This window comes from Pseudomonas sp. MPR-R2A5, from assembly GCF_058793055.1.
Genome location: NZ_JBXAFK010000010.1, coordinates 57,672 through 115,342, shown reverse-complemented (window position 1 = coordinate 115,342; position 57,671 = coordinate 57,672). Strand labels below are relative to the sequence as shown.

The 57,671-nt window shown below is 60.1% G+C and carries 52 protein-coding genes; 17 read left to right on the top strand and 35 right to left on the bottom strand.

Features of this window, described 5'->3' with window-relative positions:
- The first annotated feature begins 21 nt into the window (after nt 1–21).
- The 7 genes from AC1Q6I_RS10425 to pdeM are packed head-to-tail and all read left to right on the top strand — an operon-like array spanning nt 22 to nt 7,389.
- Entirely contained in the window at nt 22–801 is a 780-nt protein-coding gene (locus tag AC1Q6I_RS10425; protein ID WP_024073857.1) for a transporter substrate-binding domain-containing protein, read from the top strand.
- 57 nt (nt 802–858) lie between these two features.
- Entirely contained in the window at nt 859–1,587 is a 729-nt protein-coding gene (locus AC1Q6I_RS10420) for an ABC transporter permease (protein ID WP_024073856.1), read from the top strand.
- Complete coding sequence (locus tag AC1Q6I_RS10415) at nt 1,584–2,294, top strand: ABC transporter permease (protein WP_024073855.1); 711 nt, start codon at nt 1,584–1,586, stop codon at nt 2,292–2,294. The genes AC1Q6I_RS10420 and AC1Q6I_RS10415 overlap by 4 nt, the downstream gene beginning before the upstream one ends.
- 9 nt (nt 2,295–2,303) lie before the next feature.
- On the top strand, nt 2,304–3,422 hold the full coding sequence (locus AC1Q6I_RS10410; protein WP_024073854.1) for a succinylglutamate desuccinylase/aspartoacylase family protein: 1,119 nt from the start codon (nt 2,304–2,306) through the stop codon (nt 3,420–3,422).
- A gap of 13 nt (nt 3,423–3,435) precedes the next feature.
- On the top strand, nt 3,436–4,200 hold the full coding sequence (locus AC1Q6I_RS10405; RefSeq protein ID WP_024073853.1) for an ABC transporter ATP-binding protein: 765 nt from the start codon (nt 3,436–3,438) through the stop codon (nt 4,198–4,200).
- A gap of 58 nt (nt 4,201–4,258) precedes the next feature.
- The gene (locus AC1Q6I_RS10400) at nt 4,259–6,739 is read left to right on the top strand and encodes a ligase-associated DNA damage response DEXH box helicase (protein WP_102624155.1); all 2,481 of its coding nucleotides are present in this window, start codon (nt 4,259–4,261) and stop codon (nt 6,737–6,739) included.
- Nucleotides 6,739–7,389, top strand: coding sequence for a ligase-associated DNA damage response endonuclease PdeM (gene pdeM / locus AC1Q6I_RS10395; RefSeq protein WP_024073851.1), 651 nt, complete (start codon nt 6,739–6,741; stop codon nt 7,387–7,389). Before AC1Q6I_RS10400 ends, pdeM begins: the two co-directional genes overlap by 1 nt.
- Before the next feature lie 3 nt (nt 7,390–7,392).
- Here pdeM and AC1Q6I_RS10390 read toward each other — a convergent pair whose 3' ends face one another.
- Both AC1Q6I_RS10390 and dcd read right to left on the bottom strand, forming a co-directional pair.
- The gene (locus tag AC1Q6I_RS10390) at nt 7,393–7,590 is read right to left on the bottom strand and encodes a hypothetical protein (protein ID WP_024073850.1); all 198 of its coding nucleotides are present in this window, start codon (nt 7,588–7,590) and stop codon (nt 7,393–7,395) included.
- A gap of 107 nt (nt 7,591–7,697) precedes the next feature.
- Nucleotides 7,698–8,264: a dCTP deaminase gene (gene dcd / locus AC1Q6I_RS10385; protein ID WP_003189215.1), complete on the bottom strand. Its 567-nt coding sequence runs from the start codon at nt 8,262–8,264 to the stop codon at nt 7,698–7,700.
- A 388-nt stretch (nt 8,265–8,652) separates the two neighbouring features.
- Between dcd and AC1Q6I_RS10380 the strand changes: the two genes are divergently transcribed.
- Nucleotides 8,653–8,862, top strand: coding sequence for a cold-shock protein (locus AC1Q6I_RS10380; protein WP_002554837.1), 210 nt, complete (start codon nt 8,653–8,655; stop codon nt 8,860–8,862).
- Nucleotides 8,863–9,071: 209 nt separating this feature from the next.
- On the opposite strand, the gene rpoS is transcribed toward AC1Q6I_RS10380, so the two are convergent.
- The 8 genes from rpoS to AC1Q6I_RS10340 form a co-directional block, all read right to left on the bottom strand.
- Nucleotides 9,072–10,076 (bottom strand): RNA polymerase sigma factor RpoS, encoded by a 1,005-nt coding sequence (gene rpoS / locus AC1Q6I_RS10375; protein ID WP_024073849.1) that lies wholly within the window; start codon nt 10,074–10,076, stop codon nt 9,072–9,074.
- Nucleotides 10,077–10,182: 106 nt separating this feature from the next.
- Nucleotides 10,183–11,019 (bottom strand): peptidoglycan DD-metalloendopeptidase family protein, encoded by an 837-nt coding sequence (locus AC1Q6I_RS10370; RefSeq protein WP_102624156.1) that lies wholly within the window; start codon nt 11,017–11,019, stop codon nt 10,183–10,185.
- A 208-nt stretch (nt 11,020–11,227) separates the two neighbouring features.
- Nucleotides 11,228–11,863, bottom strand: coding sequence for a protein-L-isoaspartate(D-aspartate) O-methyltransferase (locus tag AC1Q6I_RS10365; protein ID WP_169850588.1), 636 nt, complete (start codon nt 11,861–11,863; stop codon nt 11,228–11,230).
- A 41-nt stretch (nt 11,864–11,904) separates the two neighbouring features.
- The gene (gene surE, locus AC1Q6I_RS10360) at nt 11,905–12,654 is read right to left on the bottom strand and encodes a 5'/3'-nucleotidase SurE (protein ID WP_024073847.1); all 750 of its coding nucleotides are present in this window, start codon (nt 12,652–12,654) and stop codon (nt 11,905–11,907) included.
- The gene (truD, locus tag AC1Q6I_RS10355; protein WP_024073846.1) at nt 12,642–13,700 is read right to left on the bottom strand and encodes a tRNA pseudouridine(13) synthase TruD; all 1,059 of its coding nucleotides are present in this window, start codon (nt 13,698–13,700) and stop codon (nt 12,642–12,644) included. The genes surE and truD overlap by 13 nt, the downstream gene beginning before the upstream one ends.
- On the bottom strand, nt 13,697–14,170 hold the full coding sequence (gene ispF / locus AC1Q6I_RS10350) for a 2-C-methyl-D-erythritol 2,4-cyclodiphosphate synthase (protein WP_024073845.1): 474 nt from the start codon (nt 14,168–14,170) through the stop codon (nt 13,697–13,699). The genes truD and ispF overlap by 4 nt, the downstream gene beginning before the upstream one ends.
- Nucleotides 14,171–14,224: 54 nt before the next feature.
- Nucleotides 14,225–15,070 (bottom strand): S-formylglutathione hydrolase, encoded by an 846-nt coding sequence (fghA, locus tag AC1Q6I_RS10345; RefSeq protein ID WP_024073844.1) that lies wholly within the window; start codon nt 15,068–15,070, stop codon nt 14,225–14,227.
- An 8-nt stretch (nt 15,071–15,078) separates the two neighbouring features.
- Nucleotides 15,079–16,191, bottom strand: coding sequence for an S-(hydroxymethyl)glutathione dehydrogenase/class III alcohol dehydrogenase (locus AC1Q6I_RS10340; protein WP_017137160.1), 1,113 nt, complete (start codon nt 16,189–16,191; stop codon nt 15,079–15,081).
- A gap of 109 nt (nt 16,192–16,300) precedes the next feature.
- Between AC1Q6I_RS10340 and AC1Q6I_RS10335 the strand changes: the two genes are divergently transcribed.
- On the top strand, nt 16,301–17,203 hold the full coding sequence (locus tag AC1Q6I_RS10335; protein WP_102624157.1) for a LysR family transcriptional regulator: 903 nt from the start codon (nt 16,301–16,303) through the stop codon (nt 17,201–17,203).
- Nucleotides 17,204–17,306: 103 nt separating this feature from the next.
- Here AC1Q6I_RS10335 and ispD read toward each other — a convergent pair whose 3' ends face one another.
- From ispD to rpsB, 23 genes are all read right to left on the bottom strand, one after another.
- The gene (gene ispD / locus AC1Q6I_RS10330; RefSeq protein WP_102624158.1) at nt 17,307–18,017 is read right to left on the bottom strand and encodes a 2-C-methyl-D-erythritol 4-phosphate cytidylyltransferase; all 711 of its coding nucleotides are present in this window, start codon (nt 18,015–18,017) and stop codon (nt 17,307–17,309) included.
- Nucleotides 18,014–18,292 carry a cell division protein FtsB gene (gene ftsB / locus AC1Q6I_RS10325; protein ID WP_003172294.1) on the bottom strand — a complete coding sequence of 93 codons (279 nt, stop codon included), beginning with the start codon at nt 18,290–18,292 and terminating at the stop codon, nt 18,014–18,016. Before ftsB ends, ispD begins: the two co-directional genes overlap by 4 nt.
- A 171-nt stretch (nt 18,293–18,463) precedes the next feature.
- Nucleotides 18,464–19,753 (bottom strand): phosphopyruvate hydratase, encoded by a 1,290-nt coding sequence (gene eno / locus AC1Q6I_RS10320; RefSeq protein ID WP_024073841.1) that lies wholly within the window; start codon nt 19,751–19,753, stop codon nt 18,464–18,466.
- A 152-nt stretch (nt 19,754–19,905) separates the two neighbouring features.
- Complete coding sequence (kdsA, locus tag AC1Q6I_RS10315) at nt 19,906–20,751, bottom strand: 3-deoxy-8-phosphooctulonate synthase (protein WP_024073840.1); 846 nt, start codon at nt 20,749–20,751, stop codon at nt 19,906–19,908.
- Between the two features lie 5 nt (nt 20,752–20,756).
- Nucleotides 20,757–22,388 (bottom strand): CTP synthase, encoded by a 1,632-nt coding sequence (gene pyrG, locus AC1Q6I_RS10310; protein WP_024073839.1) that lies wholly within the window; start codon nt 22,386–22,388, stop codon nt 20,757–20,759.
- Nucleotides 22,389–22,661: 273 nt separating this feature from the next.
- Nucleotides 22,662–23,981 (bottom strand): tRNA lysidine(34) synthetase TilS, encoded by a 1,320-nt coding sequence (tilS, locus tag AC1Q6I_RS10305; protein WP_102624159.1) that lies wholly within the window; start codon nt 23,979–23,981, stop codon nt 22,662–22,664.
- Between the two features lie 164 nt (nt 23,982–24,145).
- Nucleotides 24,146–25,093, bottom strand: a complete 948-nt coding sequence (gene accA, locus AC1Q6I_RS10300; RefSeq protein ID WP_024073837.1) for an acetyl-CoA carboxylase carboxyl transferase subunit alpha — start codon at nt 25,091–25,093, stop codon at nt 24,146–24,148.
- 148 nt (nt 25,094–25,241) lie between these two features.
- A complete protein-coding gene (dnaE, locus tag AC1Q6I_RS10295; protein ID WP_069075391.1) occupies nt 25,242–28,763 on the bottom strand; it encodes a DNA polymerase III subunit alpha in 3,522 nt (1,173 codons plus the stop codon).
- Nucleotides 28,764–28,840: 77 nt separating this feature from the next.
- Complete coding sequence (rnhB, locus tag AC1Q6I_RS10290) at nt 28,841–29,473, bottom strand: ribonuclease HII (RefSeq protein ID WP_024073835.1); 633 nt, start codon at nt 29,471–29,473, stop codon at nt 28,841–28,843.
- Complete coding sequence (gene lpxB / locus AC1Q6I_RS10285) at nt 29,470–30,609, bottom strand: lipid-A-disaccharide synthase (protein ID WP_024073834.1); 1,140 nt, start codon at nt 30,607–30,609, stop codon at nt 29,470–29,472. Before lpxB ends, rnhB begins: the two co-directional genes overlap by 4 nt.
- A gap of 2 nt (nt 30,610–30,611) precedes the next feature.
- Nucleotides 30,612–31,388 carry an acyl-ACP--UDP-N-acetylglucosamine O-acyltransferase gene (gene lpxA / locus AC1Q6I_RS10280; RefSeq protein ID WP_024073833.1) on the bottom strand — a complete coding sequence of 259 codons (777 nt, stop codon included), beginning with the start codon at nt 31,386–31,388 and terminating at the stop codon, nt 30,612–30,614.
- Nucleotides 31,385–31,825, bottom strand: a complete 441-nt coding sequence (fabZ, locus tag AC1Q6I_RS10275) for a 3-hydroxyacyl-ACP dehydratase FabZ (protein WP_016976866.1) — start codon at nt 31,823–31,825, stop codon at nt 31,385–31,387. The genes lpxA and fabZ overlap by 4 nt, the downstream gene beginning before the upstream one ends.
- Before the next feature lie 111 nt (nt 31,826–31,936).
- A complete protein-coding gene (gene lpxD, locus AC1Q6I_RS10270) occupies nt 31,937–32,992 on the bottom strand; it encodes a UDP-3-O-(3-hydroxymyristoyl)glucosamine N-acyltransferase (protein WP_024073832.1) in 1,056 nt (351 codons plus the stop codon).
- Between the two features lie 3 nt (nt 32,993–32,995).
- Complete coding sequence (locus AC1Q6I_RS10265) at nt 32,996–33,499, bottom strand: OmpH/Skp family outer membrane protein (RefSeq protein ID WP_003219314.1); 504 nt, start codon at nt 33,497–33,499, stop codon at nt 32,996–32,998.
- Nucleotides 33,500–33,544: 45 nt separating this feature from the next.
- Nucleotides 33,545–35,932 (bottom strand): outer membrane protein assembly factor BamA, encoded by a 2,388-nt coding sequence (bamA, locus tag AC1Q6I_RS10260; RefSeq protein ID WP_102624160.1) that lies wholly within the window; start codon nt 35,930–35,932, stop codon nt 33,545–33,547.
- Nucleotides 35,933–36,006: 74 nt separating this feature from the next.
- Nucleotides 36,007–37,359, bottom strand: coding sequence for a sigma E protease regulator RseP (gene rseP, locus AC1Q6I_RS10255; protein WP_024073830.1), 1,353 nt, complete (start codon nt 37,357–37,359; stop codon nt 36,007–36,009).
- Nucleotides 37,360–37,412: 53 nt separating this feature from the next.
- Nucleotides 37,413–38,603, bottom strand: coding sequence for a 1-deoxy-D-xylulose-5-phosphate reductoisomerase (gene ispC, locus AC1Q6I_RS10250; RefSeq protein ID WP_102624161.1), 1,191 nt, complete (start codon nt 38,601–38,603; stop codon nt 37,413–37,415).
- Entirely contained in the window at nt 38,600–39,406 is an 807-nt protein-coding gene (locus AC1Q6I_RS10245; RefSeq protein WP_024073828.1) for a phosphatidate cytidylyltransferase, read from the bottom strand. Before AC1Q6I_RS10245 ends, ispC begins: the two co-directional genes overlap by 4 nt.
- On the bottom strand, nt 39,407–40,162 hold the full coding sequence (gene uppS / locus AC1Q6I_RS10240; RefSeq protein WP_102624162.1) for a polyprenyl diphosphate synthase: 756 nt from the start codon (nt 40,160–40,162) through the stop codon (nt 39,407–39,409).
- A gap of 17 nt (nt 40,163–40,179) precedes the next feature.
- Nucleotides 40,180–40,737, bottom strand: a complete 558-nt coding sequence (frr, locus tag AC1Q6I_RS10235) for a ribosome recycling factor (RefSeq protein WP_024073826.1) — start codon at nt 40,735–40,737, stop codon at nt 40,180–40,182.
- On the bottom strand, nt 40,734–41,477 hold the full coding sequence (pyrH, locus tag AC1Q6I_RS10230) for a UMP kinase (protein ID WP_003189161.1): 744 nt from the start codon (nt 41,475–41,477) through the stop codon (nt 40,734–40,736). The genes frr and pyrH overlap by 4 nt, the downstream gene beginning before the upstream one ends.
- Before the next feature lie 210 nt (nt 41,478–41,687).
- Complete coding sequence (gene tsf, locus AC1Q6I_RS10225) at nt 41,688–42,551, bottom strand: translation elongation factor Ts (protein WP_024073825.1); 864 nt, start codon at nt 42,549–42,551, stop codon at nt 41,688–41,690.
- Between the two features lie 191 nt (nt 42,552–42,742).
- Complete coding sequence (gene rpsB, locus AC1Q6I_RS10220) at nt 42,743–43,480, bottom strand: 30S ribosomal protein S2 (protein ID WP_003219330.1); 738 nt, start codon at nt 43,478–43,480, stop codon at nt 42,743–42,745.
- 386 nt (nt 43,481–43,866) lie between these two features.
- Between rpsB and map the strand changes: the two genes are divergently transcribed.
- The 3 genes from map to dapC all read left to right on the top strand — a co-directional run bounded on the left by map (nt 43,867) and on the right by dapC (nt 48,670).
- Nucleotides 43,867–44,661 carry a type I methionyl aminopeptidase gene (gene map / locus AC1Q6I_RS10215; RefSeq protein ID WP_024073824.1) on the top strand — a complete coding sequence of 265 codons (795 nt, stop codon included), beginning with the start codon at nt 43,867–43,869 and terminating at the stop codon, nt 44,659–44,661.
- 64 nt (nt 44,662–44,725) lie between these two features.
- The gene (locus AC1Q6I_RS10210; RefSeq protein ID WP_102624163.1) at nt 44,726–47,428 is read left to right on the top strand and encodes a [protein-PII] uridylyltransferase; all 2,703 of its coding nucleotides are present in this window, start codon (nt 44,726–44,728) and stop codon (nt 47,426–47,428) included.
- A 42-nt stretch (nt 47,429–47,470) separates the two neighbouring features.
- Nucleotides 47,471–48,670 carry a succinyldiaminopimelate transaminase gene (dapC, locus tag AC1Q6I_RS10205; protein ID WP_024073822.1) on the top strand — a complete coding sequence of 400 codons (1,200 nt, stop codon included), beginning with the start codon at nt 47,471–47,473 and terminating at the stop codon, nt 48,668–48,670.
- Between the two features lie 12 nt (nt 48,671–48,682).
- Here dapC and AC1Q6I_RS10200 read toward each other — a convergent pair whose 3' ends face one another.
- A complete protein-coding gene (locus tag AC1Q6I_RS10200; protein ID WP_041160857.1) occupies nt 48,683–50,326 on the bottom strand; it encodes a Na+/H+ antiporter in 1,644 nt (547 codons plus the stop codon).
- Between the two features lie 213 nt (nt 50,327–50,539).
- Here AC1Q6I_RS10200 and AC1Q6I_RS10195 point away from each other — a divergent pair, with 213 nt between their 5' ends.
- From AC1Q6I_RS10195 to AC1Q6I_RS10180, 4 genes are all read left to right on the top strand, one after another.
- Nucleotides 50,540–50,902 carry an ArsC family reductase gene (locus tag AC1Q6I_RS10195; protein ID WP_003189147.1) on the top strand — a complete coding sequence of 121 codons (363 nt, stop codon included), beginning with the start codon at nt 50,540–50,542 and terminating at the stop codon, nt 50,900–50,902.
- Between the two features lie 32 nt (nt 50,903–50,934).
- Nucleotides 50,935–51,969 carry a 2,3,4,5-tetrahydropyridine-2,6-dicarboxylate N-succinyltransferase gene (gene dapD, locus AC1Q6I_RS10190; protein ID WP_024073820.1) on the top strand — a complete coding sequence of 345 codons (1,035 nt, stop codon included), beginning with the start codon at nt 50,935–50,937 and terminating at the stop codon, nt 51,967–51,969.
- A 68-nt stretch (nt 51,970–52,037) separates the two neighbouring features.
- Nucleotides 52,038–53,243, top strand: a complete 1,206-nt coding sequence (locus AC1Q6I_RS10185) for an aminotransferase class V-fold PLP-dependent enzyme (RefSeq protein WP_069075394.1) — start codon at nt 52,038–52,040, stop codon at nt 53,241–53,243.
- Complete coding sequence (locus AC1Q6I_RS10180; protein WP_069075395.1) at nt 53,240–53,653, top strand: SufE family protein; 414 nt, start codon at nt 53,240–53,242, stop codon at nt 53,651–53,653. Before AC1Q6I_RS10185 ends, AC1Q6I_RS10180 begins: the two co-directional genes overlap by 4 nt.
- A gap of 328 nt (nt 53,654–53,981) precedes the next feature.
- Here the strand turns inward: AC1Q6I_RS10180 and tcdA are convergent, their stop codons facing one another.
- Entirely contained in the window at nt 53,982–54,791 is an 810-nt protein-coding gene (tcdA, locus tag AC1Q6I_RS10175; RefSeq protein WP_371858354.1) for a tRNA cyclic N6-threonylcarbamoyladenosine(37) synthase TcdA, read from the bottom strand.
- Nucleotides 54,792–55,009: 218 nt separating this feature from the next.
- On the opposite strand from tcdA, the gene AC1Q6I_RS10170 reads away from it, so the two are divergent.
- A complete protein-coding gene (locus AC1Q6I_RS10170) occupies nt 55,010–57,601 on the top strand; it encodes a glycosyltransferase (RefSeq protein ID WP_024073816.1) in 2,592 nt (863 codons plus the stop codon).
- Nucleotides 57,602–57,671: the final 70 nt, after the last annotated feature.

Below are 57,671 nucleotides of genomic sequence, written 5' to 3'. Positions count from 1 at the left end.
TTGGTTTCCAGGGATTACATAATGAAAAAAGCATTGCTGACCCTTTCTGCACTGGCTCTGTGCATGGCCGCCGGTACCGCGCTGGCCAAGGAATACAAGGAACTGCGTTTTGGTGTCGATCCTTCCTACGCGCCGTTCGAGTCCAAAGCTGCCGACGGCAGCCTGGTGGGCTTCGATATCGACCTGGGTAACGCGATCTGCGCCGAACTGAAAGTGAAGTGCAAGTGGGTCGAAAGTGATTTCGACGGCATGATTCCGGGCCTCAAAGCCAACAAGTTCGACGGTGTGATTTCCTCGATGACTGTCACCGAGGCCCGTATGAAGGCCATCGACTTCTCCAACGAGCTGTTCTCCGGCCCGACTTCGCTGGTCTTCAAGAAAGGCGCCGGCTACTCGACACCAGAGTCGCTCAAAGGCAAATCCGTGGGCTACGAGCAAGGCACCATCCAGGAAGCCTACGCCAAGGCCGTGCTGGATAAAGCCGGTGTAACCACCAAGGCCTACGCCAATCAGGACCAGGTTTACGCCGACCTGACCTCCGGTCGCCTCGACGCGTCCGTGCAGGACATGCTGCAAGCCGAACTGGGCTTCCTGAAGTCACCAGCCGGGGCGGGCTACGAAGTCAGCGCAGCCATCGATGACCCGTTGCTGCCGTCGAAAACCGCGGTCGGTATCAAAAAAGGTAACACTGAACTGAAGGCCCTTTTGGATAAAGGTATCAAAGCGTTACACGATGATGGCACCTACGCCACCATCCAGAAGAAACACTTTGGCGATCTGAACCTGTACAGCGGCAAATAATGCCTGGGGCGCCCCTTCGTTGAAGGGGCGCTTTTTTATCGCCATAGGTCCTGATTTATGTTCGAAGATCTGTTGCAAACCCTCGGGCTGAGCGCATTCAGCTTGAAGGGTTTCGGCCCGCTGTTGCTGCAAGGCACCTGGATGACCCTGAAGCTATCGGTGCTGTCGTTGGCCGTCAGCGTGTTGCTGGGCTTGCTCGGTGCCAGTGCCAAACTCTCCAGCCTGCCCTTCCTGCGCATCCCCGCCCAGCTCTACACCACCCTGATTCGCGGTGTACCCGACCTGGTACTGATGCTGCTGATTTTCTACAGCCTGCAAACCTGGCTGACCGGTCTTACCGACTTCATGGAATGGGAATACATCGAGATCGACCCTTTCAGCGCCGGGGTGATCACCCTGGGCTTTATCTACGGTGCCTACTTCACCGAGACGTTTCGCGGTGCGATCCTCGCCGTCCCCCGCGGCCAATTGGAAGCCGCCACGGCTTATGGCCTCAAGCGCGGGCAACGTTTCCGCTATGTGACCTTCCCGCAGATGATGCGCTTTGCCCTGCCGGGTATCGGTAATAACTGGATGGTGATGCTCAAGGCCACCGCGCTGGTGTCGATCATCGGCCTGGCCGACCTGGTCAAGGCTGCCCAGGATGCCGGCAAGAGCACCTATCAACTGTTTTACTTCCTGGTGCTCGCTGCGCTGATCTACTTGCTGATCACCAGCGCATCGAACTTTGTCCTGCGTCGTCTTGAACGTCGCTACTCCGCAGGCTCACGGGAGGCCGTGCGATGATCGAACTCTTGCAGCAATACTGGCGCCCCTTCCTTTACAGCGACGGCCAGCACATTACCGGCCTGGCCATGACCATGTGGCTGCTCAGCGCCTCGCTGGTCATCGGCTTCCTGGTGTCGATCCCGCTGTCCATCGCCCGGGTATCGCGCAACCCGCTGGTGCGCTGGCCGGTGCAGTTCTATACCTACCTGTTTCGGGGCACGCCGCTGTATATCCAACTGCTGATTTGCTACACCGGCATCTACAGCATTGCCGCCGTGCGCGCGCAACCGGTCCTTGATGCGTTCTTTCGCGATGCAATGAACTGCACCGTCCTGGCCTTTGCCCTCAACACCTGCGCCTACACCACGGAGATCTTCGCCGGGGCGATCCGCAGCATGGCCCACGGCGAAGTCGAAGCGGCCAAGGCTTATGGCCTCAGCGGCTGGAAGCTGTACGCCTATGTGATCATGCCGTCGGCGTTGCGTCGCTCGCTGCCCTACTACAGCAACGAAGTGATCCTGATGTTGCACTCGACCACAGTGGCCTTTACCGCGACGATCCCGGACATCCTGAAAGTCGCGCGGGACGCCAACTCGGCCACCTTCATGACCTTTCAATCTTTCGGCATCGCTGCGCTGATCTACCTGACCGTGACCTTTGCCCTGGTCGGTCTGTTTCGTCTGGCGGAGCGCCGCTGGCTGGCGTTTCTCGGGCCGAGTCACTAAGGAGCCTTCATGCGTCATCAGATTCATGAGCTGATCGCGCCAGTGCCCGGCACGGCGCGGCAGATTCACAGCTTTCATTTCGGCCCGGAGCAGGCCGAAGGCAAGATCTACATTCAGTCGTCGCTGCATGCCGACGAGCTGCCAGGCATGCTGGTGGCCTGGCACCTCAAGGTGCGCCTGGGGCAGCTGGCGGCGGCCGGCCGCTTGCGCAGCGAAGTCGTACTGGTGCCCATCGCCAACCCGGTGGGCCTGGAACAAGTGCTGATGGATATCCCGTTGGGCCGTTATGAACTGGAAAGCGGGCAGAACTTCAATCGCCTGTTCGTCGATCTCAGCGAAGACGTGGGCAACCAGGTCGAGGCCTTGCTGGGCGATGACCCGCGGCACAACGTCGAACTGATCCGCACCGCGCTGTCCACCGCGTTGGCCGCGCAAAACGCCGAGACCCAATTGCAATCCCAGCGCCTCGCACTGCAACGCCTGGCCTGCGATGCGGACATGGTGCTGGACCTGCATTGCGACTTCGAAGCCGTGGCGCACCTGTACACCACGCCAGAAGCCTGGCCACGGGTGGAGCCGCTGGCGCGCTATATCGGCTCAGAAGCCAATTTGCTGGCCACTGACTCCGGCGGACAGTCCTTCGATGAGTGTTTCACCCTGGTGTGGTGGCAGTTGCAGCAACGCTTTGGCGAACGCTTCCCGATTCCCATGGGCAGCTTTTCGGTGACGGTCGAGTTGCGCGGCCAAGGTGACGTCAACCACGGCCTGGCCCGCCTCGATTGCCAGGCGATCATCGACTACCTGATTCACTTCGGTGCGATCGACGGCGACGTCGCCCCGCTGCCCGACCTGCCCTACCCGGCCACGCCGCTGGCGGGCGTCGAGCCTGTGGCGACGCCGGTGGGCGGCTTGCTGGTGTTCAGTGCCTTGCCGGGCGAATACCTGGAGGCCGGGCAACTGATTGCCGAAATCATCGACCCCATCACTGACCGCGTAACGCCGGTGCACTGCCAGCAGGCCGGCCTGCTTTACGCCCGTTCGCTGCGACGCATGGCCACTGCGGGGATGGTCATCGGCCATGTCGCAGGCTCAGAGGCCTACCGCAGCGGCTACCTACTTTCGCCTTGAGGATGCATGCCCCATGTACAAACTGACCGTTGAAGGCCTGCATAAAAGCTATGGCGACAATGAAGTGCTCAAAGGTGTCTCGCTCAAGGCCAAGACCGGTGACGTGATCAGCCTGATCGGCGCCAGCGGCTCGGGCAAGAGCACCTTCCTGCGCTGCATCAACTTTCTGGAAACCCCCAACGACGGCGCCATGACCCTCGATGGCAAGCAAATCCGCATGGTCAGCGACCGCCACGGCATGCGCGTGGCCGACGATGCTGAGCTGCAACGCCTGCGCACGCGGCTGGCAATGGTGTTCCAGCACTTCAACCTGTGGAGCCATATGAGCGTGCTGGAGAACATCACCATGGCCCCGCGCCGGGTGCTGGGTTGCAGCAAGAAGGACGCCGAAGACCGCGCCCGCCGCTACCTGGACAAAGTCGGCCTGCCGGCGCGCGTGGCCGATCAATACCCGGCGTTCCTCTCCGGCGGCCAGCAACAGCGGGTAGCGATCGCCCGTGCGCTGGCGATGGAGCCGGAAGTGATGCTGTTCGACGAACCCACCTCGGCCCTCGACCCCGAGCTGGTGGGCGAAGTGCTGAAGGTGATCCAGGGCCTGGCCGAGGAAGGCCGCACCATGATCATGGTCACCCACGAGATGAGCTTTGCGCGCAAGGTGTCGAGCCAGGTGCTGTTCCTGCACAAGGGCCTGGTGGAGGAGGAAGGCGCCCCGGAGGATGTGCTGGGCAATCCAAAGAGTGAGCGCCTGCAGCAGTTCTTGAGTGGCAATTTGAAGTAAACCTTTGCGATGCCTGGAGGGTCTGTGGAAATAGACCCTCCGGAATATCAGCCGCCGCATGGCAAAACCCATCGACTTCGCCAAGAAATGGTTTGCCGCCAAAGGCTGGAAGCCGTTCGACTTTCAAAAACACGTGTGGGCGGCGGTCAAGCATGGGCAGTCGGGGCTGCTGCATGCCAGCACCGGTGCCGGTAAAACCTACGCCCTGTGGTTTGCCGCGCTCAATCGCTTCGCCATCACCCGCCCGCCAACCAACGGCAAGCGCAAAGCCCCGGCTGAACCGTTGACGGTGTTGTGGATCACGCCCATGCGCGCCCTGGCCGCCGACACGGCGCGTGCCCTGGAAGCACCGCTGGAGGCGTTGCAGATTCCCTGGAGCGTTGGCCTGCGCACCGGCGACACCAGCAGCAACGAGCGCGCGCGCCAAACGCGGCGTCAGCCCACCGCCCTGGTCACCACCCCGGAAAGCCTGACCCTCATGCTGGCGCGCGCCGACAGCGAGGCGAGCCTGGCGCAGTTGCGCCTGGTGGTGGTGGACGAATGGCATGAATTGATCGGCAACAAGCGCGGCGTGCAGTTGCAACTCGCGTTGGCACGGTTGCGGCGCTGGCACCCTGAGCTGATGGTATGGGGGATTTCGGCGACCCTGGGCAACCAGGCTCACGCCTTGGAGGTCTTGGTCCCACAAGGCGGTGGCATCAACGTCCAGGGGCAAACCAGCAAGCCCTTGCAGGTCGACACCTTGCTGCCGCCCGTCGCTGAGCGCTTCCCCTGGGCCGGGCATATTGGCTTGAAGATGCTGCCGCAGGTGGTGGCCGAGGTAGATGCCTGCAGCAGTTGCCTGGTGTTTACCAATACGCGGGCGCAGTCAGAAATCTGGTATCAGGCCATTCTGGATGCGCGTCCGAATTGGGCCGGTTTGATTGCCCTGCACCACGGCTCGCTAGCACGGGAAACCCGAGACTGGGTGGAGCGCGCGCTGAAAGATGGGCAACTCAAGGCCGTGGTGTGCACGTCGAGCCTGGACCTGGGCGTGGATTTCCTGCCGGTGGAGCGCGTGTTGCAGATTGGCTCCGCCAAAGGCGTCGCGCGCCTGATGCAGCGCGCCGGACGCTCGGGGCATGCGCCAGGGCGACCATCACGGGTGACACTGGTGCCGACCCATACCCTGGAATTGGTAGAAGCGGCAGCGGCCCAGGATGCGATTGCCCAGCGACGCATCGAAGCGCGCGAATCGCCGTACAAACCATTGGATGTCCTCGTACAGCACCTGGTGAGCATGGCCCTGGGCGGTGGTTTTATGCCCGACGCGCTGCTGGCGGAAGTCCGCGGGGCCTGGGCCTATCGCGACCTCACGGACGCCGATTGGGCGTGGGCCCTGGGGTTTGTTCGCCATGGCGGCCTATCGCTGACCGCCTACCCGGATTACCGCCGTGTCGAGCCGGACGAGCACGGTATCTGGCGCGTCCCGGATGCCCGGCTGGCGCGTCGTCACCGCATGAGCGTAGGTACCATCGTCAGCGACGCCAGTATCCAGCTGAAGTTCTGGAGCAAGGGCGGCGGCGGCAAGCACTTGGGCAGTGTCGAGGAAGGTTTTATCGCGCGGCTCAAGCCGGGTGATGGCTTCCTGTTTGCCGGGCGCTTGCTGGAGCTGGTGCGCGTGGAAAACATGACCGCCTATGTGCGCCGCGGCACCGCGAAAAAAGCCGCTGTGCCACGCTGGAATGGCGGGCGCATGCCGCTCTCCAATGAGCTGGCGCAGGCCGTCGTCGAGCGTTTTGATGCGGCGGCACAGGGCCACTTCCAAGGCCCGGAGATGCAGGCGGTGCGCCCCCTGCTGCAGACACAGTTGCGCTGGTCCGGGCTGCCGACCCGTGAGCATCTGCTGGCCGAAGCCCTCAGGTCGCGGGAGGGGTGGCACCTGTTTCTTTACCCGTTTGCCGGGCGTCAGGTGCACCTGGGATTGGCAAGCTTGCTGGCGTGGCGGGTCAGCCAAGAGCAGGCGGTGACGTTTTCGATTGCCGTCAATGATTACGGGCTGGAGCTATTGAGCGCCACTGAAGTGGATTGGCCATTGAGGCTGAACGAAGCATTACTGAGCCCCGCGGACTTACTGACGGACGTTATCGCCAGCCTGAACGCCGGGGAACTGGCTCTGCGCCGCTTTCGCGAAATCGCGCGCATCGCCGGGCTGGTATTCGCAGGTTACCCCGGCGCGCCGAAAAGCACGCGCCAGGTCCAGGCTTCCAGTGGTTTGTTTTTTGAAGTGTTCAAGCAATATGACCCGCAAAACCTGCTGCTGGCCCAGGCTGGGGAAGAAGTCCTGCGTGATGAGTTGGATATTCGCCGACTCGAAGAAACGTTGCTTCATCTGTCGGCGCTGAAACTGGACCTGCACCTGATCGAACGGCCTACGCCGCTGGCCTTTCCCCTGCTGGTGGAACGGATGCGCGAGAGCCTGAGTTCGGAAAAACTCTCGGAGCGCATTGCGCGGATGGTCAAGGACCTGGAAAAAGTCGCGGATAACGGGAAGCGCTGATGGTTTGCTCGGTGACACTTGAGGGAGAAGAACTGTGGTTGCTGGCGGACAGGGCTGTCTTTTGGCCTGCACACCGGTGCCTGTTAATTGCCGATGCGCATTTCGGCAAAGCCTCAGCCTATCGCAGCCTGGGGCAGCCGGTACCGCAGGGAACCACCACCGAGAACCTGCGGCGCCTGGATCGACTGCTATCAACACTACCGTGCGTGCAAGTAATCTTTCTTGGCGATTTCCTGCACGGCCCCGGATCCCACGCCAGTGGCACGCTGGAGGCGCTGAGGGCATGGCGCGTGCGCCATGCGGGTATGAGCCTGACGTTGATTCGTGGCAATCACGACAAACGCGCCGGCGACCCGCCAGCCGACCTGGGAATGGAGGTGGTCCCCGAGCCGTTGCTGATGGGTCCGTTCGCCCTGCAACACGAACCGCACGCCCACCCCAGCCACCACGTGTTGGCTGGGCATGTGCATCCGGTGTATCGCTTGCGCGGCAAGGGCCGCCAGAGTCTGCGCCTGCCGTGCTTCCAGCTTGGCGCACGCGTCAGCCTGCTGCCGGCATTTGGCGCGTTCACCGGTGGCTTTGCAGTGGAACGGGCGAATGACCGCCGAACATTTGTTATCGGCGATCATGAGGTCTGGCCAGTCGGTTAGATCTCAGGCAACTGGCGCGGGTGGTGGCTCGTCCGGCAGTGTCGGTTCACCGGGTTCGCTGGGCTGCGGGTAATCCGGATCGGGTTGACCGGGGATGCCGCCCGCATAAGCAGGATCGGCCATCAGGGACCAGGCCAGAACGCCAATCTGGTTGGGTTCAAGCCGGGCAAGTTCGGCGCTGATTCGCGGATTGATCTTCATAAGGTACTCCTCAAGCGTGGCTCGGTACGTTTTGCACGTACCGAGGCAGTACACCCAATAGAGTCACTTCCCTCAGACTAATTCCCTAGACGTGTAAGACCTTTCGATCAAGCGCGTGGCAAGGTGACGCCGCGCTGGCCCTGGTACTTGCCGGCGCGGTCTTTGTAGGACACTTCACAGGCCTCGTCAGACTGCAGGAACAGCATCTGCGCCACGCCTTCGTTGGCGTAGATCTTCGCAGGCAGGGTGGTGGTGTTGGAGAACTCCAGGGTCACGTGGCCTTCCCACTCTGGCTCAAGTGGCGTCACGTTTACGATAATGCCGCAGCGAGCGTAGGTACTTTTACCCAGGCAAATGGTCAGCACGTCGCGGGGAATACGGAAGAACTCCACGGTGCGCGCCAGGGCGAAGGAGTTTGGCGGGATGATGCATACGTCGCTCTTGACGTCGACAAAGCTCTTTTCGTCGAAGTTCTTCGGATCGACGATCGCCGAATTGATATTGGTGAACACCTTGAACTCATCGGCGCAGCGCACATCGTAGCCGTAGCTGGACACACCGTACGAAATCACGCGCTCATCGCCTTCACCGCGAATCTGGCGCTCAACGAACGGTTCGATCATGCCGTGCTCTTGCGCCATGCGGCGAATCCACTTGTCCGATTTGATGCTCATGGCGGTGTCCTGAATAGCGAGGTGGAAAAATTCTGTGGGGCATCTTACCGGGGCCGGCGTTGGGGTTCAAAGGGCGCAGGGTTTTTGTTGATGAATGTGCGCCCTGCAATAAGCCGCAACCCGCGGGGCCGGCGCCCGGCGTACCGCATCAGGCGACTGTAAATACCACCGCCAGTCACGAAAATAGAGAAACCTTCGGAAATACCATTGGCACGTTCCGGAAAAAGGGTTAAGGTGGCGCCACTGTGCTGCTTGTGTCACTGAGAATCTCTACACGATATGTTGAATTTCGATCCAACCATCTCCAAGAATTTTTCCTGCTCTTTGCACTCAGTCTCGGCCAGGGCTTTTCCTGAGTCGCAGTTAACTTTGTCCAAGGAGATACACCATGTCTAATCGCCAAACTGGTACCGTTAAGTGGTTCAACGATGAAAAAGGCTTCGGCTTCATCACTCCACAATCCGGTGACGACCTGTTCGTTCACTTCAAAGCTATCCAATCCGACGGCTTCAAAAGCCTGAAAGAAGGCCAACAGGTTTCTTTCATCGCTACCCGCGGTCAGAAAGGCATGCAAGCTGAAGAAGTTCAAGTTATCTAACTTGTACTGACTTAGTCGAAAGAACCCCGCCCTTAAAAGCGGGGTTTTTTTATGCCTGGGATTTGGTACTGGTGCCAACCTGATGCCTGGCACAAAAAAATGTGGGAGGGGGCTTGCCCCGATTGCAGTGTGCCAGTCAATCCAAAGTTGACCGAACCATCGCCATCGGGGCAAGCCCCCTCCCACATTCAAGCATTCAAGCTGCGTCGTTACTGAAACAACGACTCACTCGACAAGCCATTCTTCTCCAGGATCTCACGCAGGCGTTTGAGCCCTTCCACCTGGATCTGCCGCACCCGCTCACGGGTCAGGCCGATCTCCAGGCCTACGTCCTCCAGGGTACTGCTCTCATGACCACGCAGGCCGAAGCGACGTATCACCACTTCACGCTGCTTGTCCGTGAGCTCAGAGAGCCACTGGTCAATGCTTTGGGAAAGATCATCGTCCTGCAACAGTTCGCAAGGATCTGTCGGACGATCATCCGTCAGGGTATCCAGCAGGGTTTTATCCGAATCCGGACCCAGCGAGACATCGACCGAAGACACGCGCTCGTTAAGTCCGAGCATACGCTTGACCTCCCCTACCGGCTTCTCCAGCAGGTTGGCGATTTCTTCGGGTGAAGGTTCATGATCGAGTTTTTGTGTGAGCTCACGCGCCGCCCGAAGGTAGACGTTGAGCTCCTTGACCACATGGATCGGCAACCGGATCGTTCGGGTCTGATTCATGATCGCCCGTTCGATGGTCTGACGAATCCACCAGGTGGCGTAGGTCGAAAAGCGGAAGCCCCGCTCAGGGTCGAACTTCTCCACGGCCCGGATCAAGCCCAGGTTGCCCTCCTCGATCAGGTCCAACAGGGACAGTCCACGATTGACGTAGCGTCGGGCGATTTTCACCACCAGACGCAGGTTGCTTTCAATCATGCGCTTGCGCCCAGCCGGATCACCCTTTTGCGACAAGCGCGCAAAATGGACTTCTTCTTCGGGAGTCAGCAAAGGGGAAAAGCCGATTTCATTGAGATACAGCTGGGTGGCGTCTAGCGCCCGCGTGTAGTCAATGTACTTGTGTTGCTTTAACGCAGCGGAGTTCTTGGATTTGGTGCGAACTGAAGGTACAGCAGGTCCCTCATTCGACATCGATTCCGTAGCGATGCCGGTCTCCATAAGGAGAACCTCATCGTCGATGTCAAACTCCGGCGCTTCTTTACTGAGAGCCATTGTTATAGTCCTTTGGTGAGTTCGACCTCAAGCTCAAGCGGCGCCTTTATCCTTGGCAACGCTGGAGCCTGTTCCTTCTACGTGAGGGAACAGGCTGTGCAACATATCAACGACGGGGTAGGAATTGCAGCGGATCTACAGGCTTCCCTTGACGGCGAATCTCAAAGTGCAGTTTCACCCGGTCCGTACCAGTTGATCCCATTTCGGCAATTGTCTGTCCGACTTTGACCTGCTGCCCCTCCCGAACCAACAGCCTGCGGTTGTGACCGTAGGCACTGACGTAGGTATCGCTGTGCTTGATGATGACCAGCTCGCCGTAGCCCCGTAAACCACTCCCGGCGTACACCACTGTCCCATCAGACGCAGCTAAAACAGGCTGTCCCAAATCCCCGGCGATATCAATGCCTTTATTCAAACTACCGTTTGAAGAGAATTTTCCAATTAACACTCCGTTTGAGGGCCATCCCCAACCGGTCGGCGCAGGCCCCGCAGGCGGCAACGGCGCGGGCGCCGGCTTGCTCGCAACCGTAGGCGCGGCGCTGCCTGCAGGCCGAGTGATGATCGTGGTTTTGCTCGAAGACGACGGCGAGGATCCGGAGCTTGTCACAACTGTCGTAGGCGTTGAACCGGTGCGTCCATCGAAACGAATGGTCTGACCCGGATGTATCGTGTAGGGCACAGGGATGTTGTTGCGGGCGGCAAGCGCCTTGTAATCCCAGCCGTAGCGAAAGGCGATCGAGAACATCGTGTCCCCCTTTCGTACTACATACTGACCAGTGGTAACCGTCGGTTTTTGCGGCACCGCGTTATTACGGTCTACCACGCGCGCGCCACCGGATGGCGCGCTCGAGCAGGCTGCCAATAAGGAACTAAAGACAAGGCCAAGCACCAGTCGCTGAAAGCTTGTTTTACTCATACGCTGCGCAAGACCTGTGAGACTCACCCGCCGCTCCCTTTATGGTGGCTGAACATGAACGCCTGTATCAGGCTGGAAATATGACGCAAGTATAACTGGGCATTGGCTTTTTACCGGCACACGACCGAAACGAAAAACGCATCATGTTTAAGGCCGCTGCCGATGATGTTGACTCAATAGACCCCGCCGTAAGACACATCCCCGCCAACAGAATTCACTGCTCGCGCACAAATGATCAGGCCAGCGGGCCATTGAGCAGCGGCACAAACCGTACCGCCCCGAGCACATGCCGGGAGAAGCCTTCGTCCTCACGGATAATGAGCATCAATTGTTGCACTTCGCCGGAACCCACCGGGATCACCAAGCGGCCGCCAGGAGCCAGCTGGTCGAGCAACGCCTGCGGCACATCCGTGGCCACCGCCGTGACGATAATGCCGTTGTAAGGCGCCAGCGCCGGCCAACCTTCCCAGCCATCGCCCCAGCGGAACACCACATTGCGCAGGTTCAGTTCCACCAGGCGCTCCTTGGCGCGATCCTGCAACACCTTGATCCGCTCCACCGAGAAGACGCGCTCCACCAACTGTGACAGCACGGCCGTCTGGTAGCCGGAGCCGGTGCCGATCTCCAGCACCTTGTCCAGCGGGCCCGCCGCCAGCAACAGTTCGCTCATGCGCGCGACCATGTACGGCTGGGAGATCGTCTGGTTATGGCCGATCGGCAGCGCCGTGTCTTCATAAGCACGATGGGCCAGGGCTTCATCGACAAACAGGTGCCGAGGCGTGCGCCGGATCACTTCGAGTACCTGGGCGTTGGACAAGCCCTCTTCGTACAGACGCTGGATCAAACGCTCACGAGTACGCTGGGAAGTCATCCCGATGCCACGACGCAGCAGGTCGTCTTGTTCACGAGCCATCAGCGCAGGCCCTCCAGCCAGCCATCGAGACTACTGAAGGCATCACTGAAGGTGCGATCGAGTTGCAACGGGGTAATCGAGACATAGCCTTGCATCACCGCATGAAAGTCCGTGCCGGGGCCGCCATCTTCGGCGTCGCCTGCGGCGGCGATCCAGTACCCCTCCTTGCCACGCGGGTCGACCACTTTCAACGGCGCCGCCGCGCGGGCGCGGTGACCCAGGCGCGTCAGCTGGATGCCGCGAATATGCTCGAGGGGCAGGTTGGGAATATTGACGTTGAGCACCGTACGCGGTGGCAAGTCCAGGGAGCCGTGGGCTTCCACCAGTTTGCGCGCGAAATAGGCCGCGGTCGGCAAATTGCTCAGTTGGCGCGAGGCCAACGAGAACGCGAACGAGGTACGCCCGAGGAAGCGGCCTTCAAGGGCCGCCGCCACGGTACCGGAATACAGCACGTCGTCGCCCAGGTTCGCACCGAGGTTGATGCCCGACACAACCAGGTCAGGCTCTTGTTCCAACAGGCTGTTGATGGCCAGGTGCACGCAGTCGGTGGGGGTACCGTTCACGCTGATAAAGCCATTGGCCAGGATCTGCGGGTGCAGCGGACGATCGAGCGTCAGCGAACTGCTGGCGCCACTCTTGTCCTGGTCCGGGGCGACCACCACGCACTCGGCATAATCCACCAGCGCAGCATGAAGCGCGGCAAGACCGGGTGCGGTGGCACCGTCATCGTTTGATATCAGAATACGCATGGGCTGTCCGTCTGCCCCACCGGCACCAGATCAACAAGCTCGCGCACCAAGACAGTGGCGAAGCATCCGGCCGGCAGGACGAATTCCAATTGCAGAATGTCAGGCCCGGGATAATGCCACGTCAACCCGCCAATGGGCAGTCGCAGAATGCGACGTTCCTGGCTCATGCCGGCATTCACCAGCCAATCGCGCAGCTCGGGTTCACTGGCGGCGACGGCCTGTTCCAGTTCATGGGTTGCGCCGGTCGTCGGTGAGTCGCCCTCGCCCCACTGTGGCCCTGTCGGGTGCAGGTCGAGGATCGCCAGGCGCGGGTCGCTGCATTCAGCCTCCCCCGCCGGGAAAAAACTGCGGCTGTCGGTAAAGGCCAGCAAATCACCCACCTGGGCGCGTTGCCAGGAGCCATCCGCGACACGGGCAGCCAACACTTTGTTGAACAGGAAACTGCGCGCAGTGGACAGCAGGCGCGAACGCACATTGCGCTGCTCCGGCAAGGCCTTGCGGACCGCCCACTCACGCGCGTCCACCACATTGCCCCCATTGTGGCCAAACCGTTGCGCACCGAAATAGTTGGGAATGCCGTGCTGGGCGATCAGTTGCAAGCGTGCGTCGATAGCCGCGTGATCACCTGCCAACTGCGTCAGGCGCAGGGTAAAGCCGTTGGCCGAATGCGCACCGCGTTGCAGCTTGCGTTTATGGCGAGCGGTTTTCAGGATCTTGAGGGTGTCGTTTTCCGCCGCGCTCATATCCGGATCGGCCTTGCCCGGCAACTGCACGCTGAACCATTGGCGGGTGAGCGCCTGGCGATCCTTGAGCCCGGCGTAGCTGACGGTACGCAACGGGACGCCAGCGGCCTTGGCGATACGCCGTGCAGCTTCTTCAGTATTGAGGCCGCGTTTCTCCACCCACAACCACAGGTGTTCGCCCTCGCCGGTCAATGGGATATCCAGCACTTCGTCGACCTGGAAATCTTCGGCCGTCGCCTTCAGTACCGCGCTGCCCAAGGCCTCGCCGTAGGCCCGTGGGCCCAGCAGTTGCAGGTCATTCATGCGCGCAGCAACAAGGCGACGGAGTGCACCGCAATGCCCTCTTCACGACCGGTAAACCCGAGCTTCTCGGTGGTGGTGGCTTTCACGTTCACTTGATCCAGTTCAATGTGCAGATCCGCAGCAATCAGTGCGCGCATCGCTTCAATATGGGGGGCCATTTTTGGCGCCTGGGCGACGATGGTGTTATCGACGTTGCCGACCTTCCAGCCCTTGGCATGGATCAGTCCGACCACATGGCGCAACAGGACACGGCTGTCCGCGCCCTTGAACGTCGGGTCGGTGTCCGGAAAATGCTTGCCGATATCACCCAGTGCAGCCGCGCCGAGCAAAGCATCGCTCAAGGCATGCAGCACGACATCGCCGTCGGAATGAGCCAGCAACCCATGGTGATGTGCGATGCGCACGCCGCCCAGGGTGATGAAATCGCCTTCAGCGAAACGGTGCACATCATAGCCGTGGCCAATACGCATAAAAAAACGCCCCGATTTAATTCAGGGCGTGATTCTACCTACTTTTGCCTCACATTAACCGAGCAAAGCACGACCATGATGTCGCAAATGATCTTCGATGAAGCTGGCGATAAAGAAGTAGCTGTGGTCATAGCCAGGCTGCAGGCGTAGTTCGAGCGGGTGGCTGGCCGCTTTCGCCGCCTGCCGCAAGGCCTCAGGCTTGAGCTGCACCTCGAGGAAGTCGTCGCGGTCGCCCTGGTCAACCAGCAGAGGCAGCTTTTCCGAGGCTTCGCTGATCAGTGCGCAGGCATCCCATTCCCGCCACTTGGAGCGCTCTTCGCCCAGGTAGCGGGAAAAGGCTTTCTGACCCCACGGGCAATCCATTGGGTTGTTGATCGGCGAAAACGCCGACACCGAGAGGTACCGCCCAGGGTTGCGCAAGGCGCACACCAGTGCACCGTGGCCACCCATGGAGTGACCGCTGATCCCGCGCTTGCCCGAAGCCGGGAAATGCGCTTCAACCAATGCGGGCAATTCCTGCACCACGTAGTCATGCATCCGATAGTGCTTGGCCCAGGGTTCCTGGGTGGCATTCAGATAGAAGCCGGCGCCCAGGCCGAAATCCCAGGCGTTGTCCGGATCACCCGGCACCCCAGGGCCACGAGGGCTGGTGTCGGGCGCAACGATGATCAGCCCCAGCTCGGCCGCCATGCGCTGGGCGCCGGCTTTCTGCATGAAGTTCTCATCGGTGCAGGTCAATCCGGACAGCCAATACAGCACCGGCAGCTTGCCGCCCTGCTCCGCCTGCGGCGGCAGGTAGACGGCGAAGGTCATGTCGCAACCGAGCACGTCGGAGTGATGCTTATAGCGTTTATGCCAGCCACCGAAGCTTTTCTGGCACGACAGGTTTTCCAGACTCATGGCCGACCTCAGAAGTGGATGACGGTACGAATACTCTTGCCTTCATGCATCAGGTCAAACGCTTTGTTGATGTCTTCCAGGCCCATGGTATGGGTGATGAACGTGTCCAGCGGGATCTCGCCGGTCTGCGCCATTTCCACGTAGCTTGGCAATTCCGTCCGGCCGCGCACGCCACCGAAGGCCGAACCGCGCCAGACGCGCCCGGTCACCAGTTGGAATGGACGCGTGGAAATTTCCTGGCCGGCGCCGGCCACGCCGATGATCACCGACTCGCCCCAGCCTTTGTGGCAGCACTCAAGGGCGGCACGCATCAGCTGTACGTTGCCGATGCACTCAAAGGAAAAGTCCACGCCACCGTCCGTCAAATCGACAATCACGTCCTGGATCGGGCGGTCGTAGTCTTTCGGGTTGATGCAGTCGGTGGCGCCCAATTGCTTGGCGATTTCGAATTTGGCGGGGTTGATGTCGATGGCAATGATACGACCGGCCTTGGCCTTTACCGCACCAATCACCGCTGACAGGCCAATACCGCCCAGGCCGAAAATGGCCACGGTGTCGCCCGGCTTGACCTTGGCGGTGTTGATCACCGCGCCAATGCCGGTGGTGACGCCGCAACCGAGCAGGCAAACTTTTTCCAGCGGTGCTTCTTTAGGAATCTTGGCCACGGAAATTTCCGGCAGCACGGTGTACTCCGAGAAGGTCGAGGTGCCCATGTAGTGGAAAATAGGCTGGCCCTTGTAGGAAAAACGCGTGGTGCCATCGGGCATCAGGCCCTTGCCCTGGGTCGAACGGATGGCCTGGCACAGGTTGGTCTTGCCCGAGAGGCAGAATTTGCATTTGCCGCATTCCGGGGTGTACAGCGGGATCACGTGATCGCCGACCGCGACCGAGGTCACGCCCTCGCCGATGGCTTCAACCACCGCGCCACCTTCGTGCCCCAGGATCGACGGGAAAATGCCTTCAGGGTCGGCCCCCGACAGGGTGTAGGCATCGGTATGGCAAACGCCGGACGCGACCACGCGCAACAGCACTTCGCCGGCCTTGGGCATGGCGACATCCACTTCAACGATCTCAAGGGGTTTCTTGGCTTCGAAGGCCACGGCGGCACGGGACTTGATCATCCGGGTTTCTCCTGGGAGTTAAAAACTTAGACGGTGAGTGTAAAACATGCTCCGCTGATTAATAATCCAAGCGAAAGCAAAACTTTATTGCTGTACAGGGACAATCACCATGCTGGAGAACCGCTGGGAAGGCATCGATGAGTTCGTCGCCGTCGCTGAATGCAGCCAATTCACTGCGGCAGCCGAGCGACTGGGGGTGTCCTCGTCCCATATCAGCCGGCAAGTGGCCCGCCTGGAAGAACGCCTGCAAACGCGGTTGCTGTACCGCAGCACGCGCAAGGTCACCCTGACCGAAGCCGGCCAGACCTTCCTGCAACATTGCCAGCGCTTGCAGGACGGTCGCGAAGAAGCCCTGCGCGCGGTCGGCGACCTGGGGAGTGAACCCAAGGGCATGCTGCGCATGACGTGCGCCGTGGCCTATGGCGAACGCTTTATCGTGCCGCTGGTGACACGGTTCATGGCGCTCTATCCGCAACTGCGGGTGGATATCGAGTTAAGCAATCGGCAACTGGACCTGGTGCACGAAGGCCTTGACCTGGCGATCCGCCTGGGACGCCTGCAAGACTCACGCATGGTCGCCAGCCGGCTGGCCCCGAGGCGTATGTACCTGTGTGCGTCGCCGTCTTACCTGGCGCGGTATGGTCGGCCACATAGCCTGTCGGAATTGAGTCGGCATAACTGCCTGATTGGCAGCTCGGATATCTGGCAACTGGCCCAGGATGGGCGGGAATTTTCCCAACGCGTGCAGGGCAACTGGCGCTGCAACAGTGGCCAGGCAGTGCTGGATGCGGCGCTGCAAGGGGCGGGGCTGTGCCAACTGCCGGATTATTACGTGCTGGAGCATCTGCACTGCGGCGCGCTGGTGTCGTTGCTGGAGGCGCATCAACCGCCGAATACGGCGGTGTGGGCGCTGTATCCACAGCAGCGGCATTTGTCGCCGAAGGTCAGGAAGCTGGTGGATTTCTTGAAGGAGGGGCTGGCCGAGCGGCCGGAGTACAGCGTAGAGGCTTAGCAAAACCCTGTAGGAGCGAGCTTGCTCGCGAAAATCCTGAGAGCGCCGCGTTAATCCAGGCATCCTGCGTTATCGTTGACGTTTTTCGCGAGCAAGCTCGCTCCTACAGTGAACGATTCACCCACCGCAACCGCAGCCACTCCAAGTCTTCCGGCCGGGTCACCTTGATATTGTCCGAGCGCCCTTCGATCAGGCGCGGCGCCTGGCCGGACCATTCCATGGCCGAGGCTTCGTCGGTGATCAGCGCATCGGCGACCAGGCTGTCAGCCAACGCACGGTGCAAGGCCCCCAGACGGAACATCTGTGGCGTATAGGCTTGCCAGATCAGGCTGCGGTCGACGGTTTCCACCACACGGCCATGCTTATCCACGCGCTTGAGGGTGTCGCGGGCTGGCACGGCGAGTAAGCCACCCACCGGATCGTCCGCGAGCTCGCCCAGCAGTTTGTCGAGATCATCACGGCTCAGGTTGGGCCGCGCGGCATCGTGCACCAGTACCCAATCGTCATCGCTGGCACCCAGGGCATTGAGGTGCAGCAGTGCATTGAGTACCGAACCCGAGCGCTCAGAGCCACCGTCCGCGCGATGAATACGCGGGTCGGCGGCACACGCCAGGTTGGGCCAATAAGGGTCATCAACAGCAAGACTGACCACCAGGCCCTTGAGCGATGGGTGGTCGAGGAAACAGCCAAGGCTGTGTTCGAGAATAGTGCGCCCGCCCAATTGCAGATATTGCTTGGGACGGTCCGCGGCCATACGGGCACCGACGCCCGCGGCAGGAATCACGGCCCAGAAGGCCGGCAAGCAGTTGTTCATTGGGCCAACTGGTAGAGGGTTTCGCCCTCCTTGACCATGCCCAATTCATGACGAGCCCGCTCTTCAACGGTCTCCGTGCCTTTTTTCAGCTCAAGCACTTCGGCATCGAGCACGCGATTACGCTCCAGCAGGCGTTCATTTTCGGCGTGCTGGTCGGCAATTTGCTGGGTCAGGTCTTTTACCTGCGCAAAGCTGCCATTACCCACCCATAGGCGGTACTGCAGGCCAGCCAGCAACAAGAGCAAGACGAGGAACAACCAATTGGGACTGCGCATCGAATATCGGGTATCCAGTGAAAAAAGACCGCCATGCAAAACTTTTGCAGCAACTGATAGCACGAAGCCTGGAAGAACCAGGCTTGTGCTTGATAGCCACCAGATTAGCGTTGAAATTCACACTGTCGTGATCTTTCCGACGCAACCCGAAGACTTTTTACCATTTACTGATCAGCCGCGAAACTCACCGCGACCGTTGTACTTGGCTTTACCTGCCAGTTGCTCTTCGATACGCAGCAATTGGTTGTACTTGGACACGCGGTCGGAACGGCACAGGGAACCGGTCTTGATCTGGCCCGCCGAGGTGCCCACGGCCAGGTCGGCAATGGTCGAGTCTTCGGTTTCGCCGGAGCGGTGGGAGATCACGGCGGTGTAGCCCGCAGCCTTGGCCATCTGGATGGCTTCCAGGGTTTCGGTCAGGGTGCCGATCTGGTTGAACTTGATCAGGATCGAGTTGGCGATCTTCTTGTCGATGCCTTCTTTCAGGATCTTGGTGTTGGTCACGAACAGGTCGTCGCCCACCAGCTGGATTTTCTCGCCGATCTTGTCGGTGAGGATTTTCCAGCCATCCCAGTCGGACTCGTCCAGGCCGTCTTCGATCGAGATGATCGGGTAGCGCTGGGTCAGGCCCTTCAGGTATTCAGCGAAACCTTCGGAGTTGAACACCTGGCCTTCGCCGGACAGGTTGTACTTGCCGTCTTCATAGAACTCACTGGCCGCGCAGTCCAGGGCCAGGGTCACGTCGGTGCCCAGCTTGTAGCCTGCGTTGGCCACGGCTTCGGAGATCACTTTGAGTGCATCTTCGTTGGACGCCAGGTTCGGTGCGAAACCACCTTCGTCACCCACCGCCGTGCTCAGGCCACGGGCCTTCAGTACAGCCTTGAGGTGATGGAAAATCTCGGTGCCCATGCGCAGGCCTTCGGAGAAGGTCTTGGCGCCAACCGGCTGCACCATGAATTCCTGGATATCAACGTTGTTATCCGCGTGCTCGCCGCCGTTGATGATGTTCATCATCGGCACCGGCATGGAGTACACGCCTGGAGTACCGTTGAGGTTGGCGATGTGGGCGTACAACGGCAGGTCCTGGTCCTGGGCGGCGGCCTTGGCAGCGGCCAGGGACACGGCGAGGATGGCGTTGGCGCCCAGGCTGCCTTTGTTTTCAGTGCCGTCGAGCTTGATCATCGCGTGGTCCAGGGCTTTCTGGTCCAGCGGGTCCTTGCCCAGCAACAGGTCACGGATCGGGCCGTTGATGTTGGCTACCGCTTTGAGTACACCTTTGCCCAGGTAACGGCTCTTGTCGCCATCACGCAGTTCCAGCGCTTCGCGCGAACCGGTGGAAGCACCGGACGGCGCGCAGGCGCTGCCGATGATGCCGTTATCGAGAAGCACGTCGGCTTCGACGGTGGGGTTGCCACGGGAGTCGAGAACTTCACGACCTTTGATGTCGACGATTTTTGCCATTGTTGTAAACACTCCAAAGTTGACGAAAACGCTCTATACCGCTCGATTTAACTTGTCGCGCACATTGCAATACTTGGAACAAACTTGCCAGTAATAGTGCCCTATCGGGCCTCATCGCGAGCAAGCTCGGCTCCTACACGGAGAAATGGCGCTTACGCGGTCTCTACCGTCGGAAAACTCTTGACCAGTTCGTCCAACTGCTTGAGTTGGGCCAGGAATGGCTCCAGCTTGTCCAGGCGCAGGGCGCAGGGGCCGTCGCACTTGGCGTTGTCCGGGTCCGGGTGGGCTTCCAGGAACAGCCCGGCCAGGGACTGGCTGATGCCCGCCTTGGCCAGGTCCAATACCTGGGCACGACGCCCACCCGCGGAATCGGCGCGGCCACCTGGCATTTGCAGCGCGTGGGTCACGTCGAAGAACACCGGGTATTCGAACTGTTTCATGATGCCGAAACCGAGCATGTCCACCACGAGGTTGTTGTAGCCGAAGCTCGAACCGCGCTCACAGAGAATCAACTGGTCGTTACCCGCTTCCACGCACTTGTTCAGGATGTGTTTCATCTCCTGAGGCGCGAGGAACTGGGCTTTCTTGATATTGATCACCGCGCCGGTCCTGGCCATGGCGACCACGAGGTCGGTCTGGCGCGACAGGAAGGCCGGCAACTGGATGATGTCACACACCTCGGCGACCACGGCAGCCTGTTCAGGCTCGTGGACGTCGGTGATGATCGGCACGCCGAAGGCTTGCTTGATGTCCTGGAAGATCCGCATGCCTTCTTCAAGGCCCGGGCCCCGATAGGAGGTCACGGACGAGCGGTTGGCCTTGTCGAAGCTGGCCTTGAACACGTAAGGGATACCCAGTTTCTGGGTCACCTTTACGTACTCTTCACAGACCTGCATCGCCATGTCGCGGCTTTCCAGCACGTTCATGCCGCCGAACAGCACCATGGGCTTGTCGTTGGCAATCTCGATATCGCCAACGCGAATGATCTTCTGGGCCATCAGGTTTACGCCTTCTTCTGATGTTGCGTCAGTGCTGCTTTGACGAAACCGCTGAACAACGGGTGACCGTCGCGCGGTGTCGAGGTGAACTCAGGGTGGAACTGGCAGGCCACGAACCACGGATGATCCGGCGCCTCGACCACTTCAACCAGCTTGCCATCACCCGAGCGACCGGAGATTTTCAGGCCGGCGGCTTTGATCTGCGGCAGCAGGTTGTTGTTCACTTCGTAGCGATGACGGTGACGCTCGACGATCACATCCTTGCCGTAGCAGTCGTGAACCAACGAACCCGCTTCCAGCAGGCAGTCCTGTGCGCCAAGGCGCATGGTGCCGCCCAGGTCGGAGGTTTCGGTACGGGTTTCAACGGCGCCGGTGGCGTCTTCCCACTCGGTGATCAGACCCACGACCGGGTGGCCGCTGGAGTGATCGAACTCAGTGGAGTTGGCGTCCTTCCAGCCCAGCACGTTACGGGCGAACTCGATAACGGCCACCTGCATGCCCAGGCAGATCCCCAGGTACGGCACCTTGTTCTCACGGGCGTACTGCACGGCGGTGATCTTGCCTTCCACGCCACGCAGGCCGAAACCACCGGGAACGAGGATCGCATCAACGCCTTCGAGCAGCGCGGTGCCTTGGTTCTCGATGTCTTCAGAATCGATATAGCGCAGGTTGACCTTGGTACGGTTGCTGATGCCGGCGTGGCTCATCGCCTCGATCAGCGACTTGTAAGCGTCCAGCAGCTCCATGTACTTGCCGACCATGGCGATGGTGACTTCGTGCTCAGGGTTGAGCTTGGCGTCGACCACGGCTTCCCACTCGGACAGGTCAGCACCGCTGCATTGCAGGCCGAAACGTTCGACCACAAAATCGTCCAGGCCCTGGGAATGCAGGATGCCTGGGATCTTGTAGATGGTGTCGGCGTCTTCCAGGGCAATCACCGCACGTTCTTCAACGTTGGTGAACTGCGCGATCTTGCGACGCGAGGAGATATCGATCGGGTGATCGGAGCGGCACACAAGCACGTCCGGCTGCAAGCCGATGGAACGCAGTTCCTTGACCGAGTGCTGGGTTGGCTTGGTTTTGGTCTCGCCCGCGGTGGCGATGTACGGCACCAGGGTCAGGTGCATCAGCATCGCGCGCTTGGCGCCGACCTCGAAACGCAACTGGCGGATGGCTTCGAGGAACGGTTGGGATTCGATGTCACCCACGGTGCCACCGATCTCGACCATCGCCACGTCGGCATCGCCCGCACCCTTGATGATACGGCGCTTGATTTCGTCGGTGATGTGCGGGATCACCTGAATGGTTGCACCCAGGTAGTCACCACGACGCTCCTTGCGCAGCACGTGTTCGTAGACACGGCCGGTGGTGAAGTTGTTGTTCTGGGTCATGGTCGTGCGGATGAACCGCTCGTAGTGGCCCAGGTCCAGGTCGGTCTCGGCGCCGTCGTGGGTGACGAACACTTCACCGTGCTGGAACGGGCTCATGGTGCCCGGGTCAACGTTGATGTATGGGTCCAGCTTGAGCATGGTGACCTTAAGTCCCCGCGCCTCCAGGATGGCCGCCAATGAAGCGGAGGCAATGCCTTTCCCCAATGAAGAAACAACACCGCCCGTGACGAATATGTAGCGCGTCATGAAAAACCCTAGAAGTCTGCGTTAAAGCGGTCCGAGCCGCCGGGGAAAGCGAAGGAAGGCCGAAGCCCCCGATCACCTGCATTAATCACAGTGCACCTTTCAAAAAAACCGCCGCGTGGTGACAGACCAGCAATGAAACACCGGTACGTTGATCGCTACACATTTTTTGGAATCGCCCAGCAAAGACTGCTTGGTAATCGGCAACTGCTGCGATTCAGGCGAATCCACAGAAGTTGTATCAAGAAGGGAGCGTAGTCTACCGGAAAGGCTCTATCAGCTCAAACCTTGATCGCAGGTCTGTGGCATCCAGTGCAATTGCCAGCTATCACTCGGTACTGGCCAGAGCCCCGCGAGGCTGGGCACACCCAGCAATTGCTCGCCCTGGTACAGCAGCGGCAATCTGCCACGGACAAAGCCTGGCAGCCCGCTTTCGTTAAGCAGACGCTTCAAGTCACGCCGGCCACGCCCCGGCACCTCAAGCATTTCACCGCCGTGGCGATAACGGACCTCCAGAGGACCGTCGGGCGCCTTGCCGATAAATTCCAGCCGCCCATTGCCGGGTAACACCAGCGGGTTTTGCGGCAGCGACCAGCTCACCGATGCGTCGGAAAAATCCGACCAAGTGGAGGGCAGCCACCAAATGCGCTCGCCGCAACGGTGTAATTCACCGTCGGCCAGGCGCCAAAGGGGCTGAGCGTCGGCCTTGGCATCTCGCAGAGAGAACCAACTTGCCCAGTGGTCGCTGTCTGGCAAGCGCGTCAGCGGTGTCAGCCAGTGGCGCAGGGCATTGCGCTGGCGGGCATCGGAAAGTTCGCGCAGTGGGCCGAGGTCCAATGACGGCAAAACCAGCCAAGGAAACGCTGAAGGCTGATCGGCGGCTCGCAGGTCCATGCAGGCCAACTCGCCCAGCAACGCCTGGGCTTCACTGAGGTGTTCGGCCGTGCGGGCCAGATTGGAGACGGCTTGAGGCCAACGTTCGGTCAGCGTTGGGATCACGCGGTGACGCAGGTAATTACGGGAGAAGCGTGGGTCGGCGTTGGAAGGATCGTCAATCCACTTGAGCTGATGATCACTGGCATAGGCTTCCAACTCGGCGCGCGAGACATCCAGCAATGGCCGCGCCAGATAACCACCTGCCAACGGGCGATGCGCAGGCATTGCGGCAAGCCCTCGCACCCCCGCGCCGCGCAGCAGGCGAAACAGCAGCGTTTCGGCTTGATCATCGCGATGTTGGCCGGTGAGTACCACCTCCCCCACCCCAGTCACCTTGGTAAACGCCTGGTAACGCGCCTCACGGGCGGCACGCTCAAGGCTGGCGCCGGACTGCACCTGCACGCGCATGACCCGCAAGGGTACGCCCAGGCTGTCGCACACCGACTGGCAATGAATTGGCCAGGCGTCGGCGACAGCCTGCAGGCCATGGTGGACATGGATAGCGTTGAGGAGCGGCAATGTTTCGGATTTTGCCAGGGTGGCCAAAAGGTGCAGCAGGACAGTGGAATCAAGGCCACCGGAGAATGCGATATGCCAGGCCGGAGCGTTGCGCCAGGGCGCCAGGGTTTGCAAGAGTCTGGCGGGCAGAGCCGGTTTCATAACAGGTTACCGCCTCTGATCTGGAATACGTTCGCCAAGCATACACAAAGCAAATGTGGGAGAGGGCTTGCCCCCCGATAGCGGTGAGTCAGTCACTGGCTACATTGACTGACACTCTGCAATCGGGGGCAAGCCCCCTCCCACATGTTGGTATTGCGGCGGTCTTAGAGACCGTAGCTCATCAAACGCTCGTAACGACGGGCCAGCAGCGCTTCGTTATCCAGCTTCTTGAGCATCGCCAGTTGCGAGCCCAGCTCGGCGCGGATGGTCGCGGCAGCGGCAACTGGGTCACGGTGAGCACCGCCCAATGGCTCGGCGATCACTTTGTCGACAATCCCCAGGCCCTTGAGGCGATCAGCGGTAATGCCCATCGCTTCAGCGGCGTCCGGCGCTTTCTCGGCGGTTTTCCAGAGGATCGACGCGCAACCTTCTGGCGAGATCACCGCGTAGGTGGAATATTGCAGCATGTTCAGCTGATCGCAGACACCAATGGCCAGCGCACCGCCGGAACCGCCTTCACCAATCACAGTGGCAATGATCGGGGTTTTCAGGCGGGCCATGACCCGCAGGTTCCAGGCGATCGCTTCACTCTGGTTGCGCTCTTCAGCGTCAATACCTGGGTAGGCACCCGGGGTGTCGATGAAGGTCAGGATCGGCATCTTGAAGCGCTCAGCCATCTCCATCAGGCGGCAGGCCTTGCGGTAGCCCTCTGGACGCGGCATACCGAAGTTGCGACGCACTTTCTCGCGCACTTCACGGCCTTTCTGGTGACCGATCACCATCACCGGCTGGCCGTCCAGGCGGGCGATACCGCCCACGATGGCCGCGTCGTCGGAGAAATGGCGGTCGCCATGCAGCTCGTCGAATTCGGTAAAGATGTGCTGAATGTAGTCCAGGGTGTAGGGACGGCGCGGGTGGCGGGCCAGGCGCGCGATCTGCCAGCTGGTCAGCTTGCCGAAGATGTCTTCGGTGAGCGTGCTGCTCTTGTCTTGCAGGCGAGCGATCTCATCGCCGATATTCAGCGAATTGTCATTGCCGACCAGGCGCAGTTCTTCGATCTTGGCTTGCAGGTCAGCGATCGGCTGTTCGAAATCAAGAAAATTCGGGTTCATAAGCGTCCGTCTTGGGTCGACGGCCAAGGGGTGCCTGGCCAGCCGGTTATCTATTCGCGCCCTACCTTAAGGGAGAGGCGCGTCTAGGTCGAGATTAAATGTTTCGTCAATCAGGCTCATTGCCAGCAACTGGCTATCTACCGAGCCATCAACGGTATTGGAGGAAGACGTTGTCTCGCCCAAACTGGTCACGCAAAGCTTGAATCAAGCCATCAGCGGGATCAATTCGCCAGGTCTCGCCGAACTGCAACATCGCCTTCGCGTCGTTACCGGTGTACTCCATGGTCACCGGGCACGCGCCACGGTGACGTTTTAGCAGGTCACCCAACCAGCGTAGCTGATCGCCCTTGAGAGCCTCGGTTTTCACCTTCAGGCGCAGGCTTTCGGCCAGGTTGGTGCGCGCATCCTCCATGCTCATCACCCGCTTGATCCGCAGGCGCAGGCCACCGGAGAAGTCGTCGTTGCTGACCTCCCCTTCCACCACCACCATGGCGTCGGTCTGCAACAGCGACTGGGCGGAGTGGAAGGCATCGGCAAACAGCGACGCTTCAATCCGGCCCGAGCGGTCGTCGAGGGTGATAAAGCCCATCTTGTCGCCCTTTTTATTTTTCATCACGCGCAGCGCGATGATCATGCCGGCGACGGTCTGGGTGTCGCGCGCCGGTTTCAGGTCGATGATGCGCTGACGGGCGAAACGACGGATTTCACCTTCGTATTCGTCAATCGGGTGACCGGTCAAGTACAGGCCCAGGGTGTCTTTTTCACCCTTGAGGCGCTCCTTGAGGGTCAGCTCCTTGGCCTTGCGATGGTTGGCATAGACATCCGCGTCTTCTTCGACGAACAGCCCGCCAAACAGGTCGGCGTGGCCGCTGTCGTGGGTACGGGCGGTCTGCTCGGCGGCCTTGATCGCTTCTTCCATGGCGGTCAACAGCACCGCGCGGTTACGGTCGATATTGGCCTGGTAGGCCTTCGGCTCATCATGGAAGTACGGCCCAAGACGGTCGAGTGCGCCGCTGCGGATCAAGCCATCGAGGGTACGTTTATTGATGCGCTTGAGGTCGACCCGGGCACAGAAGTCGAACAGGTCCTTGAACGGGCCGTCTTGGCGCGCTTCGGTAATGGCTTCCACCGGGCCTTCGCCGACGCCCTTGATCGCGCCCAGGCCATAGATGATACGGCCCTCGTCGTTGACCGTGAACTTGAACTCCGAGGCGTTCACGTCCGGCGCGTCGAGACGCAGCTTCATGGTGCGCACTTCCTCGATCAAGGTCACGACCTTGTCGGTGTTGTGCATATCCGCCGAGAGTACCGCCGCCATGAAGGGCGCCGGGTAGTGGGCTTTCAGCCAGGCGGTCTGGTATGAGACCAGGCCGTAGGCGGCGGAGTGGGATTTGTTAAAACCGTAACCGGCGAATTTTTCCACCAGGTCGAAGATGTTACCGGCCAGGTCCGCGTCGATATTGTTGGTGGCGCAACCTTCAATGAAACCACCGCGCTGCTTGGCCATTTCCTCGGGTTTTTTCTTACCCATGGCGCGACGCAGCATGTCCGCACCACCCAGGGTGTAGCCGGCCATCACCTGGGCGATCTGCATCACCTGTTCCTGATACAGGATGATGCCGTACGTCGGCGCCAATACCGGCTTGAGGCCTTCGTACTGGTAGTCGGAGTGCGGGTAGGCCAGTTCGGCGCGACCGTGCTTACGGTTGATGAAGTCGTCCACCATGCCCGATTGCAGCGGGCCCGGACGGAACAGGGCGACCAGTGCGATCAAGTCTTCCAGGCAGTCGGGCTTGAGCTTTTTGATCAGCTCCTTCATGCCACGGGATTCCAGCTGGAATACCGCCGTGGTTTCGGCTTTTTGCAGCAGTGAATAGGTCGGTTTGTCGTCCAGCGGGATAAACGCGATATCCAGCGGTTCTTCACCGACCTTGGCACGGTCACGGTTGATGGTCTTGAGCGCCCAGTCGATGATCGTCAGGGTTCGCAGGCCGAGGAAGTCGAACTTCACCAGGCCGGCAGCCTCGACGTCGTCCTTGTCGAACTGGGTGACCAGGCCGCCGCCTTCTTCATCGCAATAGATCGGCGAAAAGTCGGTCAGCTTGGTCGGTGCGATCACCACACCACCGGCGTGCTTACCGACGTTACGGACGACGCCTTCGAGCTTGCGCGCCATTTCCCAGATTTCGGCAGCCTCTTCATCGACCTTGATGAAGTCGCGCAGGATTTCTTCCTGTTCGTAGGCTTTTTCCAGGGTCATGCCGACTTCGAACGGGATCATCTTGGACAGGCGATCCGCCAGGCCGTAGGACTTGCCCTGTACCCGCGCAACGTCGCGGATTACCGCCTTGGCGGCCATCGAACCGAAGGTGATGATCTGGCTGACCGCGTTGCGGCCGTATTTTTCGGCCACGTACTCGATCACACGGTCGCGACCGTCCATGCAGAAGTCGACGTCGAAGTCGGGCATGGAGACCCGTTCCGGGTTGAGGAACCGCTCGAACAGCAGGTCATACTCCAACGGATCGAGGTCGGTGATCTTCTGCACATAGGCCACCAGCGAGCCGGCACCTGACCCCCGGCCCGGACCTACCGGCACGCCGTTGTTCTTGGCCCACTGGATAAAGTCCATCACGATCAGGAAGTAACCGGGGAACCCCATCTGGATGATGATATCCAGCTCGAAATTCAGGCGGTCGACGTAGACCTGGCGCTTGGCTTCGTAATCTTCGGTGGTGTCCTTGGGCAACAGGACCGAGAGCCGCTCCTCAAGCCCATCGAACGAGACTTTGCGGAAGTATTCGTCGATGGTCATGCCATCGGGAATCGGGAAGTTGGGCAGGAAGTGCTTGCCCAGCTTCACCTCGATATTGCAGCGCTTGGCAATCTCGACGGAGTTTTCCAGGGCCTCGGGCAGGTCGCTGAACAGCTCGGCCATTTCCTCGGCGCTCTTGAGGTACTGCTCTTCGCTGTAGTTCTTCGAGCGACGCGGGTCATCCAGGGCCCGGCCTTCACCGATGCACACACGGGTTTCGTGGGCTTCGAAATCTTCCTTCTTGATAAAGCGCACATCGTTGGTCGCCACCAACGGTGCCCCCAGCTTGTCGGCCAGCGCCACGGCGGCGTGCAGATGCTCTTCATCGTTGGGACGGTTGGTACGCTGGACTTCCAGGTAGAAACGGTCGGGGAAGACAGCCATCCACTCGCGGGCCAGCACTTCAGCTTCCTGCGGGTTGCCGCCAAGCAGCGCGATACCGATTTCGCCCTCTTTGGCCGCCGAGAGCATGATCAAGCCCTCGCTGGCTTCGGCCACCCACTCACGCTCGATGATGATCGAGCCGTTGCGCTGACCGTCGATAAAGCCGCGGGAGATCAATTCGGTGAGGTTGCGATAACCCACGCCATTCATCGCCAACAGGCTGATGCGGCTCAGGGGGTTATCCGGGTCTTTGTTGGACAGCCACAGGTCGGCGCCGCAGATCGGCTTGATACCAGCGCCCATGGCGTTCTTGTAGAACTTGACCAGGGAGCACATGTTGTTCTGATCGGTAACCGCCACCGCGGGCATATTCATGCCCACCAGGGTTTTGACCAGTGGTTTGATCCGTACCAGGCCGTCGACCAGGGAGTATTCAGTGTGCAGGCGCAGGTGAACGAATGAAGCCGGCATAGTGATCCTGTCCAGAAACTTAGAAACAACAAGGCCCGGGATTGTACCGGGCCTGGGCAAAAACATCAGCCTCGCGACTAAACCTCGCTGGGGCTCTCGCGCAGCTCGTAGGCCTGGCGCACCGGGGCGAACGAGCGCCGGTGGATCGGGGTGGGACCGAGGCGAGCCAGGGCTTCCAGATGAACGGGGGTCGGGTAGCCTTTATGACCGCCGATGCCATAACCGGGGTAGATCAATTCGAACGCGGCCATTTCACGGTCGCGGCTGACCTTGGCCAGGATCGAAGCTGCGGCAATCGCCGGCACCTTGCTATCCCCCTTGACCACCGCTTCGGCCGGCATCGCCAGTTTCGGGCAGCGGTTGCCGTCGATCATCGCCAGTTTGGGCGTGATATGCAGGCCCTCGACAGCGCGCTGCATGGCCAGCATGGTGGCGTGGAGGATATTCAGTTCGTCGATCTCTTCGACTTCGGCCCGGGCAATATGCCAGCTCAAGGCTTTTTCACAGATCTCGTCGTAGAGTTTTTCACGGCGCGCTTCGGTGAGCTTTTTCGAATCGTTGAGACCCAGGATCGGGCGACTCGGATCAAGGATCACCGCCGCGGTGACCACCGCGCCACACAGCGGGCCACGCCCGACTTCATCAACGCCAGCCACCAGCGCATGGGCTTCGGCAACCAGACTGAAATCCAGGCCCATTTGCGTGCTCATAAGGCTTCCTGTTGTTGGCCAATCAAGGTCAGCACGGCATCAGCCGCCTGGTTCGAAGCATCACGGCGCAGGGTGCGGTGGATGTCATCGAAACCACGGGTCTGCTCTTCGCCGCCGTCGATCAAGGGTAGTAGCGTTTGTGCCAACGCCTCGGGCGTTGCATCGTCCTGCAACAACTCCGGCACCAACAGGCGCTGGGCCAGGAGGTTGGGCAAGGAGATATAGGGGCTCTTGACCATGCGCTTGAGAATCCAATAGGTCAGCGGCGCCAGGCGATAGGCCACGACCATCGGACGCTTGTAGAGCAAGGCTTCCAGGGTCGCGGTGCCCGAGGCAATCAGCACCGCGTCACACGCCGCAAGGGCCAGGTGCGACTGGCCGTCAAGCAGCGTCAGCGGCAGGTTGCGCCCCTCCAGCAGTGTTTCGATCTGCGCACGACGTTGCGGGCTGGCACACGGCAATACGAAGCGTATGCCAGGCTTCAGCGCCTGAAGGCGCTCGGCCGCATCGAAAAACACACTGGCCAGGCGACCGACTTCGCCACCGCGACTGCCGGGCATCAATGCAACGAGCGGACCGTCGGCCAAGCCCAGTTCGGCACGCGCTGCGGCGCGATCTGCCTGCAGGGGGATGGTATCGGCCAACGTGTGGCCAACAAACCGTACCGGCACGCCCTTCTCTTCGTAGAACCTGGCTTCGAACGGTAGCAAGGTCAACATCAGGTCGCAGCCTTCACGGATCTTCAGTACACGTTTCTGCCGCCACGCCCACACCGACGGACTGACGTAATGCACGGTCTTGATCCCGGCCTGACGCAGCTTGAGTTCAATATTGAGGGTGAAGTCCGGTGCATCGATACCGATAAAGACGTCGGGCTTTTCTTCGATCAGCGTCTGAATCAACAGCTTGCGTCGAGCCAGCAGCTCGCGCAGACGGCCCAGCACTTCCACCAGCCCCATGACCGACAGGCGCTCCATGGGGAAGTATGACGTGAGCCCTTCGGCCTGCATCAGCGGGCCTCCCACACCGATGAACTCCACCGCTGGATGCTGGGCCTTCAACGCCCGCATAAGGCCCGCACCCAGGATGTCGCCGGAAGCTTCTCCGGCGACCAACGCAATACGCAGATTGGCCATGATCAGCGGGTAATGCCGCGAGTAGACGCCTGGATCGAGTCACGGAACACCGCGACTTCCGGGAATAACGCAGCCGGCTCGGTCAGTTCATTCAAGGCCTGTTCGACCGTCAACCCCTGGCGGTAAACCACCTTGTAGGCGCGGCGCAGGGCGTGGATCGCCTCCTCGCTGAAACCACGACGGCGCATGCCTTCGAAGTTCATGCTGCGGGCTTCGGCCGGGTTGCCGAAGACCGTGACGAATGCCGGGACGTCCTTGCCGATGGCAGTGCCCATGCCGGAAAAGCTGTGGGCGCCGATATGGCAGTACTGATGCACCAGGGTGAAGCCGGACAGGATCGCCCAGTCATCAACATGCACATGGCCCGCCAACGCAGTGTTGTTGACCAGGATGCAGTGGTTGCCGATAACGCTGTCATGGCCGATGTGGGCATAGGCCATGACCAGGTTGTGATCACCCAGCGTGGTTTCGGCACGATCCTGCACGGTGCCACGGTGAATGGTCACGCCTTCACGGATGATGTTGTGATCACCGATTACCAGGCGCGTCTCTTCACCTTTGTACTTCATGTCCGGGGTGTCTTCGCCTACCGAGGAGAACTGGTAGATGCGATTGTGTTTGCCAATGCGGGTCGGACCTTTGAGGATCACGTGCGGCCCGATGACAGTCCCCTCGCCGATTTCCACACCTGCGCCGATGATCGACCAGGGGCCGACCTCAACGTCGGCGGCCAGAACGGCCGACGGATCGATGATTGCGCGAGGGTCAATCAAACTCATAGTTTGCGTTCCGCACAGATGATCTCTGCGGAGCACACCGGCTTGCCATCCACCGAGGCCTGGCATTCGAACTTCCAGATCTGGCGCTTGCAGCTGATGAACTTGGCTTCCAGGATCAGCTGGTCACCCGGGGTGACGGGGTTGCGGAAACGCAACTTGTCGGAGCCCACGAAATAGTAAAGCGTGCCGTCGGCAGGCTTGAGGTCGAGCATTTTAAAACCAAGGATACCGGCAGCCTGGGCCATTGCTTCGATGATCAACACGCCGGGCATGATCGGATGCGCGGGAAAGTGACCATTGAAGAATGGTTCGTTGATGCTGACATTCTTGTAGGCACGAATGCGCTTTTCCTCAATGTTCAGGTCCACTACACGGTCCACCAGCAGGAACGGGTAACGGTGAGGCAGGTATTCGCGAATCTCGTTGATGTCCATCATTTCGGGGGGAAGCCTGTAATAAAGATTGGGGGCGAGCGAACTAAACGCACGCCCCGCTAGCAAATCAAGGAGGCAGTCTAGCGGCTGTGCACACTTGATATGGAAATGGTATCAGCCTTCTGATGAAGCATTACCGCCAGGGGTCACGTCCCCAACACGCTTTTCCAGCTGCTTGAGGCGTCGAGCCATGTCGTCGAGCTGCCTCAAACGTGCTGCACTCTTGCGCCATTCAGCCGCAGGCTGCATGGCAGTACCGGAAGAATAGGCACCGGGCTCGGTAATCGAGTGGGTGACCATGGTCATGCCGGTGATGAAGACGTTGTCGCAAATATCGATATGCCCTACCAGCCCTACACCGCCAGCGAGCATGCAATGCTTGCCGATCTTGGTGCTGCCGGAAATCCCCACGCAGGCTGCCATGGCGGTGTGATCGCCAATCTGCACGTTGTGGGCAATCTGGATCTGGTTGTCGAGCTTCACGCCGTTACCGATCACGGTATCGGCCAGGGCCCCGCGATCGACAGCCGTGTTGACGCCGATTTCCACGTCATCGCCAATCAATACACCGCCAACCTGGGCAATCTTGTGCCAGACACCTTTGGCGTTGGCAAAACCAAAACCTTCGCCACCGATCACGGCGCCCGACTGGATCACTACGCGCTGCCCGATACGCACATCGTGGTACAGGGTAACGCGCGGAGCCAACCAGCCATCGGCGCCGATTTCGCAGCGTGCACCGATAAAGCAGTGTGCGCCGACCGTCACACCGGCAGCGATGCGTGCACCACTCTCGATCACTGCAAACGCGCCAATACTGGCGGCAGGGTCGACTTGGGCATCATCGGCGATCACCGCCGACGGATGGATACCGCCAGCGGCCTTGGGCTTCGGATCAAACAGATGCGATGCTTTCGCGTACGACAGGTATGGGTCGGCTACTACCAGCGCATCCCCGGCATAACCCTCGGCGTCAGCGGCCTTCAGCAACACGGCTGCGGCCTGGCAGTCGACCAGGTATTTACGGTATTGGGGATTTGCGAGGAAGCTCAACTGAGCTGGGCCAGCCTCCTGCAAGGTGGCTAGCCCAGTGATTTCTTTCTCCGGGGAGCCACGCAAGGTAGCTCCCAGGAACTCGGCCAACTCGCCGAGCTTGATAGTCGCGGTCATGGCTTACTTCAGCTGATTCATGCGCTCGATCACCTGGCGGGTGATGTCGTATTGAGGCTTGACGTCAATCACGGCGCCACGCTCGAACACCAAGTCAAAGGCACCTTTCTTGATGACTTCTTCCACGGCGCTGTCGAGCTTGGGCTTGAGCTGCTTGAGCATTTCGCGGTCGGCAACAGCCTTGGCTTCGTTCAGCTCCTTGGACTGGAACTGGTAGTCACGAGCCTTTTGCTTGAATTCAAGCTCCAGACGCTCGCGCTCGCCTTGCTGCATTTTGTCACCGCCGGCTACCAGACGATCCTGGATGCCCTTGGCGCTGCTTTCCAGCGTTTTCAGCTTGGTCAGTTGCGGACCGAATTTTTTCTCTGCATCCACTGCGTACTTCTTGGCCGCATCGGATTCCAGGAGGGCCATCTGATAGTTCAGGACGGCAATTTTCATTTCGGCGAAGGCCGGGGTGGCTACCAGCACAGTTGCCAGCAGAACCAATTGAGTCAACTTACGCACGATGTACTCCTACAGAATCCGTTGTCGTTATCTTGGGTCAGACGCTTAGAACGTCTGGCCGAGGGAGAATTGGAAAATCTGGGTTTCAGCGTTATCCGGTTTCTTGATCGGCATGGCCAGAGCAAAGCTCAACGGACCAAGCGCAGTCACCCATGTCACGCCGACACCCACGGAGCTCGCCATGTTACTCAGGCTCACATCGTTACATTGGGTGTTGGACTTCACGCCCGTTGGGTTGGTGACCTGCTCGCACTTGGAATCGAACACGTTACCCACATCCCAGAAAACCGAAGTACGCAGGGACCGCTGATCTTTGACGAACGGCAGAGGGAAGAGAATTTCCGCACCACCCTGGATCAACACGTTACCACCGAATGGCAGCGCACTAGTATCGGTGTCCGCCACGGTTCCGGTGTTACCGGTCACTCCAGCGCCACGGCTCGGGGTACCACGCGGGCCCAGTGTGCTGTCCTTGAAGCCACGCACCGAGTTGAAACCACCGGCATAGTAGTTCTCATAGAACGGCAGGCCGTTGGTCGAACCGTAGCCGTCGCCATACCCCAATTCAGTGTGCAGGCGCATGGTGTAGTTATCGCTCAGCGGCTGGAACAACTGGCCACGGTAGTCGAGCTTGAAGAACGAGAGGTCGCTGCCCGGCGTGGTGGTTTCCAGGGTCAGGCTCTGGGAGTGACCTCGGGTTGCCAGTACGCCTTTGTTCAGGGTCGACTCGGACCAGCCGGCAGAGGCCTTGAAGTTCAGGAACTTATCGCCTTCACGACGGGTAAAGTCAAAGATCTCATCCACGGTGTACACACCGGTCTTGATCTCATCCTGCTGCGCGGTAAGGCCGAAGGTCAGGCGCGAGGTCTCGCTGATCGGGTAGCCGATGTTGACACCCGCACCCAGGCTGTCGATCGCATAGCTTGCTACGTTAACGTCGAGGTCTTTGTAGTCGGTGGTGCGATAGAAGGCGTTGTAGCCCAGGCTCACACCGTCAGCTGTCCAGTAGGGGTCGACATAACCGAAGTTATAGCGGCTCTGGTATTCGCTTCGGGTCAGGCCAATGGAAACCTTGTTACCGGTACCGAGGAAGTTGTTCTGGGTGATCGAACCGCCCAGGATCAGACCGGCACTCTGAGCAAAACCGACACTGGCGGTAATCGAGCCCGATGCTTGTTCCTCTACGGCGTAGTTCACGTCAACCTGGTCGTCTACACCCGGTACGGCCGGGGTTTCAACGTTCACTTCCTTGAAGAAGCCCAGGCGCTCAAGACGGGTCTTGGACTGGTCGATCAGGTAAGTCGACGCCCAGCCACCTTCCATCTGGCGCATTTCACGACGCAGCACTTCGTCCGCTGACTTGGTATTGCCACGGAAGTTGATGCGGTTCACATAGGCACGCTTGCCCGGGTCGACCACGAAGGTGATATCCACGGTGTGGTCATCATCGTGCGGGGTCGGTACACCGTTGACGTTGGCGAAGGTATAGCCTTCGTTACCCAGGCGACGGGTGATCAGCTCGGAGGTGGTGGTCATCAGCTTGCGCGAGAACACCTGGTCCTTCTGCACCAGCAACAGCGCCTTGACCTGGTCTTCAGGCACTTTCAAGTCGCCGCTGAGCTTGACGTCACGAACCTTGTACTTCTCGCCTTCGTTGACGTTGACTGTGATGTAGACGTGCTTCTTGTCCGGGGTGATGGACACCTGGGTCGAAGCGATATCCATGTTGATATAGCCGCGGTCCAGGTAGTAGGAGCGCAGGCGTTCCAGGTCACCGGAGAGTTTTTCACGAGCGTACTTGTCGTCGTTCTTGAAGAACGACAACCAGTTGGTGGTCTTGAGTTCGAACAGGTCGATCAGGTCTTCATCAGCGAACTTGGTGTTACCCACCACGTTTATGTGCTGAATGGCCGCCACGGTGCCTTCGTTGATGTTGACCTTCAGGCCCACACGGTTACGAGGCTGCGGGATCACTTCGGTTTCAACGGTTGCGGAGTAGCGACCCTGGGCAACGTACTGGCGTTGCAGCTCGTTACGCACACCTTCAAGCGTCGCGCGCTGGAAGATCTCGCCCTCGGCCAGGCCGGATTGCTTGAGGCCCTTCATCAGGTCTTCAGTGGAGATCGCCTTGTTGCCTTCGATCTCGATACTGGCGACGGAGGGTCGCTCGACGACGGTGATGACCAGGACGTTGCCTTCGCGACCCAGTTGGATGTCTTGAAAGAACCCGGTTTTGAACAGCGCACGAGTGGATTCCACCAGGCGACGGTCATCAGCCTGTTCCCCGACGTTCAACGGCAAGGCACCAAAGACGCTACCCGCGGAAACCCGCTGGAGGCCGTTGACGCGAATATCGGAGATGGTGAAGGACTCGGCGTGAACTTCGGCGATCATCAATACGGTGAGAACCGCAGTTAGCAGCAGACGTTTCATGAAGTCCTTTCTTATTCCAACTGGCAATAAACAAACTGCCGCAAAATGCGGCAGATTCGCAATTCAGCGAAGCGTTACAGACGTCCCAGATCGTTGACCAAGGCTAACAACATCACCCCGACCACCAAACTGATACCAATCTGTATCCCCCAACCCTGCACCCGATCCGACAAGGGGCGACCACGCGCCCACTCGACCAGATAAAACAACAGATGCCCCCCATCCAATACCGGAATGGGCAGCAAATTCAGAACCCCAAGACTAATACTCAGATAAGCCAGGAAATTCAGGAAATCCGCGACACCCGACTGGGCAGAAGCGCCCGCCACTTTAGCAATGGTTATCGGCCCACTCAAGTTTTTTACCGAGAGCTCGCCGAACAACATTTTCTTGAGGGACTCGAGGGTCAGCACACTCATGGTCCAAGTACGTTTTGCACCCTCGCCAATCGCGGCCACTGGCCCGAAACTGACCTCGCGCACCATCGATGGCGGCCAGTCCGGACTTTTCACGCCGGCACCGAGGTAACCCCCGGCCGCCTTGGCTTCGCCCCGCACCGCCAGGGTGACAGGGACGTCGATTTGAGCACCATCGCGCTCAATTTTCAGCACAATTTTGGTATCAGGGCGTACACGTACCAGGTCGACCACTTGCTGCCATTCGCCCAGCGCCTGACCATCAAGGGCCAACAGGCGATCACCGGTTTTCAGACCTGCGGCCTGGGCGGGACCTTTCGGGTCCAGCTCGGCCAGGACCGGCGGCAAGGCCGGGCGCCAGGGTCGAATCCCCAGGGACTTGATCGGATCCGGCTCGTCGGCCCCCTTGAGCCAATGGTCCAGGGCCAGCTCACGCGGGGACTCGGCAGTGGAATCCTGCTCGCGTACCACCACCTTGACGGTGCCGCTCTCACCCAAGCGACGCACCAGCTGCAAATTGACCGCCCCCCAACCAGTGGTCGGCTCGCCATCAATGGAAACTATTTCCTGCCCGGCGACCAATCCAGCCTTGGCGGCGATGCTGTCCGACTCAACCGCACCGATGACCGGGCGAATCTGCTCGCTACCGAGCATGGCCAGGACCCAGAAGAACACCATGGCCAGCAGGAAATTGGCGATCGGGCCAGCAGCGACAATCGCAATACGCTGACGAACCGTCTTGCGATTGAAGGATTGATCGAGCTGATCCGCCGGCACTTCGCCTTCGCGCTCATCGAGCATCTTGACGTAGCCACCCAGGGGGATCGCCGCAATCACGAATTCGGTGCCACGGCGGTCGTGCCAGCGCAGCAGCGGCATGCCGAAACCAACGGAAAAGCGCAGTACCTTGACGCCGCAACGACGCGCCACCCAGAAGTGGCCGAATTCGTGGAAGGTAACCAGCACACCCAGAGCAACCAGGGTGCCGACAATCATGTAAAGCGCACTCATCTAATTTCTCCGCATTCCAATCCAGTGCCTGAAGGCTAAAACGCGCCCAAAGACTAACGCGCGTAGCGGTTCAACCATTGTTCGGCCAGGGTCCGGGCCTTGGTATCCGCCTCGAACACTGCCCCCAAATCATTCACTGCCACCACGGGTTCAAGACTTAGAACATCCTCGATGATACTCGCGATCTGCGGAAAGCGGATGCGCCGTTCGAGAAACGCCGCCACCGCAACTTCATTGGCCGCATTGAGCATTGCCGGTGCGCTGTTACCCGCCTCGGCCGCCAGCCGCGCCAAACGCAGGCAGGGAAAGCGCTGCTCGTCCGGCGCCTCGAAGTCCAGGCGGGCAATAGCGAACAGGTCCAGAGGCGCGACACCCGAGTCGATACGCTCCGGCCAAGCCAGGGCGTTGGCGATCGGCGTACGCATATCGGGGTTGCCCAACTGCGCCAATACCGAACCGTCCACGTAGTCGACCAGGGAATGAATCACACTTTGCGGGTGAATCACCACCTCGACCTGCTCAGGCCGCGCGTCGAACAGCCAGCATGCCTCGATCAACTCCAGGCCTTTGTTCATCATGCTCGCCGAGTCGACGGAAATTTTGCGCCCCATGGACCAGTTCGGATGGGCGCAAGCCTGGTCCGGAGAGACATGCTCCAGCTCAGTCAACGGCGTCTGCCGGAAAGGACCACCCGAGGCCGTCAGCAAGATCCGACGCACGCCGACCTGGCTCAAGCCGCGAGCAAAGTCGCCCGGCATGCATTGGAAGATCGCGTTGTGCTCACTGTCGAGGGGCAGCAGCACCGCCCCGCTCTTACGCACCGCTTGCATAAACAATGCGCCGGACATCACCAGCGCTTCTTTATTAGCCAGCAGGATCTTCTTGCCGGCGTCGACAGCCGCCAGGGTCGGGCGCAAGCCAGCAGCGCCGACGATAGCAGCGACAACGGTATCCACCTCGGCATCGGCCGAGACCTGGCACAAACCTTCCTCCCCCACCAGCACCTGGGTAGCCAAACCCGCGGCGCGCAGATCATCCTGCAAACCCCGCGCAGCCGTAGCCTCGGGTACGACGGCAAAGCGCGGCGCATGGCGCACGCACAGGGCCAGCAACTCACTCAAGCGGCTGAAGCCGGTCAGCGCGAAGACTTGATAGCGCTCCGGGTGACGAGCAATCACGTCCAGGGCGCTCAACCCTACCGAACCGGTCGCGCCCAGCACGGTGACCTGTTGCAGGCAGCTCACGAGGCGCTCATCCACAACAGCACGGCAAAGATCGGGATCGCGGCCGTGAGGCTGTCGATGCGATCCAGCACGCCACCATGACCCGGCAGCAGGTTACTGCTGTCCTTGATCCCGGCCTGGCGCTTGAACATGCTTTCAGTGAGGTCACCCACCACCGAGATGAATACGACAATGGCCGTACCCAGCAGGGCCAGGAAGACTTCCTTCATCGACCATTCGCGCACGACACCAACAACAAGCGTGATCACCAGTGTCAACGCCAGGCCGCCATACACGCCTTCCCAGCTTTTGCCCGGGCTGACGGCGGGTGCCAGCTTGCGCTTGCCAAAGGCCCGGCCGGAAAAGTAGGCGCCAATATCAGCCCCCCAGACCAGCACCATTACCGCGAGGATCAGCTCATTACCAATCGGGTAGCGCTTGATCTCCACCAGCCCTTGCCAGGCCGGCAGCAGGATCAGCAAGCCAATCACCAATTTGCAGGCGACACTGGACCACTGGGCACTGGTGCGCGGATAGGTCAGCACCAGGAACGTCGCCAGCGCCCACCACAACACCGCCGCCCCCAATACCCAGGGCGCGATGTCCGGCAGGATGTACATCAGGAACAGCAACAGCGCTACCACCGCCGCATAGACCAGGCGTGGCAACTGCGTACTGAACCCTGCCAGGCGCGCCCATTCCCAGGCCCCGAGGATTACAACCAGGCCAATAAACAGCGCAAAGCCGGAACCGTCGAGCAGGAAAAATCCACACAAGGCAATCGGCAGCAGGATCAGTGCTGTGATGATTCGTTGTTTAAGCATTTAAACCCGGGCTCCAGCTTCGATCTGCTCGCTCGTTTTACCGAAGCGACGCTGACGGGAAGCGAAATCGGCCAGCGCTTTACGCATGGCATCGTGTTTGAAGTCCGGCCAGAACAGGTCGGAGAAGTACAACTCGGTGTAGGCCAATTGCCACAATAGAAAGTTACTGATGCGGTGCTCACCACCGGTGCGGATACACAGGTCCGGCAACGGCAGGTCGCCGGTCACCAGACAGGTTTGCAACAGTTCGGGCGTGATGTCGTCCGGGCGCAGATGGCCGGCCTGCACTTCGCGAGCCAGCCGCTGCGCAGCCTGGGCGATATCCCACTGGCCGCCATAGTTGGCGGCGATCTGCAGTACAAAACGGTCGCTGCCAGCTGTGATCGCCTCGGCTTCGCGCATGGCGGACTGCAAGTCCGGATGGAATCGCGAACGATCACCGATGATGCGCAGGCTGATTTTATTGTCGTTGAGACGCTTGGCCTCACGACGCAAGGCCTTGAAGAACAGGTCCATCAGGGCACTGACTTCCTCGGCAGGCCGCTGCCAGTTTTCACTGGAGAAGGCGAACAGGGTCAACACTTCGACCTTGGCCTCGGCACACACCTCAATCACCGCCCGCACCGCATCGACACCCGCTTTATGCCCGGCGACACCAGGCAGAAAGCGTTTCTTCGCCCAGCGATTATTCCCATCCATGATGATCGCGACATGGCGCGGCACCACAGAGGGCACAGTCTGCTTGGTCTTTTCCATGAAGGCGTCCTGACCCCTTATACGGCCATCAGGTCCTTTTCTTTTTCTTCGGTAGCCTTGGTAATCTGGGCCTCGGCTTCTTTAGTCAGCTTGTCGATATCGGCAATAGCGCGACGTTCTTCGTCTTCGCTGATTTCCTTGTCCTTGACCAGCTTCTTCAGGTCACCCAACGCATCACGACGGATGTTGCGCACGGCAACACGCGCGTCTTCAGCAGCACTGCGCGCCTGCTTGGTGAAGCCCTTGCGGGTTTCTTCGGTCAATGCCGGCATGGAGATCAGCAACAACTCGCCCAGGTTGGTCGGGTTGAGGTTCAGGCCGGCACTTTGGATGGCTTTGTCGACAGCAGCGAGCATGTTGCGCTCGAAAGCCACGACTTGCAGGGTGCGCGAATCTTTTACGGTTACGTTGGCCACACCGCTCAGGGGGGTGTCGGCGCCGTAATACGGCACCATCACACTACCCAGGATGCTCGGGTGCGCCTTGCCGGTACGAATCTGGCCGAATGCGTGGCTCAGAGACTCCAGGGATTTCTGCATACGCGCTTGGGCGTCTTTCTTGATGTCATTGATCATTGTTGGCCTTCCTCGATCAGAGTCCCTTCCGCGCCGCCGTGTACGATATTCAGCAGGGCGCCGGGCTTGTTCATGTTAAATACGCGCAGCGGCATCTTGTGGTCGCGGCACAGGCAAATAGCCGTCAGGTCCATCACGCCCAGCTTGCGATCCAGCACTTCATCGTAGGTCAGATGATCGAACTTCTCGGCATGCGGGTCTTTGAATGGGTCTGCGGTGTATACGCCATCCACCTTGGTGGCCTTGAGCACTACGTCAGCATCGATTTCGATGGCGCGCAAGCAAGCAGCCGAATCCGTGGTAAAGAATGGATTGCCAGTACCGGCGGCGAAGATCACCACTTCCTTGGAGTTCAAGTGACGCATGGCTTTGCGGCGATCATAGTGATCGGTCACACCAACCATGGAAATAGCCGACATCACGATTGCCGAGATATTGGCACGCTCCAGGGCGTCGCGCATGGCCAGGGCGTTCATCACAGTGGCCAGCATGCCCATGTGGTCACCCGTGACCCGATCCATACCGGCCGCACTCAGTGCCGCGCCGCGGAACAGGTTACCACCCCCGATCACCAGGCCGACCTGGACACCGATGCCGACCAGTTGGCCGACTTCCAGCGCCATGCGATCGAGCACCTTGGGATCGATCCCGAACTCTTCCGAGCCCATCAGGGCCTCGCCGCTAAGCTTGAGTAGAATGCGTTTATAGCGAGCCTGATAACCACTGCCCTGCTGAGCCATTGCGAATCTCTCCTGCGGCGTATTTTTAAAAATTCTTGGCGAGCCGTTTACGGCTTGCGTTCACTCTAGCTGGACGCTATCACAGCGCCATCGGATCACGGCTTTGTAAGCCAGTTCCGAGGGGAAGCCAAATAAAATTAGCCTTCCCATTTGAAAAGAGGCTGCGCGCGTGAGCGGGCAGCCTCTTTCGGGCGACAGTTGGAACCTGTCTTATTGCTTGGCGGCAGCCAGCTGGGCAGCAACTTCTTCAGCGAAGTTGTCGACCGGCTTCTCGATGCCTTCGCCTACTTTGAAGTAAGTGAAGGAAACGATTTCAGCACCGGCTTTCTTGGCCAGCTCGCCAACCTTGATTTCAGGGTTCTTGACGAACGCCTGCTCAACCAGGCTTGCTTCAGCCAGGAACTTGCTGATACGGCCTTTGATCATGTTTTCAACGATGTTCTCTGGCTTGCCAGCGATTTTGTCAGCGTTGAGGCTCAGGAACACAGCTTTTTCGCGCTCGATTGCGTCAGCAGACACTTCCGATGGCAGCAGGAACTCAGGATTGCTGGCCGCTACGTGCATAGCGATGTCTTTGGCCAGCTCAACAGTGCCGCCCTTCAGAACAACAGCTACACCGATCTTGTTGCCGTGCAGGTAACCACCAACAACATCACCTTCAACGCGAACCAGGCGACGAATGTTGACGTTTTCGCCAACCTTGCCGACCAGTACCAGACGGTCTGCTTCTTGAGCTTCGATCAGCGGAGCGGCGTCAGTCAGTTTGTCGGCGAACGCTTTCTCAACGCTGGCAGCAACAAATGCCTTGAAGTCGTCCTGCAGGGCCAGGAAGTCAGTCTGCGAGTTCACTTCCAGCAGGACTGCGGATTTACCGTCTTCCTTCAGGGCGATAGCGCCTTCAGCAGCAACGTTGCCTGCTTTCTTGGCAGCCTTGATGGCGCCGGAAGCACGCATGTCATCAATGGCTTTTTCGATGTCGCCGCCGGCCTTGGTCAAGGCCTTTTTGCAATCCATCATGCCTTCGCCGGTACGCTCACGCAGTTCTTTGACCAACGCTGCAGTAATCTCTGCCATTTCAAAATCCTCTTGGATAGGTTTTCAACCATTCCACCCGATCAAACGGGCGATCAATTCTTCCCGAATCTCCCTTGTAGGCCGCTGCACGTTACAGATGATGTAGCTGCGCTGCCGACAAATGGTTTTCGAGGTGGCAAAAAGGGGGCCAAGCCCCCTTTTTGCTTACTGAGTCAACGCCAGGGCGTCAATTACTCAGCTGCGGCTACCGGAGCTTCTTCAACGAACTGCTCGGTGCCACCAGCAACGTGGTTGCGACCACGGATAACAGCGTCAGCCATCGAACCCATGTACAGCTGGATAGCGCGGATGGCGTCATCGTTGCCTGGGATGATGTAGTCAACGCCTTCCGGGCTGCTGTTGGTATCGACTACGCCGATAACAGGGATGCCCAGCTTGTTGGCTTCGGTGATCGCGATGCGCTCGTGATCAACGTCGATAACGAACAGTGCGTCAGGCAGACCGCCCATGTCCTTGATACCACCCAGGGAACGATCGAGCTTTTCCAGGTCGCGAGTGCGCATCAGCGCCTCTTTCTTGGTCAGCTTGGCGAAAGTACCGTCTTCGGCTTGCACTTCAAGGTCACGCAGACGCTTGATGGAAGCACGGATGGTTTTGAAGTTGGTCAGCATGCCGCCCAACCAGCGGTGATCGACGTACGGCGAACCGCAACGTGCTGCTTCTTCAGCAACGATCTTGCCAGCGGAACGCTTGGTGCCAACGAACAGAATCTTGTTTTTGCCCTGGGCCAGGCGCTCTACGAAAGTCAGCGCTTCGTTGAACATTGGCAGGGTTTTTTCAAGGTTGATGATGTGGATCTTGTTACGCGCGCCGAAAATGTACTTACCCATTTTCGGGTTCCAGTAACGGGTCTGGTGACCGAAGTGCACACCGGCCTTCAGCATATCGCGCATGTTGACTTGGGACATGATAGTTCCTTAATAAGTCGGGTTTGGCCTCCACGTATCCCAATGACCAACCAGCGGCATCAAGGCCTCCGGCACCCAGGTCATCGTGTCGACACGTGTGTGGATTTAAGCTTTGCGGGGTATCCCCGGAAAGCGGCGCATTTTATACCACAGCAAGGGCGAAAACGAAACCCGCAATCACATTTGCCAACGACGTCTTTTGCGCAAGCCTTTGAATAGAGCCAATATAGCCCCACCTTATAGAGAGAACCGATCACCAGACGCTCATGATTTGCCACCCGCGTCTGGTAGAATCGCGTTTTTTGGGCTTGTGCGAATTCTGTAACCTTTTGTCGCACGCCCGCAAACCGTATTGATTTCAGCGCGTCGCGCTAGAGAGAGCCTGTATGACCGTCACTTTGAAAACCGCCGAAGACATCGCAGGCATGCGCGTTGCCGGCAAACTGGCTGCCGACGTGCTGGAAATGATCGCCGAACACGTCAAGCCAGGCGTCACTACTGAAGCGCTGGACCGTATCTGCCACGACTATATCGTCAACGTGCAAAAGGCCATCCCTGCGCCGCTGAACTACAAGGGCTTCCCCAAGTCGATCTGCACCTCGATCAACCACGTGGTATGCCACGGGATTCCCGGCGATAAGCCGTTGAAAGACGGGGACACCCTGAACATCGACGTCACCGTGATCAAGGATGGCTACCACGGCGACACCAGCCGCATGTTCCACGTCGGCACCGTACCGGTCTGGGCTGAGCGCCTGTCCCAGGTCACCCAGGAATGCATGTACAAGGCCATCGAGATCGTCAAGCCTGGCTGCCGCCTGGGCGACATCGGTGAAGTGATCCAGAAGCACGCGGAAAAGAACGGTTTCTCGGTCGTCCGCGAATTCTGCGGCCACGGTATCGGCAAGGTGTTCCACGAAGAACCGCAGATCCTGCACTACGGCCGCGCCGGCACCGGCATGGAACTCAAGGCAGGCATGACCTTCACCATCGAGCCGATGATCAACCAGGGCAAGGCCGACACCAAGGTTCTGGGCGACGGCTGGACCGCCATCACCAAGGACCGCAAGCTCTCGGCCCAGTGGGAACACACCCTGCTGGTCACCGACACCGGCTACGAAATCTTCACCCTGCGTGCGGACGACACGATCCCACGCATTTCGGGTGCGGCTTCGGCGTAACGGCTGCCCAGGTTTTCCCCCACTGTGTTCTGACTGACTGATAGATAGAAAGGAAAGCCGATCAATGCCCCAGGTGGATCCCGAACTCTTCGACCGTGGCCAGTTCCAGGCCGAACTGGCGCTGAAGGCGAGCCCTATCGCCGCCTTCAAGAAGGCTATCCGCCAGGCCCGCGAGGTGCTCGACGCGCGCTTTCGCAGCGGCCGGGACATTCGCCGGCTGATCGAGGACCGCGCCTGGTTCATCGATAACATCCTGCAAAAGGCCTGGGAACAGTTCACCTGGAGCGAAGACGCCGATATCGCCCTGGTCGCGGTCGGCGGCTATGGCCGTGGTGAACTGCACCCCTACTCCGACATCGATTTGCTGATCCTGCTGGACAGTGCCGATCATGAGATCTTTCGCGATTCCATCGAGCGTTTTCTGACGCTGTTGTGGGATATCGGCCTTGAGGTCGGCCAGAGCGTGCGCTCGGTCGACGAATGCGCCGAAGAAGCCCGTGCCGACCTGACCGTCATCACCAACCTGATGGAAAGCCGCACCATCGCCGGCCCCGAGCGCCTGCGCCAGCGCATGCTCGAAGTCACGAGCACCGCACACATGTGGCCCAGCAAGGATTTCTTCCTGGCCAAGCGTGCCGAGCAGAAAGCCCGGCACCACAAGTACAACGACACCGAATACAACCTGGAACCCAACGTCAAAGGCTCGCCGGGCGGGCTGCGGGACATCCAGACCATCCTGTGGGTCGCCCGCCGCCAGTACGGCACCCTGAACCTGCGCGCCCTGGCCGGCGAGGGTTTTCTGGTGGAGAGCGAAAACGCCCTGCTGGCCTCGTCCCAGGAATTCCTGTGGAAAGTTCGCTACGCCCTGCACATGCTCGCCGGGCGCTCCGAAGACCGCCTGCTGTTCGACCACCAGCGGTCCATCGCCACCCTGCTCGGTTTTGAAGGCGAAGACGCGAAGACCAGCATCGAAAGCTTCATGCAGCAGTACTACCGGGTGGTCATGAGCATTGCCCAGCTCAGCGACCTGATCATCCAGCACTTCGAAGAAGTGATCCTGGCCCCGGAAGACGAAGCACCGCCGCAGCCGATCAACGCGCGTTTCCAGCTGCACGACGGCTATATCGAGGCGCGTAGCGACAACGTGTTCCGCCGTACCCCGTTCGCCATGCTGGAAATCTTCGTGCTGATGGCCCAGCAGCCGGAAATCAAAGGCGTGCGTGCCGATACGATCCGCCTGTTGCGGGAAAACCGTCACCTGATCGACGATGATTTTCGCAATGACATCCGCAACACCAGCCTGTTTATCGAACTGTTCAAATGCAAGATCGGCATCCACCGCAACCTGCGGCGGATGAACCGCTACGGGATCCTCGGGCGTTACCTGCCGGAGTTCGGCTTTATCGTCGGGCAGATGCAGCACGACCTCTTCCACATCTACACGGTGGACGCCCACACCCTGAACCTGATCAAGCACCTGCGTAAGTTGCAGTACACCCAGGTCTCAGAAAAATTCCCGCTGGCCAGCAAGCTCATGGCCAAGCTGCCCAAGCCCGAGCTGATCTACCTGGCCGGCCTGTATCACGACATTGGCAAAGGCCGGCATGGCGATCACTCGGAAATCGGTGCGGTTGACGCCGAGGCCTTCTGCCAGCGCCATCAGTTGCCGTTGTGGGACAGCCGCCTGATTGTCTGGCTGGTGCAGAACCACCTGATAATGTCGACCACCGCCCAGCGCAAGGACTTATCCGACCCGCAGGTGATCCACGATTTCGCACAGATCGTCGGCGATGAAACCCGCCTCGACTACCTGTACGTACTGACCGTCTCCGATATCAACGCCACCAACCCGACGCTGTGGAACTCCTGGCGCGCCAGCCTGTTGCGCCAACTCTACACCGAGACCAAGCGCGCCCTGCGTCGCGGCCTGGAAAACCCGGTGGACCGCGAAGAACAGATCCGCCGTACCCAAAGCGCGGCCTTGGATATCCTGGTGCGCGGCGGCAACGACCCGGACGACGTCGAACAGCTCTGGTCGCAACTGGGTGATGATTATTTCCTGCGCCACACTGCCGGCGATGTGGCCTGGCACAGCGACGCCATCCTCCAGCAACCCGCCGATGGCGGCCCGCTGGTCTTGATCAAAGAAACCACCCAGCGCGAATTCGAGGGCGGCACGCAGATCTTCATCTACGCGCCCGACCAGCACGACTTCTTCGCCGTGACCGTGGCCGCCATGGACCAGCTCAACCTGAACATCCATGACGCCCGTGTGATCACCTCCAGCAGCCAGTTCACCCTCGACACCTACATCGTGCTCGACACCGAAGGCGAGTCGATTGGCGACAACCCGGCGCGGGTCAAAAAGATTCGCGAAGGGCTCACCGAAGCGCTGCGCAACCCGGATGACTACCCGACCATCATCCAGCGCCGGGTACCTCGCCAGCTCAAGCATTTTGCCTTCGCCCCCCAGGTGACCATCTCCAACGATGCACAGCGCCCGGTGACCGTGCTGGAGCTCAGCGCGCCGGACCGTCCGGGCCTGTTGGCACGGATCGGCGGCATCTTTTTGGAGTTCGACCTGTCGTTGCAGAATGCCAAGATTGCGACCCTGGGCGAGCGCGTGGAAGACGTGTTCTTCATCACCGACGCCGATAACCAGCCGCTGTCCGACCCGGAGCTGTGCCGTCGCCTGCAGGACGCGATCGTCCAGCAGCTGAGCGTGACCCAGGAACCCGGTGTCGAACTGACACGACTGACCATTTAAAGCGCCGCCCCCAGTTTTTAACGCCTTGCACGAGATCCACCGATGAACAACGCCCTGAACCAGCTGCAGCCCTACCCGTTCGAGAAACTGCGCGCCCTGCTCGGCAGCGTCACGCCCAACCCAGGCAAACGCCCGATCGCGCTGTCCATCGGCGAACCGAAGCATAAATCCCCGGAATTCGTAGCCAAGGCGCTGGCAGATAACCTCGACCAGATGGCGGTCTACCCAACCACCCTGGGCCTCCCGGCATTGCGCGAGGCCATCGGTGCCTGGTGCGAACGTCGCTTCAATGTACCCAAGGGCTGGCTCGACCCGGCGCGCAATATCCTGCCGGTCAACGGCACCCGCGAAGCACTGTTCGCCTTCACCCAGACCGTGGTCAACCGCGGCGACGATGCCCTGGTGGTCAGCCCCAACCCGTTCTATCAGATCTACGAAGGCGCCGCCTTCCTGGCCGGGGCCAAGCCGCACTACCTGCCATGCCTGGATGCGAACGGTTTCAACCCGGATTTCGACGCCGTGTCGCCGGACATCTGGAAACGCTGCCAGATCCTGTTCCTGTGCTCCCCCGGCAACCCGACCGGCGCGCTGATCCCGGTTGAAACCCTGAAAAAACTGATCGCGCTGGCCGACGAGTATGACTTCGTCATTGCCGCCGACGAATGCTACAGCGAGCTCTACTTCGACGAACAAACCCCGCCGCCAGGCCTGCTCAGCGCCTGCGTGGAACTGGGCCGCGAGGACTTCAAGCGTTGCGTGGTGTTCCACAGCCTGTCCAAACGCTCCAACCTGCCAGGCCTGCGCTCCGGCTTTGTCGCCGGCGACGCCGATATCCTCAAGGCATTCCTGCTTTACCGCACCTACCACGGCTGTGCAATGCCGGTGCAGACCCAATTGGCCAGCATTGCCGCCTGGCACGACGAAGCCCACGTAAAGGCCAACCGTGACCTGTACCGCGAGAAATTCGACGCGGTGCTGGCAATCCTCAAGCCGGTACTGGACGTGCAAAGCCCGGACGGTGGTTTCTACCTGTGGCCGAACGTGGAAGGCGACGATGCTGCATTCTGCCGCGACCTGTTCGTGGAAGAACACGTCACCGTGGTGCCGGGCTCGTACCTGTCACGCGAAGTGGATGGCTTCAACCCCGGCGCCGGCCGTGTGCGCCTGGCGCTGGTTGCGCCATTGGCCGAGTGCGTGGAAGCGGCCGAGCGGATTCGGGATTTCATTCAGCGTCGCCGGTAAGCCCCTCACGGGTCATTTCACTTGACCCAGGTTTGCCTCACTCATATCCAGATCCGCCAATACCTCCCTCAAGACGTCATCACCAATCTGGTGATGACGGCTCAAGCTGTACAACTCCAAGCGCTGCGCACGCAGCGCCTTGAGCCGAAGCTTGCGCTCAAGCAGATCCATCTGCTGAGCGAGCGCCTGGGCCTCGGCCGAATCGTTGAACACCTCCAATTGATGACGGTATTCCGACATCAACCGCGCCTTGAGCTCAGTGGCGAGCGCGGCCTGGGCGGCATCCTGGGTTTCGGTTTCAGAGGGTTCATCTGCCTCCAGGGCATGGATGGCCGCGACGGCGGTTTTTTTCCAGGCCTCACGCACTTCGTTGTGGCGCTTTTCATCCGGGCTCTTTTCGATGCCGCGCAGCAACAACGGCAAGGCGATGCAGGCGGCGATCAGCGAGAGCAGGATCACCCCGGCGGCGATGAAAATCAGCAGGTCACGCTCCGGGAAGTCATGCCCCGGCGCCAACAGCAAAGGCACCGACATCACACCGGCCAAGGTCACCGCCCCGCGCACACCGCCGATGGTCAACAGCCAACAGGAACGGGCAGTAGGCACCAACGTCAGCTCGCTTTTCCCCCGTAGCCGCCGCAACAGGCCCGACAGCCGCCATATGCTCTGTACCCAGATAAATCGCAACACCAGCAGCACCAGGAAAATCGCGATCACGTCCAGGCAGCGGTACAACAACGTCGGCCAGAGCGTGGCTTCATGGCTTACCACGGCCTTGATGATGTCTGGCAGTTGCAGGCCGAGCAGCAGGAAGATCAGGCCATTGAAGGCAAACTCCAGCAACGACCACACACTGCGGTTGAGCAAGCGCGTGCTGGTCTGGCGCGGCAGCAGATCAAGCCAGCTTTGCATCATGCCCGCCGCCACCGCCGACAAAATCCCCGAAGCCCCCAAGCGTTCGGCCAGCACATACGCGGCAAACGGTAGCAGCAGCATGAAAACCACGTGGGTGGCCGGATCATCCCAACCGCGGGCGATCATCCAGGCGCGCAATCGGCCAACCAGCCAGCTCAACGCCACCCCGACCGCCAGCCCACCCATGGCCACCAGGACAAAGGTGAGGCTGGCATCCGCCAGTGAAAACACGCCGGTCAACGCTGCCGCCAGGGCGAACTTGAAGGTCACCAGGCCCGACGCATCATTCATCAGCGCCTCGCCCTGGAGCATATGCATCAGGGGTGTAGGTAAACGGTTCTGGGAAATGGCCGACACCGCCACGGCGTCCGTCGGCGACAACACCGCCGCCAGGGCGAAGGCCACCGGCAACGGAATCGCAGGCAACAACCAGTGAATGAAGTAGCCAGCACCGACCACGGTGAACAGCACCAGCCCCACCGCCAACGTCAGGATCGGGCCGCGCAGGCGCCACAACTCACGCTTGGGCATGCGCCAGCCATCCGAGAACAACAACGGTGGCAGGAACAGAAACAGGAACAACTCCGGGTCCAGCGCCACATGCAGCCCCAGCGTGGGCCAGGCCAGCAAGGCACCCGCCGCAATCTGCACCAGGGGTAACGGCAGCGGGATGATGCGCCCCACCAGGCGCGAAACGCTGACCAGCATCAGCAGGATAAGAACGGTGTAGGCGGTTTGCATAACGCGGGTTTCCCGGACGATCGACTTGCAACGACACACATCAGGCAACAACTGGCCGTTGAAGTGCCATATTACCTGGGTATGTTACCCACCTATGCCGCGTGCTGGCTTTTGCACAATAGTCGCACGGTGCTGACGAGCGGCACCCAAAGCCGCTGGTCGTGGCATAATCCGTGACCTTTCAGTTTCATTTGTCCAAAAGGGGGCAATTCCTTGACCGCTTCAAGCAAAACGTTGCACCTTTTCGGCATCAAAGCCTGCGACACCATGAAAAAGGCGCGCACCTGGCTCGATGAGCACGGTGTCAGCTATGAGTTCCACGACTACAAAACGGCCGGCATCGACCGCGAACACTTGACCCAATGGTGCAACGAGCACGGTTGGCAGGTGGTTTTGAACCGTGCGGGCACCACCTTTCGCAAACTCGAAGACGAACGCAAAGCCGATCTCGATCAGTCGAAAGCCATTGAACTGATGCTCGCACAACCCTCGATGATCAAGCGCCCGGTGCTTGATCTCGGTGACAGAACCCTGATTGGCTTCAAGCCAGATAGTTATTCGGCGGCCCTCAAGTAGGCCAGCCCTTCCATTTTTGTAGAGGTAACAGCATGTCCAATTCCCTGTTCAGCCTGGGCTTCGGCGTCGGCACTCAGAACCGCCAAGGTGCTTGGCTGGAAGTGTTTTACGCACAACCCTTGCTCAACCCATCGGCTGAAATCGTTGCCGCCATCGCGCCGATCCTTGGCTACAGCGAAGGCAACCAGGCGATCACCTTCACCGTCGCCCAGGCCCTGCAACTGGCGGATGCGCTCAAAGGCGTCGATGCCACCCAGGCAGCCTTGCTGAGCCGCCTGGCGGAAAGCCACAACCCGCTGGTCGCCACCGTGCTGGCCGAAGACGCCGCGTTGACCTCCACGCCTGAGGCCTACCTCAAGCTGCACCTGCTGTCCCATCGCCTGGTCAAGCCTCACGGCCTGAGCCTGGCCGGTGTGTTCCCACAGCTGCCGAACGTGGCCTGGACCAGCCAGGGCGCAATCGACATCAATGAACTGGCCGAACGCCAGTTGGAAGCGCGCCTGCGCGGCGAAGTGCTGGAAGTGTTCTCGGTGGACAAGTTCCCGAAAATGACCGACTACGTAGTGCCGAGCGGCGTGCGTATCGCTGACGCCGCGCGTATCCGCCTGGGCGCCTATGTGGGCGAAGGCACCACCGTGATGCACGAAGGTTTCGTCAACTTCAATGCTGGCACCGAAGGCCCGGGCATGATCGAAGGCCGTGTGTCGGCGGGTGTGTTCGTCGGCAAGGGTTCGGACCTGGGCGGCGGTTGCTCCACCATGGGCACCCTGTCGGGCGGCGGCAATATCGTGATCAAGGTCGGCGAAGGCTGCCTGATCGGCGCCAACGCCGGTATCGGTATCCCGTTGGGCGACCGTAATACCGTGGAATCTGGCCTGTACGTGACCGCCGGCACCAAGGTTGCGCTGCTCGACGAGAAGAACCAACTGGTCAAGGTGGTCAAGGCGCGCGAACTGGCCGGCCAACCGGACCTGCTGTTCCGCCGTAACTCCGAGACCGGTGCCGTGGAATGCAAAACCCACAAATCGGCCATCGAACTGAACGAAGCGCTGCACGCTCACAACTAAGCAGCCACTCGATGCCACTAGCGGGCCGCGCCTTCGAGGCGCGGTTCGCTTATACGAGTCTTGACCCCATGCTTGTGCCCTCTCCCTGGCGCGCCGACTTTCCGGCCATCGCCACCCTGCAACGGCAAGACCAGACCTATCTGGATAACGCCGCCACCACGCAAAAACCTCAGGCCCTGCTGGATGCCATCGGCCATTACTACGTCAATGGCGCTGCCAACGTACACCGTGCCCAGCATTTGCCGGGGGCCCATGCAACACAGGCGTTCGAGGACAGCCGCAGCAAGGTCGCGCAATGGCTGAATGCAGGCGACAGCGGGCAAATTATCTTTACCCACGGCGCAACCTCTGCGCTGAACCTCCTGGCCTATGGCCTTGAGCACTTATTCAACGCGGGCGATGAAATTGTCATCAGCGCCCTGGAACACCACGCCAACCTGCTGCCCTGGCAGCAGTTGGCCAAACGCCGCGCGCTCACACTGTTGGTATTGCCGCTGGGCGATGATGGCGTGATTGACCTTGAAGCCGCCGCCGCACTGATCGGCCCGCGCACGCGACTGCTGGCGGTGAGCCAGTTATCCAACGTCCTCGGTGCCTGGCAGCCGCTGGAAACCCTGCTACCGCTGGCCCGCGCCCACGGTGCCCTTACGGTGGTGGACGGGGCACAGGGCATCGTCCATGGCCGGCATGATGTGCAGGCCCTGGGTTGCGACTTCTATGTATTTTCCAGCCACAAGCTGTATGGCCCGGATGGCGTCGGCGTGCTGTATGGCCGCAACGAAGCCCTGCATCACCTGCGCCACTGGCAATTCGGCGGCGAAATGGTGCAACAGGCCGACTACCACAGCGCCAGCTTTCGCCCTGCCCCGTTGGGTTTCGAGGCCGGAACCCCGCCGATTGCCGGCGTGATTGGCCTGGGCGCGACCCTGGACTACCTGAACTCCCTGGATCTGCCGGCGGTGGTCGCCCATGAAGCGGCCCTGCATGACTACCTGCTGCGCGGGCTGAAAGCTCGCAACGGCGTACGCGTACTGGGAGCGCCACAGGTGGCGTTGGTCAGCTTTGTAGTCGAAGGCGTGCACAACGCCGACCTTGCCCACCTGCTGACTGAGCAAGGCATTGCAGTGCGCGCCGGCCATCATTGCGCAATGCCGCTGCTCAAGGCGATGCATTTGTCGGGAGCGATCCGTGTATCCCTGGCGCTGTATAACGACTCCGATGACCTGGAACGCTTCTTTGAAGCCCTGGACCAGGCGCTGGATATGTTGCGGTGAGCCTGCCAGTGGATGCGCTGGCTGCGCTGGAAGCCTTCCAGTCTGTCGGCAGCTGGGAACAACGCGCGCGAATGTTGATGCAGTGGGGTGAACGTCTGCCCGCATTGGCGAATGAAGATAAGGTCGATGCCAACCTGGTGCAGGGCTGTGAGAGCCTGGTGTGGTTGGTGGGGCGCCTGGAGCAGGGTCATTGGCAATTCGCCGCGAGCAGCGATGCGCGGATGATTCGTGGCTTGGTGGCGTTGCTGCTGGCGCGGGTCAACGGATTATCGACGGCTGAATTGCAGGCGGTCGACTTGCCCGACTGGTTCAATCAGTTGGGGCTTTCCCGCCAGTTGTCGCCGTCGCGCAGCAATGGTCTGAATGCTGTCTTGCAGCGCATGCGCGAACTCAGCCATACACACAACTGAATGTGGGAGGGGGCTTGCCCCCGATGAGCATGGGTATCTACACAACTTTGGCTCAACGCTGAACGCGCGGCAGATAGGGCTGTTGTGGCGAGCGGGCTTGTCCCGCGTTGGGCTGCGAAGCAGCCCCAGTCAAGAAAAACGCGGTGTATCAGACACTCTGTAGCGGCTGGTTTTGGGGCTGCTTCGCAGCCCAACGCGGGACAAGCCCGCTCGCCACAGGGAGATTTGTCAGGGGCTGAAAAGTTGCGTAGATACCCATGCTCATCGGGGGCAAGTCGAATCGTCGCACCGCCCCTCCCACATTTTGAGCGGTGTAAAGTTCTGAGATTCAGCTGGGTTTGACCCGCTCCGAGGGCCTACGCACCCCGGCCACGATCTTGTCCACCGCCTTGGTCGCCGCGACCATGCCGAAGGTCGCGGTCACCATCATCACCGCGCCAAACCCGCCGGCGCAGTCCAGTTTCACGCCATCACCGACAAAGCTCTTCTGCAAACAAATGCTGCCGTCCGGCTTCGGATAGCGCAGTTGCTCGGTGGAAAACACGCACGGCACGCTGTAATGACGAGTCACGGTACGCGAGAAACCATAGTCACGGCGCAGGGTCGAGCGCACTTTCGAGGCCAGGGGATCGTTGAAGGTACGGTTCAAGTCGCACACCTGGATCAGCGTCGGGTCGATCTGCCCGCCGGCGCCACCGGTAGTGATGATCTGGATCTTGCGGCGCTTGCACCAGGCAATCAGTGCGGCCTTGGCGTTGACCGCGTCGATGCAGTCGATCACGCAATCAATGTTCGGCGTGATGTACTCGGCCATGGTGTCACGGGTCACGAAGTCTGCTACCGCATGCACGGTGCAGTCCGGGTTGATGCCGCGCAGGCGCTCGGCCATGACCTCGACCTTGGGCTTGCCCACGGTACTGTCGAGAGCGTGCAACTGGCGATTGCTGTTGCTGACGCAGACATCGTCCAGGTCGAACAGCGATATCTCTCCTACGCCGCAACGGGCGATGGCTTCCGCCGCCCAAGAGCCGACACCGCCGACGCCGACGATCGCCACATGGGCCACCTTCAAGCGGTCCAGGCCTTCAATGCCATACAAACGGGCGACGCCTGCAAACCGCGGATCTTCTGTGCTCATGACCATTACCCCAAAAACCGGCGCGCATTATAGGGCCACACCGCGACAAGTTCTAAGCTTCAAGCTACAAGTAAAGAACTTAGGTGAACATTCGCGGACTAACGTCCGGCTTTTCGCTGTCCGCTATACGCTCAGTGAGACGCCGGTGTAGGATGCGCGCCGTTCGGCGCAGGCCGACACCTCTTTTCGTTCCACACCCTTTGGAACCCGAAATCGCCATGTCATCGCGTAAATTTGGACTCAACCTGGTGGTGGTGCTGGCAATTGCAGCGCTATTCACCGGCTTCTGGGCGCTGATCAACCGCCCGGTCACTACCCCCAACTGGCCTGAACAGATCTCCGGTTTTTCTTACTCGCCGTTTCAACAAGGCCAGTACCCGCAGAAAGACCAATACCCGACCGACGACCAGATGCGTCGCGATCTGGAGATCATGAGCAAGCTGACGGACAACATCCGTACCTACTCGGTCGACGGCACCCTGGGGGACATCCCCAAGCTGGCGGAAGAGTTCGGCCTGCGGGTAACCCTGGGGATCTGGATCAGCCCGGACCTGGAACGCAACGAGCGTGAAATCCAGCGGGCTATCGAGATCGCCAACAGCTCGCGCAGCGTCGTGCGGGTTGTCGTGGGTAACGAAGCGTTGTTCCGTGAAGAGATCACCCCCGAGGCGCTGATTGTGCTGCTGGATCGGGTGCGCGCCGCCGTAAAAGTACCGGTGACCACTTCCGAGCAATGGCATATCTGGGAAAAGAACCCGCAACTGGCCAAGCACGTCGACCTGATTGCAGCGCACATCCTGCCGTTCTGGGAATACATCCCGATGGACAAGGCCGGCCAGTACGTACTCGACCGCGCCAGGGATCTGAAGAAATTGTTCCCGAAAAAACCGCTGCTATTGTCGGAAGTTGGCTGGCCAAGCAACGGCCGTATGCGCGGAGGTAATGAATCGTCCCCGGCAGACCAGGCGATTTACCTGCGTACGCTGGTGAACAAGCTGAACCGCCAGGGCTATAACTACTTCGTGATCGAGGCTTTCGACCAGCCTTGGAAAGTCAGCGACGAAGGTTCGGCCGGCGCTTACTGGGGCGTGTACAACGCCGCGCGCCAGCAGAAGTTCAACTTCGAAGGGCCGGTAGTTGCGATCCCGCAATGGCGCGTCCTGGCGATCGGATCGGTGGTGCTTGCACTGCTGTCCCTGACCCTATTGATGATCGACGGCTCGGCCCTGCGCCAGCGTGGCCGCACCTTCCTGACCTTTATCGCGTTCCTCTGCGGTTCGGTATTGGTGTGGATCGGCTACGACTACAGCCAGCAATACAGCACCTGGTTCAGCGTGACCGTCGGCATCTTGTTGGCCCTGGGCGCGCTGGGCGTGTTCATCGTGTTGCTGACCGAAGCCCACGAGTTGGCGGAAGCGGTATGGACCCACAAGCGTCGGCGTGAATTCCTGCCGGTAGTGGGGGATTCGGACTACCGCCCGAAAGTGTCGATCCATGTGCCGTGCTACAACGAGCCGCCGGATATGGTCAAACAGACCCTCGACGCCCTGGCCGCCCTCGATTACCCGGACTACGAAGTCCTGATCATCGACAACAACACCAAGGACCCGGCCGTGTGGGAACCGGTGCGCGACTATTGCGCCACCCTCGGCCCGCGCTTCAAGTTCTTCCACGTGGCCCCACTGGCCGGCTTCAAGGGCGGCGCGCTGAACTACCTGATCCCGCACACCGCCAAGGATGCCGAAGTGATCGCCGTGATCGACTCGGACTACTGCGTGTCGCCGAACTGGCTCAAGCACATGGTGCCGCACTTCGCTGACCCGAAAATCGCCGTGGTGCAGTCGCCGCAGGATTACCGCGACCAGAACGAAAGCACCTTCAAGAAGCTCTGCTACGCCGAGTACAAAGGCTTCTTCCATATCGGCATGGTCACCCGTAACGACCGCGACGCGATCATCCAGCACGGCACCATGACCATGACCCGACGCTCGGTGCTCGAAGAACTGGGCTGGGCCGACTGGTGCATCTGCGAAGACGCCGAACTGGGCCTGCGGGTATTCGAGAAAGGCCTGTCGGCGGCGTACTACCACGACAGCTACGGCAAGGGCCTGATGCCGGATACCTTTATCGACTTCAAGAAACAGCGCTTCCGCTGGGCCTATGGCGCGATCCAGATCATCAAGCGTCACACCGCCAGCCTGTTGCGCGGCAAGGACACTGAGCTGACCCGTGGCCAGCGCTACCACTTCCTCGCGGGCTGGTTGCCGTGGGTGGCAGATGGCATGAATATCTTCTTCACCGTCGGCGCACTGTTGTGGTCGGCGGCGATGATCATCGTGCCGACGCGGGTCGACCCGCCGCTGTTGATTTTCGCGATCCCGCCGTTGGCGTTGTTTGTGTTCAAGGTTGGCAAGATCATTTTCCTGTATCGCCGTGCGGTAGGGGTGAACCTCAAGGATGCGTTCTGCGCCGCGCTGGCTGGCCTGGCGTTGTCCCACACCATCGCCAAGGCGGTGTTGTATGGCTTCTTCACCACCAGCATTCCGTTCTTTCGCACACCGAAAAACGCGGATAACCACGGCTTTTGGGTCGCGATTTCCGAAGCGCGCGAAGAAATGTTCATCATGCTGCTGTTGTGGGGCGCGGCGCTGGGGATCTACCTGGTGCAGGGCCTGCCGAGCAATGACATGCGTTTCTGGGTGGTGATGCTGCTGGTGCAATCGCTGCCGTACGTGGCGGCATTGATCATGGCGTTCCTGTCGTCGCTGCCGAAACCGGCGCCGAAGGTGGAGCCTGTCACCGTCGCGTAAAAACTTGCGCAATGCACTAAACGGCGGCCTCTGGCCGCCGTTTTGCTATAAGATAACGGCCGTTTTATGA

Bases quoted from the DNA above. Each gene is read 5' to 3' on its own strand.
- AC1Q6I_RS10425 (WP_024073857.1), top strand. From the start codon at position 22: ATGAAAAAAGCATTGCTGACCCTTTCTGCACTGGCTCTGTGCATGGCC.
- AC1Q6I_RS10420 (WP_024073856.1), top strand. From the start codon at position 859: ATGTTCGAAGATCTGTTGCAAACCCTCGGGCTGAGCGCATTCAGCTTG.
- AC1Q6I_RS10415 (WP_024073855.1), top strand. From the start codon at position 1,584: ATGATCGAACTCTTGCAGCAATACTGGCGCCCCTTCCTTTACAGCGAC.
- AC1Q6I_RS10410 (WP_024073854.1), top strand. From the start codon at position 2,304: ATGCGTCATCAGATTCATGAGCTGATCGCGCCAGTGCCCGGCACGGCG.
- AC1Q6I_RS10405 (WP_024073853.1), top strand. From the start codon at position 3,436: ATGTACAAACTGACCGTTGAAGGCCTGCATAAAAGCTATGGCGACAAT.
- AC1Q6I_RS10400 (WP_102624155.1), top strand. From the start codon at position 4,259: ATGGCAAAACCCATCGACTTCGCCAAGAAATGGTTTGCCGCCAAAGGC.
- pdeM (WP_024073851.1), top strand. From the start codon at position 6,739: ATGGTTTGCTCGGTGACACTTGAGGGAGAAGAACTGTGGTTGCTGGCG.
- AC1Q6I_RS10390 (WP_024073850.1), bottom strand. From the start codon at position 7,590: ATGAAGATCAATCCGCGAATCAGCGCCGAACTTGCCCGGCTTGAACCC.
- dcd (WP_003189215.1), bottom strand. From the start codon at position 8,264: ATGAGCATCAAATCGGACAAGTGGATTCGCCGCATGGCGCAAGAGCAC.
- AC1Q6I_RS10380 (WP_002554837.1), top strand. From the start codon at position 8,653: ATGTCTAATCGCCAAACTGGTACCGTTAAGTGGTTCAACGATGAAAAA.
- rpoS (WP_024073849.1), bottom strand. From the start codon at position 10,076: ATGGCTCTCAGTAAAGAAGCGCCGGAGTTTGACATCGACGATGAGGTT.
- AC1Q6I_RS10365 (WP_169850588.1), bottom strand. From the start codon at position 11,863: ATGACTTCCCAGCGTACTCGTGAGCGTTTGATCCAGCGTCTGTACGAA.
- surE (WP_024073847.1), bottom strand. From the start codon at position 12,654: ATGCGTATTCTGATATCAAACGATGACGGTGCCACCGCACCCGGTCTT.
- truD (WP_024073846.1), bottom strand. From the start codon at position 13,700: ATGAATGACCTGCAACTGCTGGGCCCACGGGCCTACGGCGAGGCCTTG.
- ispF (WP_024073845.1), bottom strand. From the start codon at position 14,170: ATGCGTATTGGCCACGGCTATGATGTGCACCGTTTCGCTGAAGGCGAT.
- fghA (WP_024073844.1), bottom strand. From the start codon at position 15,070: ATGAGTCTGGAAAACCTGTCGTGCCAGAAAAGCTTCGGTGGCTGGCAT.
- AC1Q6I_RS10340 (WP_017137160.1), bottom strand. From the start codon at position 16,191: ATGATCAAGTCCCGTGCCGCCGTGGCCTTCGAAGCCAAGAAACCCCTT.
- AC1Q6I_RS10335 (WP_102624157.1), top strand. From the start codon at position 16,301: ATGCTGGAGAACCGCTGGGAAGGCATCGATGAGTTCGTCGCCGTCGCT.
- ispD (WP_102624158.1), bottom strand. From the start codon at position 18,017: ATGAACAACTGCTTGCCGGCCTTCTGGGCCGTGATTCCTGCCGCGGGC.
- ftsB (WP_003172294.1), bottom strand. From the start codon at position 18,292: ATGCGCAGTCCCAATTGGTTGTTCCTCGTCTTGCTCTTGTTGCTGGCT.
- eno (WP_024073841.1), bottom strand. From the start codon at position 19,753: ATGGCAAAAATCGTCGACATCAAAGGTCGTGAAGTTCTCGACTCCCGT.
- kdsA (WP_024073840.1), bottom strand. From the start codon at position 20,751: ATGGCCCAGAAGATCATTCGCGTTGGCGATATCGAGATTGCCAACGAC.
- pyrG (WP_024073839.1), bottom strand. From the start codon at position 22,388: ATGACGCGCTACATATTCGTCACGGGCGGTGTTGTTTCTTCATTGGGG.
- tilS (WP_102624159.1), bottom strand. From the start codon at position 23,981: ATGAAACCGGCTCTGCCCGCCAGACTCTTGCAAACCCTGGCGCCCTGG.
- accA (WP_024073837.1), bottom strand. From the start codon at position 25,093: ATGAACCCGAATTTTCTTGATTTCGAACAGCCGATCGCTGACCTGCAA.
- dnaE (WP_069075391.1), bottom strand. From the start codon at position 28,763: ATGCCGGCTTCATTCGTTCACCTGCGCCTGCACACTGAATACTCCCTG.
- rnhB (WP_024073835.1), bottom strand. From the start codon at position 29,473: ATGAGCACGCAAATGGGCCTGGATTTCAGTCTGGTTGCCGAAGCCCAT.
- lpxB (WP_024073834.1), bottom strand. From the start codon at position 30,609: ATGGCCAATCTGCGTATTGCGTTGGTCGCCGGAGAAGCTTCCGGCGAC.
- lpxA (WP_024073833.1), bottom strand. From the start codon at position 31,388: ATGAGTTTGATTGACCCTCGCGCAATCATCGATCCGTCGGCCGTTCTG.
- fabZ (WP_016976866.1), bottom strand. From the start codon at position 31,825: ATGATGGACATCAACGAGATTCGCGAATACCTGCCTCACCGTTACCCG.
- lpxD (WP_024073832.1), bottom strand. From the start codon at position 32,992: ATGACCGCGACTATCAAGCTCGGCGAGTTGGCCGAGTTCCTGGGAGCT.
- bamA (WP_102624160.1), bottom strand. From the start codon at position 35,932: ATGAAACGTCTGCTGCTAACTGCGGTTCTCACCGTATTGATGATCGCC.
- rseP (WP_024073830.1), bottom strand. From the start codon at position 37,359: ATGAGTGCGCTTTACATGATTGTCGGCACCCTGGTTGCTCTGGGTGTG.
- AC1Q6I_RS10245 (WP_024073828.1), bottom strand. From the start codon at position 39,406: ATGCTTAAACAACGAATCATCACAGCACTGATCCTGCTGCCGATTGCC.
- uppS (WP_102624162.1), bottom strand. From the start codon at position 40,162: ATGGAAAAGACCAAGCAGACTGTGCCCTCTGTGGTGCCGCGCCATGTC.
- frr (WP_024073826.1), bottom strand. From the start codon at position 40,737: ATGATCAATGACATCAAGAAAGACGCCCAAGCGCGTATGCAGAAATCC.
- pyrH (WP_003189161.1), bottom strand. From the start codon at position 41,477: ATGGCTCAGCAGGGCAGTGGTTATCAGGCTCGCTATAAACGCATTCTA.
- tsf (WP_024073825.1), bottom strand. From the start codon at position 42,551: ATGGCAGAGATTACTGCAGCGTTGGTCAAAGAACTGCGTGAGCGTACC.
- rpsB (WP_003219330.1), bottom strand. From the start codon at position 43,480: ATGTCCCAAGTCAACATGCGCGATATGCTGAAGGCCGGTGTGCACTTC.
- map (WP_024073824.1), top strand. From the start codon at position 43,867: ATGACCGTCACTTTGAAAACCGCCGAAGACATCGCAGGCATGCGCGTT.
- AC1Q6I_RS10210 (WP_102624163.1), top strand. From the start codon at position 44,726: ATGCCCCAGGTGGATCCCGAACTCTTCGACCGTGGCCAGTTCCAGGCC.
- dapC (WP_024073822.1), top strand. From the start codon at position 47,471: ATGAACAACGCCCTGAACCAGCTGCAGCCCTACCCGTTCGAGAAACTG.
- AC1Q6I_RS10200 (WP_041160857.1), bottom strand. From the start codon at position 50,326: ATGCAAACCGCCTACACCGTTCTTATCCTGCTGATGCTGGTCAGCGTT.
- dapD (WP_024073820.1), top strand. From the start codon at position 50,935: ATGTCCAATTCCCTGTTCAGCCTGGGCTTCGGCGTCGGCACTCAGAAC.
- AC1Q6I_RS10185 (WP_069075394.1), top strand. From the start codon at position 52,038: ATGCTTGTGCCCTCTCCCTGGCGCGCCGACTTTCCGGCCATCGCCACC.
- tcdA (WP_371858354.1), bottom strand. From the start codon at position 54,791: ATGAGCACAGAAGATCCGCGGTTTGCAGGCGTCGCCCGTTTGTATGGC.
- AC1Q6I_RS10170 (WP_024073816.1), top strand. From the start codon at position 55,010: ATGTCATCGCGTAAATTTGGACTCAACCTGGTGGTGGTGCTGGCAATT.